This is a genomic window from Actinophytocola sediminis (assembly GCF_054779715.1).
The window spans coordinates 1-55111 of sequence record NZ_BAAGXS010000071.1 but is presented as its reverse complement, the minus strand read 5'-3'; the positions used below and the strand labels follow the sequence as shown (position 1 = coordinate 55111).

Here is a 55111-nt window from a genome sequence, read left to right as displayed (position 1 = left end):
CCCGCTGACCATCGAGGTGAGCTGTCAGACCCCGGGTGCCCCGGAGCCGGCGGACGGCAACTGCCGGCCGGCGGTGTCCTTCTCCGGCAGGCTGTCCGGTCCGGCACAGGGTTGACGTGCGGGGCGGCTGTCGCCGCCCCGCCTTTTCCGTTGCTAGATAAGACCTTCGCGTAAGGCGTAGGCCACAGCGTGCGACCGGTTGCGTAGCTGGAACCGGTTGGTCACGTCGTGCAGGATGCTCTTGACCGTCCGCTGCGAGTAGCAGAGCTTGTCCGCGATTTCCTTTGTGGACAGTCCGGATGCGACAAGCCGGAGGACCTCGGTCTCCCGGTTGGTGATGCCGGCCAGGTGCAGGCCACGTGGCTCCAACACGTGGCGCTGCAGCCGGGAGACCCGGTTGAGCAGCCTGCCGAGCAGGTCGGGCGGCAGCGCGCCCTCCCCGGCGGAGGCCGCCTTGACGAGCCGGACGAGCACGTCCGGGGTGGTGTCGGCCCGGCGGGCAACGGCGCAGACGCCGCCTTCGACCGCGGTCAGGATCTCGGTGTCCTCCAACTCGCCGGCGATCAGCACGACCCGGGAGAACCCGCGCACCTGGAGGCTGCGCAGCAGTTGGCCCGCCCGCTCGTCGAACCGGTCGGTCACGACCAGCGCGACCGAGTCCGGCGATGCGCCCTCCTCGTCGACGAGCCAGATCTCCTGGCGGGTGCGCAGCGCCATCTGTACGCCGTTCTGCAGGATGGGATCGGTCGCCCGCACGACGACCGGGATTCTGTTCTGCTCCAACATCTACGTTCCCGCTCTCCCTATGCACGCCCCCGACCCGGCGCACTGCACGCCGAAGCCCGTGCGAGAAGAAGGCTGCCCGAACGGGCGTCCCGGGCGCATGGGACCGGTGTCCCGGGTTTGCCCGACCGGGCGCCCGTGCGCGAACTGTGAGATACGCATGGTCGGGAGCGTTGGACTCGCGGGGTTACTGGGGTGGGGGTGGTGGCGGGGGGTGTTCGCCGAGGCCGGCCTTGCGGGCGCGGACGATGGCCTGGGCGCGGTCGGCGACGTGGAGCTTGGTGAAGATGCTCGACACGTGGTTGCGCACGGTCTTGGGGCTCAGGGACAGGCGGCGGGCGATCACCGCGTTGCTCTCGCCGTCGGCGATGAGGGCGAGTACCTCCCGCTCCCGTGTGGTCAGTTCGGGGAAGAGCTGGTCGGCGGTCGTCGGGCCGGTGTTGAAGAAACCGATCACCCGGTTGGCGATGTCCGGGCCGAAGATGGCCTCGCCCCGGCCGACCGCGTGCACCGCGCGGACGATCTCCTCCTGCCCGGCCCCCTTCAGCAGATACCCCCGCGCGCCGGCCCGCATCGCGGCGAACACGGACTCGGTGTCGTTGAACATGGTCAGCACGACCACCCCGGTGAGCTGGCGTTCGGTGACGATCTGGCGGGTGGCCTCGATGCCGTCGATGTCGGGCAGATGCAGGTCCATCACCACCACGTCCGGCTCGAAGGCCTTCGCCGCGCTCACCGCGTCCCGCCCGGTGGCCGCCTCGCCGACCACGTCGATCGTCGGCTCGGCCGCCAACACCGTGCACAGGCCGAACCGGAACAGCGGATGATCGTCCACCACCAGGACCCGCAGCATCAGCCCCCCTCCTTCGGCAGCGGCAGCGTTGCGAACACCCGCGTCCCCCCATCGTGTTCGGCCTCCACCAGACACTCACCGCCGAGCTCGGATGCCCGCTCGCGCATCGAGGACAGGCCGACCCCGCCGTTGGTCACCGCCGGCAGCCCGACCCCGTCGTCGACCACCTCGATGTGCAGGTCGTCGTCGACCCACAGCCGCACCGCGCAGGAACTGGCCGCCGCGTGCCTGGTCACATTGGTCAGCGCCTCACAGATGATCCGGTACGCGGCGACGTCGACCGGTGCCGGCAGCTTCGGCATGGCCGACGGCACCTCCAGCACGATCGTCACCCCGTCCATCGACGACTCCGACCCGGCGGTCCGGCTCGCCAGCGCGCCCGCGTACTCCCGGATCGCCGGGATCAGGCCGAGCCGGTCGAGCACCGGCGGCCGCAGACCGTGGGCGAGGCGGCGGATCTCCACGATCGCGGCCTGTAACTCGTCGCGCAGCCGGCTGAGCAACTCGCCGGTCGGGGTCTGCTCGCCGACGGTGCGCCGGCTGACGTCCAGGCCGAGCGCCACCGCGGCCAGCGTCGGGCCGACCCCGTCGTGCAGCTCGTGCAGGATCCGCCGCCGCTCCAGCTCCCGCGCGTGCACCAGGCGGTCGCGGCTGCGGCGCAGGTCCCTGGTCAGCCGGGCGGTGTAGACCGCGGCGCCGGCATGCCGGGCGACCTCGGCGAGCGCCATGCGGTCGGGCCGGGTCAGCTCCCGCTGCGATCGCTTGCCCACCACCAGGTTGCCGACCCGTTCGCCGTGGAAGGTCAGTGGGATCCGCACCTGGTCGCCGGTCGTGACGCCGACGCTGGCCGCGGTCTCGCTGCGGCCGCGGGCCTGGATCTCGATGGCCATGTACGGCAGGCGTAACGCCGCGGCCACGATGTCCACGATCTCCGGGAGCATCGTGGCCGCGGTCGGGGTGTTCTCCAGCCGGGAGGCGAGCGCGGAGACCACCCGGAACGGGTCGTCGTGCTCGCCGTAGAGCCGTTTGTTGATCAGCCTGCGCAGCCGGTAGCGCAGCGGTTGCACCAGGACCGCGATGGTCGCGGCGATCGCGCCCTGCTGCCAGACCTCGTCGAGCTGGCCGAAGATCGCGGAGAGCAGGGTGACCACGGCGACGTAGAGGCCGATCGCGCCGGCGAACAGGGAGCCGTAGACCAGTGAGCGACTGACCGCGACCTCGATGTTCAGTGCCCGGTAGCGCAACACCGCGGCGGCCATCGCGATCGGCACCACGGCGAAGGGCAGTGCCTGGTACTCGTAGGGCATCAGCGGGCGGCCGACGGTGACGATCGGAATGGCGGACAGCGCGTAGTAGGTGAGCGTGCTGGCGACGAGCGCACACAGCAGCCACAGCAGCGGCCGGCGGGTGCGCGTGTCGGTGGATCTTCGGAACTTGCGGACCAGCACGTAGATGATCAGTGCCGGGTAGCCGAACAGGCTGGCCGTCACGGGCGCGCCGACCGCGTACAGCCGTTCCACCGGGTCGTCGATCGCCAGCACCGCGACCAGCCAGACGAGCCCGTAGAGCGCCAGCGTGCCCAGGTAGCCGGCCGCGACCAGTAGCCGGTGCCGGGTCAGCGCGGCGACCCCGGGAAAGGCGAGCGCGAAGTGCAGCACCGCGCCCCACAGCAACGCGAACGCCAGCTGGCCGGTGAACCAGCGCCAGAACTGGTGTCCGGCAACGAGATCGACCGCGGCGAGCGGGAACAGGCCGGCGCCGACCGTGGCCACGATGCCGACGGCGGAGGTCAGCACGGTCGCGTGCGCGGCCGGATCGCGTGGCCGGGCGCGGATGACGGTGACCGAGCTGGCCATCAACAACGCGACGACGAGCAACATCGGCCACCAGTCGGCCAGGCCGTCGACGACCGGGTAGGGCGCCAGGGTGACGCCGAGGTCGATGGTGCGGCCGTCGCGCAGGACGGTGTAGGTCAGCCGGTCGCCGACGGCGGTCGGGAGACCGCCGGGGAGCTGGGCCACGCGCTCGGCGAGCACGACCCCGTCGATGGCGGTGATCCGGTCGCCGAGGTGGAACGGGCTGCCGGGTTCGGTGTCGGAGACCACGATCGACCCGAAGGAGACGCCACTGTCCGCGGGGCTGACCGTGGTGCCGTCGGTGGGGGACGCCGCCCGCGACCAGATGCACCATGCGGCCACCCCGAGGAGGACGAGAGTGAGCACTGGGAGCGAGGCGGGTACACGCCGCGCGCCCGCCGGGCCGAACACCCCAGGATCATCCCGCAGCCGGGGGGATTGGGACAGGGTAATTCGGCAGCGCTGCCCATTTGGACGGGCTGCGGGGCGGTGTTGGCCGGCGATTCACCTGAATGGAGTCGCGCCGGGTAGTGCGTGCGGTCCGGAATTGACTCGGCCGGCCTCGCTTGGCGAGACCGGCCGGTTATTTGGTCAGTTCTGTTTTTTGTCGTCCTCGCCGCGGAGTTCCGGGGCCGGGGGAGCGGGCGGGAGGTTGAGCGGGGCCAGCGGGGCCGGTTCCGGAGTGGACGGTGGGCCGTCGGCGACCGGTGTGGACGGTGCCGTCGGTGCGGTGCCGGGCTGGCTGGGTGGCGCGGGTTCGGTGGCCGCCGGTGGGATGGGGATTGGGGGAGTCGGCGCGGCGTCGAGACTGGTTTGCGCATCTGGCTCGCGGCTTTCCGACTTGGCCGGTTCCTGGCCGGTGTGGCTCGGCGGCGCGGTTTCGGGCGTGGATTCCGCCGGTGTTGGCGCGGCCGGGGTCGCGTCGGTTTGGCTTGGTGGCTCGGCCGGTCCAGGGGATGATTGGCCGGACGGCGCGAGCGTGGCTCCTGATGGCTCTGCCGGCGTGGTTTCGGCCGCTTTCGGTGTGGCCGGCTCCGTTGGTTCGGCAGGTGTGGTCGGCGCGTCGGGTCGTGGCGCGAGGGTCGCTCCCGCGGGCGCTTCCGGTGCCGCTGTTGGGGTTTTGGCCGCCGTCGACGGTGTGTCGGCGGGTGCGGCGGTGGTTGTCGCGGCAGGCTGGTCGGGTGGGGCGAGCGTGGCTCCTGTTGGGACGGCGGGCTCGGTTGCCGGTGGCCCGGCCAGTTCCAGGCCAGCGGCCACCGGTGAGGTCGGCTGGTTCGCGGTCGCCGGCTCGGTTGGCGTCGGCCCGTCCTGGCCCGGCTGCGCGGTGAGCGCGGCCTGCACCGGGCTCTGCGGCGCGGGCGCCTGCTGGCCGGCCGCCGCGTCCGTCGGTCCGACATGGACAGTCGTCCGCTGGGTGATCTCCGGGTCCTGCTCCGCGTCGGCCGTCGAGTCCGAAGTGGACGTGACCGGCACCGGCGCGAACCGCCCGCTGCTCTGGCCGGGCGGCACCGGCGCGAACCGCCCACTCGACTGTCCCGGCCCGGCAAGCGCTGGCTGCTGCCCGGTCATCGGCCCCGGGCCGTACTGCCGCATCCGGAAACCCATCGGCGGGGTCGCGGGCTCGCGCCGCACCGGCCGCGCCCGGTGCGCCAGCACCACCGCGACGAGCCCCAGCACCACCGCGCCGAGCGGCAGGTACAACCCGAGCTCGATGGTGAACTTGATGGCCTCGCCCGGCCGAAGTGGCCGGTCGCTCCAGGACCCCAGGTCCGCGAGACTGCTGACCAGCTGCAGCACCGAGGCCCCGACGAGCACGCCGACGCCGGCCGACAGCAGCGACCGCCCGGCGGTGCGCACCCCTGGCCGAACCGACCGCCCGGCAAGGAACACGAACAGCGCCGCGAGCACCAGCACCGCCGCCGCGGCGATCAGCACCCACCCGCCCTGCGTCGGCCCCACCTCGAACACGCCGGCGTCGTCACCCTCGCTGGTGTCGTCGTAGCCCCACCACGTGAAGTCGTACCCGAACGTCCGCTCGCCGTCATCCTGGGTGTTGACCAAGGAATGCACCGGGAGGAACAACCCGGCGACCGCGAGCCCGGCCGCGAGCACCGCGGCGATCGCGGCGATCACCGGACCGGCGCCACCGCCGGATCGGCGGCGTCGCGGTGGCGGTGGTGGCGGCGGGGGCTGACGCATTCCCATCGGCGGCTGGGGGATCGGTCGTTGCGCGGGCGGCGGCTGAGTCACGGCACGCATGATGCCAGTGATCCAGGACACCGACGTCCGGAAGGGCGGGAATCGTCGCCCCGGCGGGCCGAGGACCCCGCCCGACAGGCCACCTGGGCGCACTGTCGCGGCACTCGCCGACCTGAGCTAATGAACGTCATGGGCGAGGTTATTGTGGCCGGCGCGGCCATCATCCGCGATTCCCGGTTGTTCGTCGCGCGCCGCTCCCGGCCGGCGTCCATGTCCGGATTCTGGGAACTGCCGGGCGACGAACTACGCCACGGCGAGGACGAGCCCGTCGCGATCGAGCGCGAGTTCACCACCGAGTTCAGCGTGTCGGTGCGGTGCGTCGACCGTATTCTCAGTGACCGCAGGATGAACTCCTACCGCACCGGCGACGACCAGGCCGCCGACGCGACCCTGCGGATCTGGCGCTGCCAGCTGCCGAGCGAGTCGACCTTCGACGTCGACCTCGGCGATCCCCGGCCCAACATGTACGACTACGACGACTCGGCCTGGATCGCGATCGACGAGCTCGACACCGTCGGCCCGTGGCGGGAGGCCGACCGGATGTCGGCCGGCGAGATCGCCGACTACTACCGCGGCGACGACCTCTGGCGGTCGGCCGACTGAGGTGAAAACGATCGAGACCAGAATCGTTGCGTTAGCGAACGTCACGTTCCGCGCTCGCCCCCCTCTTCTTCCGTAGTGGCGGTTGGCCCGTGCGAGGGCCGGGCCAACCGCCGCCTACCAGGTGCGGGGCGGGTGCGGCGCGGCTCGGGCGCCGTCCGCGGACGTGTCGCCGGGGCACGACATCGCTGCGTCGACCAGCGGTGTCGCGACGACACCTCCGTGGGCGCCCGGGTCGCCCGGATCGCTGGCACACAGCGAGCCGAGGCGACTTCGTGGCGGCGGTTGGCGCGAGCGAGGGCCGGGCCAACCGCCGCCGGCTGCCACCTGGTCCAACCCGGTCCAGCCGGGTCAGGCCGCCGGGAGCACCCGGGACTTCCACTCGGCGATCAGCGCCGTCCGCCGCCCGGGATCGCCGCCGATCATCGCGTCCAGCGCCAGGCCGCGGAACAGGTGCACGGTCAGCAGCAGCACGGTCTCCAGCTCGGCCGGGTCCGCCGGCGCCCCCGTGTCACCGACCAGCCGCCGGTAGAACTCGAGGGTCGTGTGGCCGAGCGCGCGGTCCACCGGCAGCAGGCTGGCCCGCAGCTCGTCGTCGGTCCGCGCGGCGACCCACAGCTCGACCGCGGCCGTGGACAACGTGCCCGAGTACGCCTCCCACAGCAGGTCGATGCCCTTCTCCAGCCGGTCGGGCCCCACCGGCAGGTTGTCGTCGAGGATCTCGTCGGCCAGCCGGGTGAACAGATGCTCGAGCGCGCTGGTCATCAGCTCGGCCTTGGTGGTGAAGTGGTGCTGCTGGGCGCCCTTCGACAGCCCGGCCCGCTGGCAGATCTCGATCACCGTGGTGCGCGCGTACCCCAGTTCGACCAGACAGTCGATGGTCGCGTCGAGCAGCAACGCCCTGGTGCGCGAGCTGCGTTCCTGCTGGGTTCGGTGAGCGGTCACCACGAGGGCCTCCTCCGCTTTACGTGCAGGTAGGCACGCATGTACATTCAGTGGAGACTTTACATGCCGCTCGGATTGTTTCTTTGGGAGATCTCATGCCGCTGACCCAGCGCTCGTCCTGGCTGAACGAGGATCTCGACACCTTCCGCGAGCTCGCCCATTCCTTCTGCCAGAAGGAACTCGCGCCGAACCAGGACCGCTGGGCCGAGGCCAAGCAGGTCGACCGCGAGCTGTGGCTCAAGGCGGGCGAGATCGGTCTGCTGTGTCTGAGCATCCCCGAGGAGTACGGCGGCGGCGGGGGCACCTTCGCCCACGAGGCGATCCTGCTGGAGGAGCAGGCAAGGGCGGGCGACGACGCGTGGGGCAACGCCGTGCACAGCGGCATCGTCGCGCACTACCTGCTCGCCACCGGCACCGAGGACCAGAAGCGCCGCTACCTGCCCCGGCTGGCCAGCGGCGACCTGGTCGGCGCGATCGCGATGACCGAGCCGGGCACCGGATCGGACCTGCAGAACGTGCGGTCCAAGGCGATCCTGGACGGCGACCACTACGTGCTCAACGGCGCCAAGACGTTCATCACCAACGGCGCGCAGGCCGGGCTGATCATCGTGGTGGCCAAGACGGACCCGGCGGAGAAGGCGCAGGGCGTGTCGCTGCTGCTGGTGGAGACCGAGGGCACCGAGGGCTTCCGCCGCGGCCGGGTGCTGGACAAGATCGGTCTGAAGGGCCAGGACACCTCCGAGCTGTTCTTCGACGACGTGCGGGTGCCGGTCGAGAACCTGCTCGGCGGCACCGAGGGCCTCGGCTTCGTCCACCTCATGCAGCAGCTGCCGCAGGAGCGGCTGATCATCGCGGTGTCCGCGGTCGCGGCGATGGCCTCCGCGGTCGAGATGACCATCGCCTACACCAAGGACCGGACCGCGTTCGGCCGGGAGATCTTCAAGTTCCAGAACACGAAGTTCACCCTCGCCGAGGCGGCCACCGAGGTCGCGGTCTCCCAGGCCTTCCTCGACCAGTGCATCGAGCGGCACCTGCGCGGCGAGCTGGACGTCACCGGCGCGGCGATGGCCAAGTGGTGGACCACCGACCGGCTGTCCAGGGTCGCCGACGAGTGCCTGCAGCTGTTCGGCGGCTACGGTTACATGACCGAGTACCCGATCGCCAGGGCGTGGACCGCGGCCAGGGTGCAGCGGATCTTCGGCGGCACCAACGAGATCATGAAAGAGATCATCTCCCGTTCCCTGTAGACACGGCTGAAAGGGAGGCTGATGGGCGCCGGACCGCTCGTTGGGCTCAAGGTTGTCGAGCTGGCGGGTCTCGCGCCGGCACCGTTCGCCACCACCGTCCTGGCCGATCTCGGCGCCGACGTCGTGCGCGTCGACCGGGCGAAGCCGGGATTCGACGTGCTGGTCTTCCCGCACGACCCGCTGTCGCGGTCGCGGCGGTGGATCGGCGTCGACACCAAACAACCCGCGGGCCGCGACGTCGTGCTGCGGTTGATCGACGGCGCGGACGTGCTGATCGAGGGCTTCCGGCCGGGGGTGACCGAGCGCCTCGGCCTCGGCCCGGACGTGTGTCTCGGGCGCAACCCCGGGCTGGTCTACGGGCGGGTCACCGGCTGGGGCCAGGACGGGCCGCTCGCGCAGAGCGCCGGGCACGACATCAACTACATCGGCCTGGCCGGCGCGCTGGAGCCGATCGGGCGGTCGGGGGAGCGGCCGGTGCCGCCGCTGAACCTGCTCGGCGACTTCGGCGGCGGCGGGATGCTGCTGGCGATGGGCGTGCTCGCCGCGTTGGTGGAGCGGGCGTCGTCCGGCCGTGGTCAGGTGGTGGACGCGTCCATGGTCGACGGCGCGGCGCTGCTCACCACCGGGCTGCACGGGCTGCGCAACATCGGCCTGTGGCACAAGGGCCGGGGCAACAACATGCTCGACGGCGGCGCGCCGTTCTACGACACCTACGAGACCGCCGACGGCCGGTACGTCGCGGTCGGCGCGATCGAGGAGCGGTTCTGGCAGGCGCTGGTGACCGTGCTCGGCCTGGACCCGGCCGAGGTCGCGGACCGGCTCGACCAGGAGCGGTGGCCGGCGGTGCGGGTGAAGCTGGCGGCGGTGATCGCGACCAGGACCCGGGACGAGTGGGCGGAGCTGGCCGAGGGCACCGACGCGTGCCTGACGCCGGTGCTGACCCCGGAGGAGGCGGCCGAGCACCCGCACAACGCCGCCAGGGGCACGTTCGTGGCACCGGAGGGGCATCGTCAGCCGGCGCCCGCGCCGCGGTTCGCCAGGACCCCGGCCGCCGTGCCGACCGCGCCGGCGGAACCGAGGTCGGACACCGTCGCCGTGCTCGCCGACCTCGGTTATTCACCGGATGACATCGACAAGCTCCGCGCGGACGGTGTGATCCCGTGAAGTCAGGGTGTGACTCAGGGCGGATCCGGAGGCGCGCGGTGATCGGCGGCGCTTAGTCTCTGCGACATGAGCACACGGATGTCGCCGGTGACGGTCTCGGTGAACGAGGGCACCGGGGTCAGTGTCACCGGCACCCTGGACGCCGCGGGCGCGGCCGAGGTGAACCGGGTGGTAACCGACTTCTTCACCATCGGGAACACCCCGGACCTCGACGTACTCACCCTGGACCTGAGCACCGTGACCATGTGCGACCACACCGCGCTGGAAGTCGTCCGCCACGCCCAGGCCGCCTGTGCCAAGGCCGCCGTCGCCCTCCGCGTCATCCCCAGCGAAGCCGTCCGCTACGCCATGCACCCCCGCCCCTGACCCGCGAGTCCAACCCTCCCACCCCGCGAGTCCAACGTTCCGGACACGCGAGTTCAGCGTTCCCGACACGCGAGTCCGACGTTCCCGTCACGTGTCGAAGGCGCCGTGCCGGCCAGCGCCCGCCGCGAAGCGCTCGGCGCCCGCGCCTGCCGCCGCCAGCACGGTGAGGCCGTGCGCGAACTCCATGGCCATCGCCGACTCCTCGTCAGCACCCCACTGCGCCAACGCCGACGCCCGGTCCGAGTTCATGCACGCCTGCGGGAACGCCGCGATCGTCGCCGCCAACTCCTCGGCCGCCGCCCTGGCCCGGCCCTCGGGCACCACCCGGTTCGCCAACCCCATCGCCAACGCCTCCGCCGCGTCCACCGGCCGTCCGGTCAGGATCATGTCCATCGCCCGGCTCTGGCCGATCAGCCTCGGCAGCCGCACCGTCCCGCCGTCGATCAGCGGCACCCCCCAGCGCCGGCAGAACACCCCGAACACAGCCGTCTCGTCGGCGACTCGAAGATCGCACCACAGCGCCAACTCCAGCCCGCCGGCGACCGCGTGCCCGGCGACCGCCGCGATCACCGGCTTGCGCAGGACCATCCGCGTCGGGCCCATCGGTCCATCACCATCCGTATCGACCCGGTTACTCCTTTCGGTACCAAGGGCCTTGAGATCGGCGCCCGCGCAGAACGACGCGCCCACCCCGGTGAGCACCGCGACCTTTGCCGACGGGTCCGAATCGAACGCCAGGAACGCCTCCGCCAGCGCGGCCGCGGTCGCACCGTCGACGGCATTGCGCTGGTCAGGGCGGTTGATCAGGATCGTCATGACCGGACCGGACTGTTCGACACGCACTGTCTCAGTCAACGGGGGTCTCCTCTCAAGATCGTGCTGAATCCCGAAGGTGCTGTGCCTGGCGGTGTACGCACCGTAAGCTGGCTGCAGCCATTTGTGTGATACAGGCGCGCGGGGGCCGGCGAGCGTCGTCGGTTGGGGAACGGCGGACGGAGAGAGCGGTGAACGCGAAGAAGGCCATCATCCTGGTCGCGGTGGCGATGGTGCTGTTCTATGTGATCACGCAGCCAACGCAGGCCGCGCAGGCGGTACAGGGGATCCTCGGCTGGCTCGAGGATGGCGCCGAGGCGATCATCACGTTCGTGCGGAACCTCTTCGCCTGACTTTCGCCCGCCTGGCGCGGGTCCCCCGGTCGACAGCAGCGACGCCATCGGGCACCACCGAGGTGGCGTCGCTGTTTCGCGCGCGACATCAGGTCACCGACGGTAACTATCTGTTGCCGGATCTTGCGCCACATTGGACCGTACGGGTGGATTCTGCCTGTGTAAGCCCTGATCGCACGCTTTCCTCGAGATCAGGTCTGGCGAACTGTCGGTGTCGGCCTTTACGGTTCCCGCATCGACTTTCGCGGGCTGGTCCGCAGTTCTCTCGAGGAGGCAGGATGCTCGACGATCCCGGTGTGGACGACTTGGTACGGCAGTGGACGGAAGACCACTCCAAGGCCGCTGAGTCGGATGAGATCACCCGCATCGCGTCGGAGTGGCTCGCGGACGTCCCGGTGCAACCGAGGACCGGGATCCCAGGGCAGCGTTCCCGCGGCGGCAACGGCCCGTGGGCGACGGTGGAGTCCACCGACCCCCGCTTCTTCGAGGCCATGCGCGAGCGGCTGCCCGAGGTGCCGGCGGAGCTGATCTCGGCCGCCGCCGGCTGGTGGCAGATGGTCGGCGGGCTCGCCGAGGCCAAGGAGTGGTGGGACTCCGGCATCAGCCCGCTCGACCAGCGTGCGCTCGACTACCGGGCCGCCGGTCTCGCCCCGTCCGACCTCGGCCGCAGGCTCGGCCCGCTCACGGTGCTCCAGCACCTGCGTAAGGGCAGCGCGCCCGCGTGGTGCGTGGCTCGTCTGCAGCGCCAGAACGAGCGCCGCTCCGCCTGACCAGGCGCCAGTCCCGCGTCAGTTCTCCGCCTGCCCGCGCGTCGGGAGCGTTGGACTCGTGTGCCGGGAGTGTTGGACTCGCGGCGTAACGGGACCGGGGATGTCTCGTTGAGCGGGTGTGATCGAACCCGCGGCGGACCAGGACCGGTCACGGTTCGGCGTTCTCGTCCGGCTCGGGGTGGTGGCGCTCATCCTCGGCATCGGTGCCGGTGGTGTGGTGCTCCTGCGGGTGGCGACCACTCCTGAGCCGGTGCGCGCCACCAGCAGTCCCGACTTCTCCTCGGGTATCCCGGTCGCCGACGTGGAGCCGGGGGCGCTCGCGCCCGTCATGGCCGTCGCGCAGCCCAAGCCGATGGCGGCCGCCGGGCAGGATGACCCGCTTCGTTCCTGGGCCAACCGGCTCGAGGTGCCGGCCGAGATCCCGGCGCGGGCGCTGATGGCGTACGGCAACGCCGAACTCGTGTTACGCACCGAGGACCCCGGCTGTCACCTGTCCTGGGCGACCCTCGCCGGCATCGGGCGGATCGAGTCCAACCACGGTCGGTACGGCGGCGCGACGCTCGGCGACGACGGCCGGCCGTCACCGCCGATCATCGGGGTCCCGCTGGACGGCTCGTCCGGGGTGCGGGCGATCGCGGACACCGACGGCGGACGGTTCGACGGCGATCCGCGGGTCGACCGCGCGGTCGGGCCGATGCAGTTCATCCCGTCTACCTGGAGCCGCTGGGCCGCCGACGCCAACCTCGACGGGCGCGGCGACCCCCAGCAGATCGACGACGCCGCGCTGGCCGCCGGCCGCTACCTGTGCGCCAACGACCGTGACCTGGCGATCCCGGCCGACTGGTGGGCGGCCGTGTTCTCCTACAACAACTCCGTGACCTACGGCCAGAAGGTCTTCGGCCTGGCCGACGGGTACGCCCGCACCGCCCGCTGACCAGCCAGGCCGGGCCGACGGCGGTGGTGTTAGCGTCGATGGTGTGAATGGCGGACTGATGGCTCGCCGGCTGGGCATCGTGATCGTGTGTGTGGTGTCACTTGTCGGGTGCGTCGGGCTGGCCTGGTGGCAGTGGGAACGGTTCGCCTCGGCCAACGGGAGCTGGCAGAACCTCGGCTACGTGCTGCAGTGGCCGCTGTTCGGGCTGTTCCCGGCGTTCATGTTCTGGCGGCTGCGCAAGCTGCGGGCCACCCCGGCCGCGCCCGCCCGCCGGCAGCCGACCCCGGATCCGGAGCCGTGGAGTGATCCCGCTCCCCGCCGGGTCGCCACCGCCGGGCAGGATGGCGACGACCCCGAACTGGCCGAGTACAACCGCTACCTCGCCCGGCTCAACGAGACCGCACAGGAGCAGCAGGAGTCCCGATGACCTCTCCCCAGCCCCCGCTCACCGATGAGGAGCACCCGGCACAGGCCACCGGTGAGTCCGGGATTCGCGGCGCGCTGGCCCGCTACCGCGTGCTGGCCTACATCGTCGGTGTCGGGCTGCTCGCGCTGTGCCTGGCGATGATGATGAAGTACGCCTTCGACCAGGACAGCTACATGGCGGTCGTCGGCCCGGTGCACGGCTTCCTCTACGTCGTCTACCTGCTCGCCGCGGTCGACCTGGCCATCAAGGCCCGCTGGTCGATGAAGGGCACTGTGCTGATCATGCTCGCCGGCATGGTCCCGTTCGTCTCGTTCATCGCCGAGCGGCAGGTCGCCAGGAAGGTCCGCGCGGGCGTGGCGCTGTAACGCGTGGTCAGGCTCAGTTGCTCAGCCCGGTCAGTGACCGGACCTCCATCTCCGCCTGCTTGGCGCGGTCGGTCCGCTCCCGGCTGAGTACCGTGCCGAGATAGCCGGCGAGGAACGAGATCGGGATCGACACCAGCCCCGGGTTCGTCAACGGGAACAGTTGGAAGTCCGCACTGGGGAAGATCGAGGTCGGGTCGCCGGAGACCACCGGGGACACCAGCACCAGCAGCAGGCACGAGCCGAGGCCGCCGTACATCGCCCACAGCGTGCCCCTGGTGTTGAACCGGCGCCAGAACAACGAGTACAGCAGCGTCGACAGGTTCGCCGAGGCCGCGAACGCGAACGCCAGTGCCACCAGGAACGCGACGTTCTGCCCGTTGGCCAGGATGCCGCCGATGATCGCCAGCACGCCGACCACCACCGCGGTCAGCCGGGCGACCCTGACCTCCGCGACCGGATCCGCCTTGCCCCGCCGGAAGATGTTGGCGTAGACGTCGTGGGCGAAGGACGCGGACGCGGTGATGGTCAGCCCGGCGACCACCGCGAGGATCGTCGCGAACGCCACCGCGGAGACGATGCCGAGCAGCAGTGGCCCGCCGATCTCGAAGGCGAGCAGGGGCGCGGCGGAGTTCTCGTTGCCGGTGGAGGACAGGATCTTGTCCGAGCCGACCAGCGCCGACGCGCCGTACCCGATCACCAGCGTCGCCAGGTAGAAGACCGACATCAGGCCGACCGCCCACACCACCGAGCGGCGGGCCTGCCGCGCGTTGGGCACGGTGTAGAACCGCATCAGCACGTGGGGCAGGCCGGCCGCGCCGAGGATCAGCGCCAGGGACAGCGAGATGAAGTCGATCTTGCTGATCGCGGTCGAGTACTGGGCGCCCGGTTCGAGGATCCGCTGACCGTTGGCGTTGTTCGCGGCCGCGTCCTCGAGCAGCGCGGACATGCTGAAGCCGAACTTGCCGAGCAGGAACACCGTCATCAGCACCACGCACAGCACCAGCATCGTGGCCTTGATGATCTGCACCCAGGTGGTGCCCTTCATGCCGCCGACGAGCACGTAGAAGATCATGATCAGGCCGACGACGCAGATCACGATCGCCTGCCCGGCCCTGTCGTGCACGTTGAGCAGCAACGCGATCAGTCCGCCCGCGCCGGCCATCTGGGCGAGCATGTAGAAGAACGAGATGACCAGCGTCGAGGTGGCCGCCGCGGCGCGCACCGGGCGTTGGCGCATCCGATAGGCGAGCACGTCGCCCATGGTGAACCGGCCGGTGTTCCTGACCAACTCCGCGACCAGCAACAACGCGATCAGCCACGCGACCAGGAAGCCGATCGAGTACAGGAAGCCGTCGTAGCCGTGTACCGCGATGGCGCCCGCGATGCCGAGGAAGGACGCGGCCGACAGGTAGTCGCCGGTGATCGCGATGCCGTTCTGCGCGCCGGTGAACGCGCTGCCGGCGGCGTAGTAGTCCGAGGTGGTGGTGTTGCGGTGGCTCACCCGGTACACCACGAGCAACGTGATCGCGATGAAGCAGGCGAACACGCTCATGTTGAGCGCCGGGCTGCCCATGGACTCCACGCCGAGGTTCACTGGCCGGCCTCCGCCCGGATCGCGGCGGCACTCGGGTCGAGTTTCCTGCGCGCGTAGCGCACGTAGCCGAAGGTGATCCCCACGGTCGAGACGAACTGCAGGACGCCGAGGGCGAGCCCGACGTTGATCGAGCCGACCAGCCGGTGGCTCATGAGGTCGCGCGCGAACGCGGCGAGCAGCACGTAGGTCATGTACCAGAGGAAGAACAACGCGCTCACCGGAAACACGAAGCGCCGGAATCGTCGTCGTAGTGCGGCGAACTCGGCGCTCTCCTGGATGGCAACGAAGTCGGGTGCACCGGGTCTGTTCGATGCGCCGTGCGCTGCCGAGGCCGGCTGCCTGGTGATTCCGCCGAAGTCGTTGCCGGGGTTCCCGGCCCGGGGCGCAATCGGCGGCTGAACCACCTGAGTCATTTGTTCCTCCGGTGAGGATAGGCGTGTTGTGCCTAATTCCGATTTGGAGACGGCGCGCCGGACTATACGTCGACGCGCCGGGTGTGCGTCAAACGTCTGGAGTAACCAACTCTCGATGTCAGGGTGAGGGTGTGGCAATCGCCTTCACACGTAGCGGTGAATTGCTGGGTTACGTTGCGTTGTGAGCGTTGCGATCGACCGGGCTTCGGGCATCGACCGGGGGTCGCCGTCGGGCCACTGATCAGGTGTGTTAGTCGTCAGCACCCGGTTCTACCAGGTCAGGAGGCGATTTGGCCGATGTGCCCGGCGGCGGCCGGCCGGGGTGTCGCCGATCCCACTACATGATTACCCGTTTGGGGTATTAAGTCTGTCTGCTTTAGACAGAAAGTAGAACGGCCATGATCGTTTGCGCGGAACTGCGGGCCAGGCATGCCTAATTTGATCGATTAACCTGCCGTTTTCGCAGGTCAACAGGCTTGCGCGGAGCCGCTTTCCATGGCTGCTGATTGAGGTACGATCATTGCTCAGTTCTCGCTGTGGCGGTACGTCGGGAAGACCCTGGCGACGCCGCGCGTGGAGGAAGGAGCGAGCGCTGCCGTCGATTTAACGCGCGGTCTCTGCTTGCCCACCGGGTGGCGTCGGTATTCGTGCTGCGCTCTTTTCCTGAGTTCACCATTCCTCATTCTGAAATGAGGCGTCGTCTTGAAGGACAACCTGACCCGGACCGACTCGCGCCTGGCGACGCTGGGCAGCGTGCTCGCCAACTGGCGCGACTGGAACCTGCCGATCAAGCTTGCGGCAGTGACCTTGGTACCGGTCATCTTCGCGATCGTGCTCGGCGCGATGCAGATCGCCGACCAGGTCGATCGCGCGAGCTCCTATCGCCAGGTGGACCGGCTGGTCCAGGCGAAGGAGGAGCTGCGCGTGCTGGTCTCGGCACTGCAGCGGGAACGCACCGCGAGCGCGATGTTGCTCGCCGAGCGGTACACCGACAACGCGACCGAGCTGCGCGACGAACGCGCCGCGATGGATGGCGCGCGCGGCGAGTTCTTCACCGCGACCGGACGCGTCCGGTTCGGCGAGGAGGTCACCACCGCCCGCTACCGCGACGTGCGCGCCTGGCTCGGCGAGCTGCGCGACGTCCGCGACCAGGTGAGTGGCTCGCTGATCGACGCCTCGACCGTGCTCAGCCGCTACACCAGGGTCATCGACGCCCTGCTGAGGTTCGACCGGGCGTTGTCCGCCGAGATGATCGACCCCGGGCTGGTGTCCTCGGCGGCCGCGCAGCACGAGCTCAAGACCGTCAGCGAGCAGGTGCAGTTCCAGCACGCGCTGATCGGCATCGGCATCGTGCGCGGCGGGCTCGTCGGGCCCGACCTCGAGGCGCTGCGCGCGTCGCTGGCCAGGTTCGACGACTCGGTGGTCAGTTTCCGCGCGGTCGCCGACGTCGAGTACACCCGGATCTTCGACCAGGCCGTCACCGACCCGGTCGCCGCCGGGCGGACGAACCTGGCCGGCGCGGTCGCCGCCAGCCAGCCGGGCGCCGGGATCCCGACCACCGTGGTGGACTGGTACGCCTCGTCGGAGGCGGCGCAGAACGGCATCGCGGAGGTCGCCGAACAACTCGCCCGCCAGGTGCGGGCCCGGTCCGCCGCGCTGCAGGACGAGGCCAGCGACGGCGCCGGGGTCGCCGCGGTGATCCTGCTGGTCGCGCTGGTGGTCGCGATCGCGGTGATGGTGGTCGTCGGCCGGCACCTGGTCAGTTCGCTCAGTGTGTTGCGGCGCAGCGCGTTGGAGGTCGCCGAGCAGCGGCTGCCGGCGGCCGTCGCGCGGATCCGCGACCACGGTGCGCACGGCGACTCGATCACGCTGGAGCCGGTGCCGCTGACCTCGATGGACGAGGTCGGGCAGGTGGCGAGGGCGTTCGACGCGGTGCAGTCGCAGGCGTTGCGGCTGGCGACCGAGCAGGCGGGGTTGCGCGCGCAGTTCTCGAGCGTGTTCGTGAACCTGTCGCGCCGCAGCCAGGGTCTGGTCCAGCGCCAGCTGCATCTGCTGGAGCGCCTCGAGCGCGACGAGGAGGACGCCGACCAGCTGGCGACGCTGTTCCAGCTGGACCACCTCGCCACCCGGATGCGGCGCAACAACGAGAACCTGATGGTGCTCTCCGGCAGCGATGTCAGCCGGCGCAACCAACGGCCGGCCTCGCTCGCGGACCTGTTGCGGGCGGCGGTGTCGGAGATCGAGCAGTACCAGCGGGTGGTGATGTTGCCGCCGCCGAGCGTGCTGGTCGTCGGGTACGCGGTGGGCGACCTGGTGCGCCTGACCGCGGAGCTGCTGGACAACGCCACGTCGTTCTCCGCGCCGGACACCAGCGTGACGATCGCGAGCCATTCGTTCGAGGACGGTTCGGTGTGTGTCGCGGTGCTCGACGAGGGCATCGGCATGAACCAGGAGGAACTGGACGAGGCGAACGGGAAGCTCGCCGACTCGGCGTCGATCGACGTGTCGACCTCGCGCCGGATGGGGCTGTTCGTGATCGGGCGGCTGGCCGGGCGGCACGGCATCGAGGTGCGGTTGAACGGCGGCTCCGAGGTGACCGGCGTGCGGGCGACGATGACGGTGCCGGCGGAGCTGGTGGCCGAGCCGACGGAGTCGGCCGGTCCGGGGTCGGTCGCGCCGTCATCGGCGGCGACACCGCCGTCGCCGTCGCCGTCGCCGTCCAACGGCCTGGTGCCGTTCTCGCCGTCGGTGAACGGGCACGGGGGAGCGGTCAACGGCACGCACTCGCCGGCCAACGGGACGGGCGCGTTGCCGCGCCGCACCAGGCCGGTGAACGGCACCGACCAGCCGGCGGAGCCGGCGGGCGACCAGCCGCCGACCGCTGACCGGCCGGGGCTGTCCAGTGCCTCCGGCGCCGAACCGGGCGCCACCACGGACGACCCGACGGACGGCCCTCAGCCGGGCATCGAACGGACGACCGGCGGTGCCGGAACAGCGGAGGGCCGCGGGTCGAACAACGGCACCCCACCGGCAGACCGAGGGACGACCGACCGGACCACCGGGAACGGCCGCCGACCGGGTACGGAACGGAATGGCGGTTCGAGCCGGCCGGATGCTGGACGGTCCACCGGGGATCGGGCCGGCGGCGCGGGAACTGGTGGGGACCGGCCGGATTCCGGTCGGTCCACTGGGGACGACCGCCGTTCGGGTCCCGATCGGACTGGCGCCGGTCGGTCCACCGGGGACGATCGCCGGCCGGGCACCGGTCGGACCGCCGGCTCGGATCGCCCGAATGCTGGCCGGGCCGCCGGTGACGATCGCCGGCCGGGTGCCGGGCGGAACGGCGCTACCGGCGCCGGCCGGGCCACCGCCAAGGGCGCTGACCGGAATGGCGATGCTGGTGTTGGCCGGTCGGATTCTGCTGGTGCCGCAGGCGATGAGCGCTGGTCGGGTGTCGAGGGGAATGGCGCTGGCGTTGGGCAGTCGGCTTCCGGTGGTGCCGCTGGTGATGAGCGTCGGTCAGGTGTCGAGCGGACTGGTGCTGGTCCGGCTGCTGGGGACGACCGTCGGTCGGGTGCCGAGTGGGCCGGGGCGACCGGGTCCGGCGCTGGTCGGGCCGCCGGGGATGACCGGTGGGCGACCACAGAGCGGATCGCCGGCGCGGTAACGCCCGACACCGGTAGGTCGGGGGCTGACCGGAATGGCGCCGCCGGCTCCAGCGCCGGCCGGCCCGGTGGCGACGATCGCCGGCCGGGGACCGACCGGACCGCCGGTCGCTCGGCCGCCGGCCGCGCCGCGGACACCGCTGCCCGCCCGGCAGCCGAGGAACACTCGGCCGCGACCCGGCCGGCGACCGCCCCCGCGCGCAGCCCGCTGCCCCGCCGGTCACCCAGCGGCCGCTCCGGTCGCGACGCCGCGGGCGGCGCCAGGTCACCGATCCCCTTCACGACCGCGGGCGGTCTGGTCTCCCCGGCGGACGGTCTCTTCTCCTCGTCCGGCAGGCCTGGCGCCGGCGAGTCCATGCCGCCGGCCGGCGCCCCCCGCGCGCCGCGGCCCTACACCCGGCGCACGCCGGCCGGCGGCCCTCCTCCACCACGCCCCGGCAGCCTGTTCACCCCGGTCGGACCACCGCCGCCGATCGCCCCCCGCGCGCTGGACGAGACCACTCCGATCTTCGACGAGATGATCTCCGCCTGGTTCCGGGCCGAGCCGCCGGCCACCGAACCGCCGCCAACCGAGTCGGCCGGGCAGCCATGGCGGTCCGACGCGGACGCGGGCTTCGACGCCGCCAGGGCGGCCTCACGGGTCGAGCCAGCCGAGTTCACCGAAACCGGGCTGCCCCGCCGCAGCCCACGGCAGAACCTGGTGCCCGGCAGCATCGGCGCCGCGCTCCCGGTCCCGCCGTCCCGCCAGGGCAAGGCCGCCGAGGACATGCGCGACCGCCTCAGCAACTACCGCAACGGGGTGCTCCGGGCGCGTGACCACAAGGACACCGCGCTCACCGACTGGCACTTCGCGGCCGACGGCGGCTGGCGCACGGCCAACGCCGTCTCCGCCGCCAAGCCGGTCGAGTTCACCCCCGGCGGCCTCCCGCGCCGCACGCCGCTGGACCACCTGGTCCCCGGCAGCGTCCCCGGCGGTGTTCCCGGCAGCGCCCCGTCGGGCGCCGCCGACGGGCAGCAGCCGAGGGCCGAGCGGGCGGAAGAACTGCGGGGTCGGCTCGGCAGCTTCCAGCAGGGACTGTCGCGGGGCAGACGAAATCTCGCCGAGCGCTCGGCGGCCAACGGTATCCGGGAAAACAAAAAACAGGAGCGTGAATGACTTCGCCGCAGTCCCAACCAAGTCAGTTCGGGTGGTTGGTCAACGACTTCGCCGAGCGGGTCCCTGGCGTGGCACACGCCGTGGTGGTGTCGGCCGACGGTCTGCTGCTCACCTCCTCGGCCAGGCTGCCGGTCGACCGCGCCGACCAGCTCGCCGCGGTCGCCTCCGGGCTGGTCAGCCTGACCCAGGGCGCCGCCCGCTGTTTCGAGGCGGGCGAGGTGAAGGAGACCATCGTCGAGATGCAGGGCGGCATCATGCTGCTGATGGCCATCAGCGACGGCTCGAGCCTCGCCGTGCTCGCCGCACCGGTCTGTGACATCGGCCAGGTGGCCTACGAGATGACCCTGCTGGTCGACCGTGTCGGTCAACTGCTCACCCCCGAGCTCCGGGCACAGCTCAAGGGCGGGGTTGGCGGGAGGATGGTTGGGCTGCCGGCGTGATCAACAACCCGTCCGACTCCGGCACGTTCGCCGACCTGGTCAACGGCTTCACCTTCGGCGGCCGGGTCCGGAAAACCAGGAAACATCCCGCGGAGTCCACTGTAGACAGGTCAGCCAGGTCGGCTTCCAGTCAGGAGATCATGAAGCGTATCGACTGGCGTCCGGCGCCGGTCTCCGACCACGAGTTCGACGGGGACGCCGCGATCGTCAGACCCTATGCCTGGACCGGCGGCCGTACGAAGTCCACAGTGGAACTGCGGATCGAGGCGATGGTCTCGACCAGTGAGCTCGGCGAGGACATCCAGGCCCTGCAACGGGTCGAGCACCGGTCGGTCGCCGAACTGTGCGCCGAGCCACGGTCGGTCGCCGAGGTCGCCACGCTGCTCGCGGTCCCGCTCGGCGTCGCCAAGGTGCTGCTGGGGGACATGGCCGGCCTTGGCCTGGTCATCGTGCACAAGACGGCTACCGGTGGTGCCAACAAGGCGCACCTCAGGTTGATGGAAAGGGTTTTGAGTGGACTCCGTCGGCTTTGACGCCCCTGGCGATGGCCCATCGCTGACCTCGGTGAAGATCGTCGTCGGTGGTGGGTTCGGTGCGGGTAAGACCACCTTCGTCGGCTCGGTCTCCGAGATCATGCCGCTGACCACCGAGGCGGTGATGACCGAGGCTAGCGCGGGGATCGACAACCTGGACGCCACCCCGGGCAAGGCCACCACCACCGTCGCGATGGACTTCGGCCGGGTCTCGCTCGCCAGGGACCTGGTGCTCTACCTGTTCGGCACCCCCGGCCAGGAGCGGTTCTGGTTCATGTGGGACGACCTGGTGCGCGGCGCGATCGGCGCGGTCGTGCTGACCGACACCCGCAGGCTGGCCGACTCCTTCTCGCCGATCGACTTCTTCGAGGACCGGGGCCTGCCCTACGTGATCGGCCTCAACTGCTTCGACGGCCGCCTCGACCACGGCGTCGAGGAGGTGCGCGACGCGCTGGCCATCGGACCCGAGGTGCCGATCGTGCACTGCGACGCCCGCGACCGGCAGTCGGTCAAGCAGACCTTGATCACCATGGTCGAGTACTCGATGGATCGTTGGGTCGCCACCCATGGCGCGGGTGTTGGCTAAGCGCTCGCTTAGGTATCGTCGCCGGCATGGATCTGTCCCTCACCGAAGAGCAGGCGGCGCTGCGCGACCTCGCGCGCGATTTCGTGGACCGTGAGGTCGTGCCCCACGTGCGCGACTGGGACCTGGCCGAACAGGTCGACCGGTCGATCGTCGGCAAGCTGGGCGAGATCGGGTTTCTCGGCCTGACCGTGCCGGAGGAGTACGGCGGGTCGGGCGGCGACCACCTGACCTACTGCCTGATGATGGAGGAGATCGGTCGCGGCGACTCGGCCATCCGGGGCATCGTGTCGGTGTCCCTCGGCCTCGTCGGCAAGACCATCCTCTCGTTCGGCACGTCGGCGCAGAAAACGCGGTGGCTGCCCGGGCTGTGTTCCGGCGAGTCGCTGTCCTGTTTCGGCCTCACCGAACCCGACACCGGCTCCGACGCCGGCAACCTGGCCACCAAGGCGGTCCGCGACGGCGACGACTGGGTGCTGTCCGGCACCAAGATGTTCATCACCAACGGCACCTGGGCCGACCTGGCGCTGGTGTTCGCCCGTACCGGCGAGCCCGGCCCGCGCGGGGTGACCGCCTTCCTGGTGCCGACCGACACCGCGGGCTTCGAGCACCGCGAGATCAAGGGCAAGCTCGGCCTGCGCGGCCAGTCGACCGGTGAGCTGATCCTCGACGGCGTCCGGGTGCCGTCCTCGGCCGTGCTCGGCGAGGAGGGCCAGGGCTTCAAGATCGCGATGGCCGCGCTGGACAAGGGCCGGATGTCGGTGGCGGCCGGCTGCGTCGGCCTGGCCAGGGCCGCGCTGGAGGCGTCCACCCGCTACGCCGGTGAGCGCCAGCAGTTCGGCCGGCCGATCGCGGGCTTCCAGCTGGTGCAGCAGATGCTCGCCGACATGGCCGTCGGCACCGACGCCGCCCGCCTGCTGGTGTGGCGGGTGGCCGACCTGATCGACCGTGGCGAGCCGTTCCGCACCGAGGCCTCCATGGCCAAGCTGTACGCCAGCGAGAACGCGGTGTCCGCGGCCAACCTGGCGATCCAGGTCTACGGCGGCTACGGCTACCTCGACGAGTACCCGGTGGCCAAGATCCTGCGCGACGCCAGGGTGATGACCCTCTACGAAGGCACCAGCCAGGTGCAGAAGCTCCTCATCGGCCGCTCCCTGACCGGCCTGAACGCGTTCCTCTAAGTCGTGAGCCTGGTCGCACGGAACGCAGTGAAGGGGCCCTTCACTGCACTGGACGCAGCGAATGCTGCTTTCGGTCTTAGGGTACTTAACTATGAGTACACGATCGTTGGCGCGACCGCGCATGGTGCGGAGCGTTGCTGTGGGGCGATTGATCGGGATCAAGTACGTGCGGGCCTCGCAGGATGTGTCGGGTCGCAGCATCTCGGTGTCGTCGCAGGTGGAGGAGGGTGAGGAGTTCTTCGAGGAGTTCGATATCGAGGACGCGGGCACGCTCTGTGACAACGACGTCTCGGCGTCGTTGTATGCGACGGAGGAGCGCCCGGAGTACGAGAAGGCACTGGACGCTCTGCGGGAGGGTCGGGCGAACCTGCTGTGGACGTTCGACAACTCCCGTGCCCAGCGGGATATTGCGGTGTACTCCCGGTTACGGCGGGTGTGTATCGACACTGGGGCGTTCTGGGCTTACGGCGGCCGGATCTACGACATGAACGATCCGGCCGACCGGAAGGCGACGGCGCGGGATGCGGTGGAGGCGGAGGGTGCGTCGGACAACATTTCCGAGCACTCGCGACGGGGGAAGCGGAAACGGGCGAGGCGGGGGTTGTGGGCGGGGCCGCGCCAGTATGGCTACCGGCGTCGGTATGACCCGGACACGGGTGAGGCGTTGGACCAGTTGATCGACGCGGTGCAGGCGGCGGTGATCCGGGAGATCGTGGACTGGGTGCTGGACGGCAAGGCGTCGGCGTGGATCGCGCGGACGCTCAACGAGCGGGGCACGCCGTGCCCGCGGGACCGGAGGTGGGATGCCCGGTTGGTGCGCAACCTGGTCGAGGAGCGCACCGGCGAGCGGGAGTGGGCACGGCTGCTGGTCAGGCTGGAGGACGACGACGCCCGAGGGTTGGCCGAGACGGTGGTTGACCGGGTGCGGAAGGGTGAAGTGCCGAAGGCGGTTGCGCGGGACCTGAATGAGAAGGGTGTGCCGTACCTGTTTCCCTCGCGGTGGGATGAGACCAAGGTGCGTAACCTGGCGTTGAGCGAGGCGGCGGCCGGGTTGGTGGTGCTCCACGGGGACGTGGTCGGCAAGGGCGTCTGGGAAGCCATCATCGACGATGATGAGCGCACGCAACTGCTGGCGCGGCTGAAGGATCCCAGCCGGAAGTGGAACAAGGACGGCGTGCGGGTCAAGTACTGGTGGACCGGTACTGCCCGGTGCGGAGAATGTGACTCGGCGGTGGGCCGCCATATCGCTCACGGTGAGGGCCAGTACCGGTGCCGGAAAAAGGGGTGCGTGGCGCGGGATCAGGCCAAGCTGGACGCGTACCTGACCGAGCAGGCGCTGCGAGTGTTGGAGCGCACCGACGCGGCGAAACTGTTCCGGATCGACCAGGACAACCGGGACGCTTACGCCGCGCATCAGGAAGCGAAGCGGCTGCGGGCGGAGCTGACCGCGTGGAAGGCGGACGCGGCGGCCGGACGATGCTCGCGGGAGTCCTTCTTGGACATCGAACCAGGGCTGCTGGACCGGCTCAAGAGGGCGGAGAAGCGCGCCGAGCAGGCTAGCGTGCCGCCACAGTTGGTCGAGGTGATCGGCCCGAACGCCCGGAAGGCGTTCCTGGCGCTGGATATCACGGCACAGCGGGCGATCCTGCGCACGATCATGCGCCCGAGGATCCATAAGGCCATCGGGCGTGGGAGGGGCGTGTTCTGCACCGACTCGATCGATCCCGGCTTCCGCTTCGGACCACCATCCTCGCCCGAACCGGCGGACGCTGGGTCGGCTGCTGGGTCGGAGGTTGTGGCGGCTTGACGGTTGGTCGGGAGGTCCCCGGCACCCCGCCCACGTCGGGGCATGGGTGCCGGGGACCTTTGTGTTGGATGGGGTTATGGGTGGGTGCGCTGGCGCTCGTACTCGGCGACCAGTTCACGCGTGATGGGTCGGAACAGGTCGGCGATGGCATCGAGCTGGGTGGGTGTGAGGGGTGGTGCGGTGTCGGCGCTGGCGTGCGCGGCGGCCAGTTCGTCGGCGGTGAGCACCGTGGCCGGGTCGCGCATCGCCGGGTTCATTCCGGCAGGCCACCCTCCGGGCGGTCAATACCGCGCTGGCCGTTGGGGTAGGTCGGTGGTTGGGCGGAGCCGAGCAGGATGCGGGTGAGCCAGGTGGGCAGGCGTGGCTCGATCGAGCGTAGGAGTGGGTAGACCACGCCGACGATGATCGGCAGCACGACCAGTTCCCCGGCGCTGCCGAGCGCGCCGGTGACGAACTCGGGCACGCACAGGGCCGCCAGCCAGGAGACCAGCGCTGACCACGCGACCGGGAAGACGGTGCGTAGCCAGGAGATGAAGCGATCAGACATGTGTTCTCCACGGGTTGAGGCAAGGAGTTGGAGCCATCCCCGAACGGGTGTTCGGGGCTCAGTCGCGGTGGGTGAGTTCGATGTCGGCTTCGGCGAGCGATCGTTCGATCTCGCCGACCGCCGCCCATGCGTGGCGGCCGAGCGCGACGAGCACCAGGCCGAGCGTGAGTGCGAGTAGGGGTTTCATCGGCCGAGCAGTCGGCGCCAGGTCCGCGGACCGACGATGCCGTCGACCGCGAGGCCGGCACGCTCCTGCAGGTAGCGCACGCGGGCCTCGGTCTTGGGTCCGAAGTCGCCGTCGACGGCGAGCCGGGTCAGGCTCGGGTACCAGGCGTTGAGGATGCGCTGGACCTCGCGCACGGCGTCGCCCTTGGCGCCACGGCGCAGGGTTGGCCGACCGGGGTTCGGGCCGGGGGCGGGCTGCCCACCGCCGCTGAGGATCTGCTGCACGCGTGTGGCGGTGAGGGTGCTGGCGGCGCTGCGGGACAGTTCGACGTGCAGGTGATCGGTGTGCGGGTTGCTGCCGTTGTAGGTGCGCCACCCGGCGTGCGGGTAGCTACCGGACCAGATCCGCCGGTTGTAGATCACGCACTGCACACCCAACTGGGCGCTGGACAGGCGAAGCCGGTCAGCGAGCGTGGCGGCCCAGGTCGAGCCGATCGGGACGCCGAGGTCGGCGGCGCGGCCTTCGCCGTGCAGGCTGGTCGTCGCGGAGCCGGCCACGGTGCGGCAGTTGTAGATGCCGAGTGACTTGCCGCCCTGGTTGGCGTATGCGCCGAGGAACCAGGACATGAGTGCCTTGGCTCCGGGGGTGGGTGAACCGGTGCAGGAGCGCGCGGGTTCGTATCCGACGTAGATGCTCATCGGTCACGCCTCTCCGGGGGTCTGCGTGGTGGCCGGGGTCGCGTGGGCGGCCGGCTCGACGTGGTCGGGGTGGGTGGGGTCGGTGATTTCCGGTGGGGTCGGGTCGGGCGCGGTGGGGTCGATCACGTCGCCTGTGTCGGGGTTTTCAGATGTGGTCATGCGTTCCTCTCCTTCGATGAAATTGGGCATGTGAAATAAGCCCTCGCTATGAGGGCTGGGGAAATTCAGAAAGAGGGCTAGATGGTTATGCGGTTGGTGATGTGCTCGCGATAGGTCGCACGGTCGGCAGCGAGAGCGGATTCGTCGCTGGTGACGAGGGCGCACAGGTCCGCGAACCCTTGGTCGTCGGCGACCGTGACGATGTCCTTGAGCTGGCTGATCTCGGCGGTTTTCATGTCACGCGCCTGGTCGCGCATGCCGTCCGCCGTGTCCTGCGCGGCATTGAGGTCGGCGGCGAGTTCCCCGGCTGCGGCCAGGCCGGCGGCGAGCCGGGCGCGGGTGGTGAGCATGGCCGCGGTGAGCTGTTGGGCCTCGAACGCGAGCTGGTCAGCCGGTGATGGGTCGGTGGTGGGTGGCGCGAGGGCTTCGTGCAGGTGCCACTCGACGACCCTCGCGGGATCGCCGATGCCGAACAGTTCCATGTCGGTCGCGACCGCCACTCTCGCGATCAGATGGACCCACGGCTGGCCGTCGCGGCGTTGCTCAATCCGGTAGAGCGCCCCGAGTCCATTTTCTTCGGCGCGGGTGGCGTTGACGATTTCGATAATCACTGATCCCCTTGCTACGCGGATCGGAAAACCAACCAGTGCACGATCATGGACGTGGTGTCGGACCAGCCGATGCTGAAGGAATTTGCGGCGCGGTTCGTGATGGCCCAGCGGACGGTCGAGCCGGAGGGTGAGGCGCACGTCGCGATCGGAATGAACAGCGAGTTGGGGTTGACGCGGGCGTAGGAGATCGTGGCGCCAATAGCGTTGGTGAAGGAATTGATGCCGCCGAACAGCATCGTCTCGCTGGAGGCTGCTGCGGGCACGATGCCGGTGATGTTCAGGCGTCCGTCGCCGGGGGCGTCGAGTGATGTCGTCGTGGCGATGTTGCCGTACTGCTTCCCGAGCGCCCAGGCGCCGCCTCGACGCAGGATGAGGTCGGCGCGGCCGGAGGAGTTGCCGGTCTGCTCGGCGGACAGCAGCCACAGGGTTCCGTCTTCGCGCCCGTGGACCGTGGGTTCAAACCCGGGGTTGCCGGACATGCCAGCGAAGTGGACACCGGGGTATCCGCTGAAGGCCGACCCGGTGACGATGGCGCGGACGCCGCTGGTGCCGGTGCGCAGTGTGCCGGCGATGTCGGCGGCGCCGGTTGCGGCGGAGACATCGACGGTGCGGGTGCCGGCCGCGTTGAACGCGTGCAGGCCGGCGGCGTCGAGTTGGACGCGCGGGTTGGCGGCCGCGGTCCGGACGACGGCACCGGTGATGGTCTTGCCGTCGATGGAGCCGGCGGCGATCTTGTCGGCGGTGACCGCATCGGCGCGGATCGCTCCAGCGGTGACCGACCCGACCGCCAACCTGTCGGCCGTGATCGAGTTGGCGACGATCTTGTCCCCGTAGATCGGCTGTCCGATCAGGTCGGGCGGCACCAGCGGTTGCGTGGCGATGGTGGCCGGATCGGATGCTGCGGACTGGTTGCCCGACCGATCCCACGTGGTGAGGTGAAACGTACGGGGCTGGAAGTAGGGCTCGTCCGGGACGACGGTCCCACCCGCACCGTCCAACTGGCCAACCCGGCGGGTGCCGACCGTGCCAGCGGGGAGAACGATCACGGGACCTACGGACGCTTGTGGCCACCCGAGGTAAATCCCGGCAGCGGTGCCGGTCAGCGCGGCATCCTCGGTCGGGGTCAGGGTCTCGGTGTGGATGGGGGTGTTGTCCACCGCCACCTCGACGATGCGGCCTGCGATGGTGAGGGCCAGGGTGATGCCGTCGACCGAGGAACCGGCGGGGAGCGGGATGGAGATCTCTCGCTCGCTGGTGGCGGTGAAGATGGACAGGCCGATGTCATCGGCGGTGCCGCTGGGCGCGCGGCGGGCCGTGAGATGGATGGAACGCTGTCCGCTGGGTGAGGTCGGGGACGGTCCGGGCAGGTAGCGGGCGACGACGCCGGCGCGGTGCTGGTCGCCGACGAACAGGTTGGTGGTGGTGATGGTGTAGTCGCGGGCGCCGGTGTCCCGGGTGGCGAGCAGGTCGGAGCCGCCCAGCATGGTGAGCTGATTGTCTACCAGCACATACGAGGGCGTGCCCGATCCGGGTCGGTTGCCGTGCAACACCGTCCACACCGCCGGGTCGATCGTGTGGTTGGGGTAGGCCCACGTCTCCGTCCACACCGGAATGTCGCCGGGCGCGGTCATCCACACATCCGCGTGGGCGAAGTCCCGCGGCATCACCTCGCTGGCCGCGCCCCGGCCGTCCCACTCGACGTGGATCACCCCAAGCCGGGTGGACAGGATCGGCGCGGAGGGGGTTGGTGGGGCTTCGGCGTCGGCGGCGATGGTGACGGCGTAGGGCTGGGAGAAGGGGCCGATCACTCCCGCCCGTGACACGGCGCGGACCTTGAACGCCCATTCGCTCGACACGTCGTAGGGGCTGCCGGTAGCGGAGACGTCGGGGTGGCTGGTCTCGGTGAGCTTCGTCCAGGACAGGCCGACGATGTTGGGCCGCTGGTACAGCTCGTACCGGGTGACCTCGATCGCGGTGCCATCGGTGGCCTGGTCGACGGTGGCCCAGGTGGCGGTGATCTGCCCGCGTGCCGCGCCATCGGAGTCGAGGTAGGCGTGGGTGTCGACGATCAACCCCGTGGGTGCGGCGGGTGTGCGCGGGTCAGGCCCCTCGGGTGCGGGTTGGGCGCCGCTGCCGCCGCCTGCGGTCGCGCCGCCGACGATGCCGGCGGTCCGCTTCGCCAGCCTCAGTTCGCGTTCGAGGAACCGATCGTGGAGCACGAGGTTGCCGGTCAGGGCGCCTGTCTGGTCGCGGATGAGGGTGATCTGCCGGACCCGCAGCGGCGCGAGGCTGCCGGTGTCGTTGGGGGCGAGGACGTAGTCACCGGGCCGGTAATCCAGGAACGGGAGCCAGCGTGCAACGGTGAAGGACAGGGCGCGGGTGATCTGGATGCGTTCGCGGCCGGTCCGCGTCAGCTCGGCCTCGGCGAGGAGCCGCATGGTGCCCTCGTCCCGCACCCCGCCCTGCGTGATGAACGATTCCCACCGTCCCCACGGAGTGGGGGCGTTCGGGTTGACCAGCTCCAACCTGGAGGCCCCTTCGCCTTTCACGTACACCGCGGAGGCGAGGTCTTCCAGCGTGGCGGTGTCGGGGGCGTCGGTGATGTCCCGACCGAGCCGCAGATCCACCGGGGCATCGCCGGTGGCCAACTGCCGGCCGAGAGTGGTGTCCGCGTTGAACACCCGCAAGACCCGCCCGCTGGTGGTCCAGTCGATCACGCCCTGGTCGGCCATGTTGTCCAGCACTGTGAAGACGTCGATGCCGGGTTCGTACGCGATGGTGAGTACCTTCGTCCAGGCCGCCCCCGCGCTGTCGGCGCCCGGGGTGAAGTCCACGCCGAGGCCGGGTAGCGCTCCGCGTGCCTTGGCTTCGGTGATGAGGGTGGCGAGGATCGTCCCGGCCGATGCTGCGCTGAAGGGCCTCTTTCCCTCGGTGTTGTCGTGCGGCGAGGGAAACAATCTGGCCTTGCGGAGTATCCAGGCGTAGCTGGGTAGCTCGTAGCTGCGGGTGCCGGTCGGGTCGGTGATGTCCCCGGAGCGTTTGATCCGCAGGAACCGACCCCCGTCGACCTCCGTCCACGCCCCGGCGGCGGGGTCGTGGGTTTCCAACGCGACTTCCACGGGCGTGGCCAGCAGACCGGCCGCAGGCGCACCCACTGGGTAGGACAGACGCAACGAGGCCACGTCGTCCAGCGGCACGCCCAGCTCCACCGACAGCGGTGTCGGGAGGACGCCGAGCCGGGACCCGTCCGGCGCGTACGCGGTCAACCGCAGGTCGAACCGGTTCACAGGAACGCTCTCCGGGCACGTAGCTCGACTAGCGTGGCGGCGGTGGTGGCGCTGCCCGCGACGAGTATCCGCACACCCCGGTCATGCACCGAGGTAATCGGCGCAGGTGTCAACGCGAGGAACCGGAACCCGGAGCCGGGGCCGCCGGTGATGATGCGGCCGGTGGCGTTGGCTTCGGTGCCCTCCCAGGTGACGCCGGGTGCTTCGTGGGCGTCCATCCGTCCGCAATGCACCCGCAGCTGACGGCCGGCGGCCAGCGTGTCCGGGTAGGACAGCCGCCCGCCGGTCTCCACATCCGTCACCCGGAGGCCGGTCACCGGGCCGGTGACGCGGAGGATGGCATCGAGCACGGGCGCGGTCGCACCGTCCAGCATGGACACCCGCGCGGGTGCGGCGAGTGTCGTGGTGGACCAATCGGCCGGCACGGGGTCGCGCCAGAACACGCCAGGAATGCGGAGCACCACGGCCAGCCTCGCGTGGGCCGCGCCGGTCCACACGGTCGGCTCCGACGCGGTGACGACCTTCGCGTCGGCGGCCAGCTCGGGCACACCGACCGCCGGGCTGTACCGAACGTCGAGTAGCCGGTGCCGGGTCCCGAACAGCCCGTAGAGGCTGCGGAGGTTGAGTTCGAGCCCGGCCGCGCCCTGGTCAGTCCCGTCCGGGTCTACGCCGCGCACGCCGAGGGTGAGCCCGACCGTGGTCGACGCCACGTCCTCCCCGACCGTGGGCAGCTCGCCCGGTCGGCCGGGTACCGACACCGACGCGGTCCGCGCCCCGGGCAGTGGTCGGACCTGGGTCGCGGCCAGGAGCCGCCAGCATCCGGCGGGGTGATCCAGCGGCACACCGTCCACTCTGTACGTGGGCACTAGATCACCCCCAACGCTCCGGCGTACTGCAACGACCGGTTCACGGTCGTCGAGGTGGGTTCGGCCTGCGGGTAGTGGTTGGTCACGTGCACGACCGTCCGCGCACCGAGGGCATCGGTCGACGCGGCGGCACCGTCCCCGCCGTACGCCGTGCCGTACCGGCCGCCATAGGCAGCGCCGGTCAGTGGCGCGACGCGGGGTGCGGGAACGGTGACCATGCCGGCCTGCGCGAGCTGGGCGGCGGCCGAGGCCACCTTGTCCGTGCTGGCGTCCAAACCAGTCGCGAGGCCGAGGCCGATCATGCGGCCGGCCCACCGCATCTTCTTGCTGGGACTGAGGATGGAGAAGAAGTCGACGATTTCGTCCCAGATCTTCTTCGCCAGCCCTTTGATCCAGTCCCAGATCTTGCCGGCGAAGTCCTTCAACCCGCTCAACAGACCCATGATGATGTCGCGGCCGGCGTTGACGAGCAGGCGACCCAGGTCGCCCAGCGCGCCGAGGATCTTGCCGGGCAGCTCCCAGAAGATCGCGACGACGAGATCGATCCCGGCGCTGATCGCGCCCTCGATCGCGTGCCAGATGCCGCCGAAGATGTTTTTGATCCCGTTCCAGGCGCGGCTCCAGTCACCGGTGATCACACCCATGACGGTGTCGATCACGCCCCGGATGAACTGCATTGCGCCCTCGATGATCGGCATGATCGCGTTCATCACCGAGGTGACCACGTTGAGCAGGTTGGTGATGATCGGGATGACGGTGTTCGCGATCATCTCGACCAGCGGGATCAGCGCCGGAGCGAGGGTGGCGAACACCTCGGCCAACCCGGTGAGTAGCGGCATCAGCGCGGTAATCAGCGCCGCGAGCGGGGGTAGCAGTTCGGAGATGATCCGCGCGAGCACTGGAATGATCGGCATGATCGCCTGCACGACCTGGAGGAACGCCGCTGCCAACGGCGGCAGCAGCGGCGCAAGAAGCTGAAGCGCCTGCACCAGCACCCCCGCGACCGCGGTGGCGATCTGGGCGAGCAGCGGCAGCAGCACCGGAAGCATCTGTTGGGCCAGCGCCGCGATCTGGGACACGACCGGCACCAGCGCCTGCGCCAGCACCAACAACGCGGGCGTGACCGCCGCGATGGCACCGGACAGCGCGCCGCCCAGCAGCGCGGCGAGCTGCTGAAGCACCGGGGCCAGCGCGACCACGATGGGCGCGACGGCTTGGATGGCGCGGGCGAGTACGCCGGCGAACTGCTGGGCCACGGTGCCGATCACCGGGGCGAGCGCCGCGAGGGCCTGCCCCAGTGGCACGATGGCCGGGGCCAGCGTGCGGAACGCGTCGCCGATCATCGGGCCGAGCCGCGCGATAGCCGGGGCGATCGAGTCGCCGACAGCTGCGGCGATCGCGCTGAGGACGGGCACCAGGCCCTGACCGGCAGCGGCGATCCCGCTGAAGATCTGGCGCAGGATCTGCATGCCCTCGGCCGAGCGCAGGAACTCCCGAGCCGCGCCGGTCGCCTGGACCAGAACCGAAAGCGACGACACCCCTGAGGCCGACGCCGCTTCGAAGACCGCCGCGAGGATGCCGCCCACGTTGGCCAGCACAGCGCCGAGTTCTCGGACGGCTTGAAGACCGGAGGTGATCCAGCCGGCCAGTTGCCCGCTTTCGCGGGCTTGGGCGATGAAGTCCGCGAACCGGTACGCCGCACCCGCCGCGCCCCGGGTCATCTCGCCGAACACCTGCGCACCCACGACGCCGATGTCCCGGAACGCGAACAGCAACGGCTTCACCGCGCCGCCGAGGTTCGCGGTGGCCAGCGAAGTCGAGTCCATAAAGGACTGGACGTCGCGCATGGTCTGCGCCTCGCGCAGGAACCCCGCGACGCTGGCCTCGGCGACGTGGAACGAGCCGGCCACGTCGACCATGCCGGTGCGCAGGAGCGGCAGATACGCGCCGCCCAGCTCGCGGACGTCGTCGCCCAAGCCCCGGAACAGTTCGTCCTGGACCGCGTCGGCCAGCTCGTCCCAGGCCGGCTTGAGATCCCGTACCGCGAGCGCCGTCTCTCGGGCGGCCGGTGCCAGCTTGCCGATGGACTCGGCGAACTTCGCCGGATCGTCCATGTTGGACAACGCGTCGCTGAAGCCATCGACGCCGAGCTTGAGTACCGCGAGCGCGGTCTTGCCGGCCAGCGCCGCACCCGGCAGCAACAGCAGTGAGCCCGACGCGGTGACCAGCCCACCACCCAGCACGGCCAGCGCCCCGCCCACCATGTGCGTTCCGGCGGCCAGCGCACCGAACTTCAGTGCGGTCGCGCCGACCGTGGCCCCGAGCGCGAACACCTGGCCACCGAGACGGCCCGTGTTACGGCCAGCCGCCTGCAACGCCCGACCGGCGGCGAACAGACCAGCGGTGAAGTGCTTCGAGTCCAGGCGCAGGTATGCGGTCAGTTCACCGACCGTCAGGGCCGTACCTGGCACCCCCTGCCACTTCTGTCAGCGGCGCGGTACGCGGCGGTCTGCGGGCGCGAGTGTGCGGGCCAGGCGGGAGTCAGCCGCGAGCAGACCCGTGATACGGGTGCGTAGCCAGCGCCAGGAGCGGGCACGCAGGATCCCGGACTCGACGTCGATGCCGTAGAGCTGGTGTAGGTCGGCCTCGATCAGGTACCAGTGGTCGAGGATCTGCGCCCACGTGTACCCGTCGCCTTCGCCGCCGTGGTGGCCTTGCGGGTGCGGGTCGTACCACTCGCGGAGCCCGGTTGCCGGGTCGATCGGGCCGCCCGACGGCTCGCCCGATTCCCGGCCAGCGCTTCCGGGTCCGGTGCGCCGGCCGCGTTCCAGTACGCCTCTGCCGCGTCGCGTGACACGGCGGCGTCGAGCCAGGCGGTCACGGCGGCCGTCTTCAGCATCGGCCACGGCACCCGATCCGCGATCATGGCGTCGTAGGCCGGGCCGAGCGCATCCCGGTACAGGTCAACCTCACCCGCGTCATCCAGCACCACCGCGTCCAGCTCCTGGCCGGTCTCAGTGGCCTGCGCCAGCTGTGCGGCGACCTCGGCCAAGCGCTGGAACCGCAACCCGGTCTCCGCGTCCACCGGCGGCACGAGGTAGGTCTTTCCCTTGTAGGGCAACGACAGACCAGCGTCGAGCAGGTCACCGAGATCCTTGAACGCCATGTCAGTCCACCTCGCTCACAGACGCGTCGGCGAACGCGGCGGTCGGGGTGGAGCTCGCGGGGTTGGCGATCTCGGTCGCGATGCCCTTGCCGTTGAGGGTGAAGTTAAACGGCTCCAAATCGGTCACCGAACCACCTCGGGTGAACCCGGTCACGTTGGCCATGCCCTGAAACGCGTCCGGCGCTCCGTCGCGGCGATACCAGCGCACGGCGATGGCCGCGCCGATCCCGACGACCCGGCTGGCCTTGCGGATCGCTTCCTGTCCGGGATCAGGCTGGAATGCTTGTGCGTCGGTGCGCTTGCGGCGGCCCTCGGCCTCGATCGACCACGTCCGCTGGGTCACCTCCGAGGAACCCCAGCCGTTGTCGTCGAACGACGCGTCGTCCTCCGAGTTGTCGTCGGTGGACTCGGTGAACGACGTCAGGCCGTTGACCCGGGTCCACTGTGGCTCAGCCGCATCCGACGCGCGGGTGTCGACTTCGAGGAGCCAATCCTTGGCCAGCAACGAACGTAAGGCCATATCGCAGTTCTCCTAGATGTGATGGCGGGTGGGGCGATGCGCCGTGAGGCGGTAGGTGTCGGCGTGCTCGTAGCGGCCGTTGGCGTCGCGGCCCATCGGCGCGGAGACGGTGCGCTCGACCAGGTGCACGACCACGCCGGCGAGGGTGAGGTGGGTAGCGCCGTGCAGTTCCTCGAACACGGCGTCAAGCAGGGCGAGCGCGTCGCGCGGGTCCGGGCCGGCACCGCGTACCCGGACCTGGAGACCGATCAGGCTGTCGGCCTGGTCGACGTCATCGGCAAGGGCATAACAGGACAGCACCACCACGCGCGGCGGCGCGGCTGGCACGAAGCCGATCACGATGCCGGTCTCGTCATCCTGGTACACCCCGCCCGGCCGATACACGCCAACACCAGCAGCGGCCAGGAGCAGCGCGAGCCCGTGCGCCAGATCAGCGGTCCAGCTCACGTCTCGAGGGTTCGCCGGATCTCGGCCTGCGCAAGCCTGGCCACCGTGCCCCGTTCGCTGACCATGGCGGTCTCTAGGAACTTCGGGCCGCCGTCGTCGTGCTGGTAGTCCAGGTTCTCGTGTTGGTACACCGCGTAGTCCGCGTCGAACGTCACGGCCGCGGTCGCGGTGCCCGGTTCCTGGACGGTGCGGGCGCTCGTGTGCAGTGCACCGGTCCGCCGGGGCGCACGGTCGACTGCCACGTCTCGGACGTGCTCGGCACCGGCCGCCACGCCCCGGTCGGCACCGCGCCGGACCTGGCGGGAGACAGTGTCACCGTGCCAGTCGACACGGATTTTCCTAGCCATGGCTGGACCTCCGATTCCTCAGGTAAGGGCGATCTCCAGGTGCGACCACGAGCCGGGATGCTCGTAGTGGCCGGCGGTGATCACGCGGGCGATACGCTCGTGCGAGGTGCCTTGCCAGACGGTGACCTGCGACCCGACCGGCACCGCCGCGTCTGGTCCGGTGTAGACGGTGGTCTCGCTGACGACTTCTTCGCCGCTGGCTGAGACAACGAGGCGTCGGCGATCCTCGACGAACGCCCGGTGAATGGTGGGTTCACCGAACACGTCGCCGTACGGGCCGCTGCCCTCGTATCGGCGCATGGTGACGGTGTGCGGCAGCAGCGCAGTGGGGATCGGGCCAAGTTGCACTTTTCGTCTCCGCAACGACGTTGTAGGTGTTCAGGAACATTGATGCGGAATCGATGGCACGCCAAGCGAGTAGTTCGAGAATCGTCGGTGTGAGTGAACCGAAGCCCGGTACTCGGTGCACCTTCTCCGGACGCTTTCGAGGTAAGGGACGTGATTCAAAGGTTGCCTACGGAACGCTATTACCCCTCCCGGTTCGAGCAGTGGCCTTGTGTAACCGCCCGACTTCGGCTCTGGTACGCCCTACAACCGCGAAGCTATCCGACACTTGGGGGCGAGATGGACGGCAACGACGTCAACCGGCGGCGGCCGGCGTGGGCGGTGAGATTCAGCGTGACCATGCTGACGCTCAACCCGGGTGTGCGGATCTTGTTCCGGTGGCTGACTGGGGCCATAGTGCTGATCACCGTGTGGCGCATCCCAGAGGCGTTGTCATGGCTGCGGTGAGTGCTGCGAGGCGGTCAGGTGGTGCCGATGCTGAACGTCTGGTTCTTGCCGACCGCCCGGCGCAACCGGTGCCGTTGCTCGCGGGTGAGCGCGGCACCGGCCGTGCCGGTGGTGTAGGTGGTCGAGAACGAACCGAGGCTGGTCGACGCCGCCCCGCCCGGAGCCGGCACGGCGGCCACGCCCAGCTCGACGGCCACCCCGGTCACGCCGGGCAGGGCAGGGTCGGACAGGACACCGATCTCGCCTTCCAACACCGTGACCACCCAGGCGTGGATCGCGGCGGCCTGCTCGTCGGTGACGGTGCGGCCGGACAGCGCGGTGAGCGTGGCCGCGGTGAACAGGATCGGTGCCACGTCCGGTCAGTCCTGTTCGGACTTTCCAGCCTCGCGGATTCCCAGCTCGGCGGGGAGCTTGCGCAGGACGGCGATGGTCTTCTGGTCGGTGACGTCGACCTGGCCGTCCTCGAATTTGACGCCGATGTCGTGAATCCACAGCTCGGGATGCGTCTCGCACACAAACTTCATGGAGTGCTCTCCGATCAGGGGGTGGCGGTGAGGTTGGTGATCTTGCCGTGGGAACGTTCGTTGCCGTACCGCAAGCCGACCTCGCCGTAGATCTGGAATCGGTCGCTTGCGCCGGTCTTGGCCAGTGGCTCGGCAAACAGGAACCCCCGACCGGGGACGCGCAGGAACACCGGGGCCAGCTCGTCCAACGAGGAGACCGCGATCTGGTCGGCGGGCATGTAGCGGTTGAGCATGATGTTCAGCAGACCGAAGTCGGTCTCGATCGTCTGGAGGTTGACCCCCGCGACGTTGCGGGTGCGTTCCTCGTAGCCCTTGTCGGTGATGAAGATCTTGGTCAGCTTGCGCTTCTGCACCGCACCACAGATCAACGTCGCCGTCTCGGAAACGGTGATCCCGCCGTTGGTCCACACCATCTGCAGCAGGTCCAAGATCATGGTCTCAGTGAGCGCGGCCGGGTTGGCGCTGGTGATCACATTCGTTGCGATGGCCTGCAACAGACCCCGGGTACGGCGCGGGGTTGCGTTGTCGGCCGGCTGGGCGTACGTGCCGGAGATGAAGGTCTGCTCGATGTCGCGGGCGATCTGCTCCACTGCCCGCTGGGACTGCCAGGTCAATTCGTCCCCGACCGGGTTCGTCCCGGTCACCCCGGCCGAGGTGGGCACCGCCGACCCGGTGGCGGCGAACTGGCCGGTCGCGGCCTGGCGGGTGTAGGAGATGGACAGCGCCTCCTGGTGGATCTCCACCACGTTGAACGCGTTGAGCCTCGTGCGGGCCTCGGGCGGCGGGGCGTCCGCCCCCTCCAACCGCTGCCGGGTGGCATCCGGTGCCCGCAGGTCGTAGGTCTGCCAGGTGAAGATCACAGAGTCCGTCGACTGGCCTCCCGTCAGCCCGCCGATCGCGGACAACAGCGGCGTGTCGGTCGGGGTCAACCCGAACAGCTCGCCCAGGTAGTTGGGGGTGTTGAAACTGGTGATCATCCCGGTAATGCCGGGCATCGCGTCTCCTCAAGGGCTGGAGACGACGCCAAACAACCGCCAGAGCAACCAGGTCAGCGGTTACCGCCGAGCATGTTCGCGGTCTTGAGCCGCAGCGCCTCACGGTGATCCCCGCGCTTCTCCGCGTCGCGAATCTGCTCGGCGACCGTCGCGGTCCCGCGTGACCCCTGGGCGGGGTCCGGGCTCGGCCCCCGCCGCTTCTCCGCGCTGGGCGCGGCGAGGTGCGGGCGCTCGGTGAGCACTGCCGCGACGTCCTCGGCGATGGCCGTGGTGTCGATCTCGCCGTCCTCGCCGACGTACTTCGTCTTGTCGTCGAGGTAGCGGGGAGCGTCGGCGGGGTTGGCCCATCCGAGAGCAGCGGCGCGGATCTCCGCGTTGACCGCGGCGGTGATCGCGGTCTGGGCGCGGGCCTCGGCCTGGCTCGCCCGGTCGGTGGCCTGCTCGGCCTCGGTGCGGTTGGCGGCCTCGGTCTGGTCCCACTTCTTGGCCTTGTCCGCGTTGGTCTTGGCGCGGGTCTCCCACTTGCGGGCCTGCCCCTGAAGCTGCTCGTACAGCTTCTGGTAGTCCGGTGTGGATTCCTCAGGCTGAGGCTGTGGATCGGTCGCGGGAGGCTGCGTACCGGGCTCGGCCGGAGCCGGCGCGGGCTGGTTGTCGGTGGGGCCAGTGTTGGCGTCGTCGATGGGGTTGGTCATGGGTGTGCTCCCGTGCGGGATCGCCGGACGCCGTGCGGCATCCGGGTGTGGATGGGTGAATGCGCCGTGCGGCGCGGATGGACGCAGCCCCCCGTGGTGCCGTGCGGCGCGGGGGCTGTGGTCTGTGGATCAGGCGGCGGCCGGCTGAGGCTGCACCGGCCCACCAGCGGGCGCGGGTGCGGGTGCGTCAGACTGGGTCGGGGCGGGTGGCGTCGGGACCGGCTGCGGCGGTGTCTGCCGTTGCGCTTGTTCGGCGGCTTCGCGGTCTTCGGCTTCCATGTCCGCGATCTGCGGGCCGGTGTACCCGAGCGTGCGGCGAGCCATCCGGCGTGGAACGAGCTTGTCGGCCTGGTAGAGCTTGACCACCGCGTCGGCCTTCTGCGCGAACGTCGGGGTCGCGGGGTCGGCCCACACGGTTTCCATCCACCGCGACGAGCGCGGCACCTCGCCGTCGCGCACGAGTAGCGCGAGGCGCATGACCCGTTCCCAGGCTTGCTCGAAGCCGCGGATCCGGCGTTCGGCCCGTTTCACGTGTCGGGCCTCGGCGGCACGGATGCCGTCCGCGCTGGCCGGGTTGTCGCTGGAGTAGCCGAGATTGTGCAAAGGCTGACCGGACACCGTGGACACCATGACCGCGAGCGCCCGCAGCGTCTCGTGGAAGTTGCGTAGGTCGGCCTCGGGGAACTGGCCGACCTCGACCCCGTCGTCCTTCTTGTTCTTGATGGTGGACCAGATCTTGCCCGCGATGGTCTGCCACGGGCTGACCTTGTTGCCTGCCGCGTCGGTGAAGTCGTCCTCGTCGAACCCCAGCGCCCACCTCCTCGGCATCGCGTGGAATTCCGCACTGACCATCATGTCCGTGGCGATCTTGCACGCGGCGTCGGACAGCGGGATCACGTCGGTCAACTCCGACGTGCCCAGCGGTGCCCAGAGCTGGGGGCGGTTGACGATCGGCACCACGGGAACCTCGCCCAGGCCGTGCTCGTCGCGGGTGATCTCGCGCCACCCGGTGCCATCGGCGGCGTAGGTGACGGTGACGTCGGGGAGGTAGAGGGTCTGGAAGTAGCGGATCGTGTCGTCCAGCTGCCGGTCGGTCCATGCCTTGCGGGCGGCTACGACCCGGCGGGTGGCCGGGTCCAGTTCGGCGTGTACCTCCAGCGGCGACTCCACCGTGATGATCGGAAAGTCCGCGTCGGCCGGGTTGGGGTTAGCGCCCACGATCACGTACGCGCGTTTGCCCACCATCGAGGTCACATGGGCCTGCTGGTAGCCGGCGTCCAGATCGTTGTACTGCCAGATGTGATCCAGGTCCTCGTCGATGGCCGACTGCCCACCAATCCGGAACCCATCCAGGTCGATCCGCTCCTCCAGCGCGTCGACCACCTGACGCGGCCAGTTGATCACCAACTGACGCACCCGATCATCCAGCGTCGTCAGCAGTTCGGGGTGCAGGTACGACAACGGCTGCTGACCCTCGTAGTAGTTCAACAACCGCCACAACTCCGGCACCTCGTAGTTATGCGCGTTCGTCAACCGTGTCAGCCACTGCCGGTCCACCAGGGACAGCTCATCACCGACCGCCACCAGGACACCCCCGACTCCTGCCGTAACGCCACCTGCGCAGCGGGCGATACCTAGCCATGCCTGTCTGGTTACAGATCTCCCTGCCCGTGTTCACCGCGCTCCTCGGCAGCGGGCTAACACTGGCCGTCCAGCGCATCAACAAGCGCCTGGACAGGAAGCAGGAACAGAAGGACGCCGCAGAAGCCGAAGCTGCGCGACGACCATCGTTCGCGATACACCGAGGCGAGAATGCGATCTTCTACCTGGTCAACAAAGGTGACGCCGATGCAACCGGAATACGACTCGACCTCAACGGATATCCCGACGGGTTCCTCCGATACATACCCGACGGCATAGACCTGCCGGTCAACGAGGAGCACAAGTTCATGATCTTGAAAGTCTGGAACGCTCCGCAGTTGTCACACTTCTTCGTGTCGTGCGATCAACTCAACAATCCCTCGAAGGTGTACGTCCCCAATTAACGAATCACCATTCGCCCGCTGCGCGCGTGCTTCTGCGCGAGTTCACGCCAGCGGGTGACCGCCATCGCGGCGGTAGGGACGGCGTCGATGCGCTTGCCCACGGCCGTTGCGATCGGGCTTGTCGAGGCGGAGCTTGTTCCTGACCGGTGGACCGGGCTTCTACGCTTCGGTCATGGCTGAGCAGGACAAGGACACGTACGAGGCGAAGTGGGAGCTGATCAACGCGGAACTGAGCGCACGGCTGCTCCGTCAGGACCAGGTGCTCGGTCGGATCGAGGCCAAGGCGAGTGCGGTCGGCGCTCTCGCTCTCGTCGCGGCACCGGTCTTGGCCGCTAACGACCCGTTCAGGACGGGATGGTCCACCTTGCTGGCTCTGCTGGCGTACGTGTTCTACGGGGCGACCGCGGTTTGTTCGTTGGTCGTGAACCGTGTCGCTCGCGGCTCAGACATCGACGGTGCCGAACTTGAGAGGCACGCCCGTGACCTGGAGAAGAGCACGGGTCACGTCCTGCAACAGTTGATCGTCAGCAAGGCCGCTGCCTACCGGGACAACAACGAGGGTGCCGAGGGCCGGGCGCGCGTCTGGCTCGTTTCACTGGTGATGCTCTCGGCGGGTTTCGCATGCACGGTGGCGTGCATCCTGTTAACTGGGTGACATGAGCGACGATCAAGGCGGGACCACCCCACCACCTCAGGCTTCCGCTGGACCAAGCAGCGAGGTGCCAAAGCCGCCACCGGCCGACCCCAAGGTGTGGCCGGAAGCGATCATGGTCGACAACGAATTCAAAGGCAGCACCCCACCAGGCGAGGGCTTTATCATCAGGGACAGCGTCCCCCGAGGCGATACTCACCTCTAACTCATCGCACCACCATGCGCCCCTGCCGCGCATGCTTGACCGCTAGCTCGCGCCAGCGGGTGACCGCCATCGCGGCCGTTGGCACTGCATCGATGCGCTTGCCCACGGCATTGCGGTCGGGCTTGTCGGGTCGGAGCTGGTCGGCGTCGCCGGGTGGGTGGCGGACCTCGACCGCGTCGAAGCACCACTCGGCGACCGGGTTGGCGTGGTGCGCCCAGCCCCGGGACTTGGTGAGAGCCATGAGTTCGGTCATGCCGTAGGTCATGCCCCGGAACGTCTGCGGGATCGGCACCATGTCCAACCTGGTGCGCTTCTGGATCGCCTGCCGGGCTGGCTCGCCGGACCACTCGTCGTAGCCGGCGGCCATCACCCGGAACGCCTTGCAGTCCGTGGTGATGTCGGCGTAGATCACGTCGTAGTCGATGACGTCCCCTGGGGTGACGGTGATCCAGCCGGCGTCGGCCCACTGCGACACCCGCCCGTTGGTGCGCTTGTCCAGGAACGCGACGGCGGCCTCGGGAAGCCAGAATCGCCACAGCATCGACGCGGCCCCGTCGTCCAGGCCGTCCGGGACGATCAGCGCCCACGCGGTCATGTCCAGCTTCGCGGCCAGGTCCAGGCCGGCGTAGGCGCGGCGACCGGCCAACTCGCCGCGCAGCCACTCGGATGAGAATGCGGGGGTGCCGGTGCAGCGCCGGTAGAGGTGCATCGGCATCCAGCGGTGGGCTTGCTGGACCCACTGGTTGAGCCGGTACTGACGGAACGCGTTCTCTTTGGACGGGTCGTTTTGGGCCTCGGCGGCTTCCTGCCGTAGGGAGCGTACGGACAGGAAGTCGCCGAGAGCTGGGTTGGCCAACTGCCAGTTCGTCTCGTCCCACGGGTCGGCGTCTTCGGGGACGTTGCGGATGTAGGCGAACCGGTGCTTGGCGCGGTCGGGGTCGTCGAGGATGCGGACGCACTCGTCGTGCTCGGATCGGGCGAAGCTGGCGGGGTCGTCGCCGGCCGTGGTCGCCGCGACGATCAGTGGTTGGGCGCGGGTGCCCATGCCGGTGCGCATCGCGTCCCACAGCGAGCTGTCCCGTTGGGTCAGGACTTCGTCGAAGATCACCCCGGACGGGTTGTGCCCGAGGTTGCCGGCCGCGTCGGCGGCCACGACCTCGTAGTAGGAGCCTGTGGACTCGTCGATGATCCGCTTGATGTGGTCCTTGACCACCAGCCGCGCCGACAACACCGGGGACAGCCGCACCATCCGCGCGGCGACGTCGAACACCTTGCTCGCCTGTGCCCGGTCGATCGCGCAGCCGTAGATCTCCGCGCCCTCCACCCCGTCTGCGACGAGGAGGTAGAGCGCGATGAACGCCAGCAGTTCGGACTTGCCGTTCTTGCGGGCAACCTCGATCCAGGCGATCTGGAACTGCCGGACGTAGGACTCCCACTCGGGATCCCAGACCACCGTGCCGAACAGCGGCTCGATGATGTCGCAGCGCTGCCAGGTCGCGAGGATGAACGGGCGACGTGCCCACTTGTCCTTGGTGTGCCGACACAACTCATGGCAGAACGCCACGGCGTGCTCGGCTCGCGGCCGGCAGAAGTGATCCCCGCGCTTGCGGCAGGTCCGGTCGTCGAGGGTGTACCCGCAGACCGGCGGACGCGAAGTGCGCGCGGGTGGCCGGCTACGAGAGGAGCCGCTCGGCACCCCGGCCCTTGCCACCGGTACCGGGCGCGTCGATCTTCAGCTGGCTACGGTCCGAGGGCGTGAGCCCGAACCGGGCGCCGAAGTGCGCGAAGGAGGTCTCGGCCTCGCGCAGCACCACCAGTGCCGGGTTCTTGGTCAGCCCGTTCGGCCCCTGCACCAGCAACGCCGAGCCGTTCACCAGACGGGTCGCCTGGCGGTACCGTGCCAGCGCCTCACAGGCCATCCAGAACGCGTCCACATCCCACGCGGTGAGCACCCCGCACGCGATCAGGCTCGGCGCGAGGCGCTCCCACACCTGGCGAGCGTCCGGCGAGATCTCCTCCGGCGGGACGATCTCTCCCTCGGGTGGGACCGGCTCCTGGTCGTTGATCCGGTCCTTCCGATCACCGTGCAGGACACGCAGGGCAGTCGGCTTGGGTGCTGGTCCACGCTTGCCCATCGTCACCCCCTGTGGGATTCGCCAGCGGCTGTGACTGTTGACGAGCAGAGCGCCTAGCTAATGCTCAAGCAAACCGGGGTGAGATTTCTCGCCGCAACCTCGGCTTGTCACTCGGATTGACCCAATTGAGCATCCGTCGACAAGCGGCACAAAGCCTGCGGAAGTTCCGCCAATCTGTGCGTATAAAACGTCTTGCGCCTCGGCGCGTCGTAGCAGGCGCTACGTAACTCGTTACGTCGTAACGCGTTACGACGTAACGAGTTACATCTAAGATCACAATCCGCACTGCGGATGGGCGCGATATCCCCGATAGCCATCGAGCGCGCATAAGGTGGCTCGTGACCTGAAGGGAGGTGAGAAATGGCGACACGCAGGAGGCGGAGAGGGTCCGGTGGCGGGCCGCAACCCGCCACCGAACTTCTACTCCTGGCCGTCCTGATGATCGACAAGCTGTCCGAACTGTATCGCCAGACTGGCCTTATCTGACGGCATGAGAACCCCGGGATCCGCCTGTGGAAGTCCTCGGGCGGATCCCGGTCATGTCGCCGTATGTCACTGTACTTCCCGGGCGGGTCAGGTGCCGGAGCTGCGGCCCCGTCGCCCGCTGGCGGCGCGGCGGCCGAACGCGCGAGCAACGCCACGGGCCATCCGGCCAAGAGCACGGCGCATGCTTCCTCCCTCCTTAGTCGTCGTCCATGGGAATGCCGAGCACGCGGGCTACGGCGTAGCCGTCGAGGTATTTGTCGCCGATCGCGAACAGTTTCGCCCGGGTCAGGAAGCGTTCCTTGTCCTCGCGGGTCTTGAAGCAGAGGACGGACCAGTATTCGGAGTCGGTGGCGAGGAGGAACCGCTGTTCCTCCCGCTTGGCCCGGTCACGGAACGCCTGCTGGACGGCGTTGAGTTCGGCTCTGGCGTCGGTCTCCAGGTCGCCGGTGTAGTCCACCTCGGCGAGCGGGTCCGGCTCCGGTTCGGCGTTGAGCACCGCGAGGAGGTCCTCGTCGGACATGTCTCCTGCCGGTGCGGCCTGGGCGGAGAGCTGTGCGAGAAGGTCAGCGTTCGGGTCGCCTGTGGGATCACTGGTGGGATCAGAGTTGGGCACGGAACAGCTCCAGGTCGGCGAGCGGGAACCATTCCAAGATCCGCTCGTAGTCGCGGGGTCGGTGCTTCTTGATCGGGGCGAGGAACCGCAGGTCGAGGCCGTCGAAGCTGCGGCCGAACCACTCGTACTCCGGCGGCAGCGGGCACGAGTGCTTGGCCAGGGCCTCGCGGACGTGGCGGATGCGCCAATCCCACACCGGGGACACCTTCCGCACGCTCTCCCGCCACGGACCACGCGCCTTCATCGCCGTCCGCCGGTTGGGCGAGTCCGCGGCACGTACCCCGTCCGCGGTCCAGATCTGGTCCGGATCCAGGTCGAACACCTGCTCGCACAGCAGCCGGGAGATATCGGTGTACTCCGGCTCCGGCAGCTGGGCCGCCTCGAGAACCCGGATCCTCTCCGGCGGCTGGAACATCAGCACGTTCAACCACCGGTACAGGCTCGGGTGCGGCAGCTGCGGAATCCGGGTGCCGAAGAACCGCTCGTAGGTGGCCAGCGACTCGTCCACGAACTCCAGGCCGGGGATCAGGTACAGGTGGAACGGCCGCACCTCCACCTCGGCGTCGCGCAGCGCCAGCCACGCGGCCAGGCTGTCCTTGCCCCGGGAGAAGGCCAGCTGCACCGGTTGCCCGTCGCGGGCGAGCTGGGCACGGACCTCGGTCGAGGGCATCGCCCCGTCGATCACGATCGGCGCGGTCTGATCAGCCGCCGGGTTGATGGCCACCAGGCGTCACCCCTGTCCGCGTCCGGGCCGATTCGAAACTTGTCGGCACCCCCACGAGCCTGCTAGCACTCACCTGGGCTAGGCCGGGGGGAGGGTCCACCCCCTGGGCGCAGCTCAACCGGATTCTACTGTCCACTGTGGTCAATTGATGGTCCATTGTGGTCTCTTGTGTGTCTACTGTGGTCATCGGCCTTCGCCTCTGGTCGCGGGTGTGCGGGCGGTGGCCCGGTTGTGGCAGGCCATACACAGCCCTCGACCCCTACTCGGGTCGTCCGGGTCCAGCTCGCACGCGACCAGCTGACGGCGGGTGAGCGGCCAGTGGTCAGCGACGGTCGACGGCGCGGCGCACGGCTGACCGCGGTGCGACGGGCAACCTTGGTCGGGGCACTGGCACACTGGGTGCCGGTCGAGCACGCCGGCACGGAACACCCGGTGTCCTGGGGTCTTGTAGCCCTGCTGGTCGAGCTGCACCCGGGCGGCATGCTCCCGGTCATGCCCTCGACACCGACCCGACCGGCTCACCCCGGGATCACCACACCCCGGGGTGGTGCAGGCAGGAACGGCACGGAACGGCACCGGGCAGACCTCCAGGGGCAGACAGGCCAGTACCCCCACCCCGGGAACGAGGCAGGGGTACGGCCGGACGGGTCCGGCAGGGCTCACTTAGCGGCCACGATGTCCCGACACAGGTTGAAGGTGTCCAGCTTGAGCCCGTCGTAGGCTCCCCCGAACGAGCGGGTGGCCCTGGTCTTGGTGATCTCGGCGGCGTCCTCAGTGCCGGTCACCGGGATCTCCCAGTCCAGATACTCCACAATGGACTGGTAGCCGGCCCAGACGGTGCCCCGGATGTTCTCCTGCGTGTCGGCCGACTTGAACAGCCCTTGCAGGGTGTCCCACTGGTCGGTTTGCGGCTTGCGCCACTCTGTGGTCGGTCCGGTGAACTTCTCCGGCCAGACGGCCTTGACCAGCTCGTCGAACTTCCGGGCGGCCATCTTGGTCTTGATCATGTTCTCGGCCTCGGCCTTGAACACCTTCGACCAGTCGAAAGTCAGCTTCAAAGCCTCTTTGGCCTCTTCGATCCGACCGGAGATCCCCGGGGTGTGCCGGAACGTGTAGTTGCTCTTGGTGCTCCCCAGAGCGGCACGCTCGGTGTTGGCGCACACCACCCGGACCGGGGTGGTGATCACCTGGAGCTTGCGGCGGCCCGTGTGCGAGTTCAACCCGGCCAGGTACAGCTCCACGTCATCGACCCCACCGACCTTGATTCCCTCCGGCAGCTTGAGAGTCATGAACACGTCCTCGCCGTCGCGCAGGCTCCCGGCGGTCTCGAACACGGCCCCGGACTGCTCAACGATGGCGGTCAGGAACTCCGCCAGCTCCTCGTTCTGCACCGGGGTGTAGTCCTCCCCGACCACCCCGAGCACCTGAACCTCACCCGAGAGCGGCACGGTCCGAAGGGTCGAGTACCACCCCGGAGCCTCCGCCAGCGTCGCCGTGTCGTACTCGGTCACCACCAGGTCGGTGCTGCCCCGGTCCGGGTCGGCCGGCACCGGGCACTTCTGGGTGTGCTTGGCCCCGGTAGCCCTCCGACACTCCAAGCACCGGCCAGACGGGATCACGGCAGCGATCCCCAGCGACTTACGGACATTCCAGCCCCCCAGAGCTGCCTTGTCCATGATCTCAGCGGCAGTCATCAGCCCCGGAGCGACATAGCCCAACTGGTGCCAACCAGGCACCCGGGCACTGGCGAATGCGGTTCGGCCATCGGCCAACTCTTCCAACTCATGTCCCACGACGGTTGCTCCCTTGCTGTTTGTCTTGCGGTTTTACACCTCCATTATCGACTAGATGACCATCTAGTGTTACTAGTTTTAATTGTGACCTGTATCATAATGTCTGAATATTGACTAGAGGATCCTCTAGTTCGGTAGATTCGGCGACATCCCACCCGGCTCCAGTCACAGGGAGACATGGTTAATGTCGGATCGAATCATGACGGTTCAGGATGCCTGTCACTTGGCGGACATCATCCGTGCCGCGCAAGGCAACCAGCCGGTAGCTCGGCTGCTCAATGGCGACACGGTGTATGGAACGGCGCGGAACATCTGCGACCGGAACGGTCACTTCGGGCAGAACACGGACGACGTGCGGGACCTCTTTCTTCGTGTGCGGTCGCGGACCGGTCTCATGCACTTCTGGAAGGTCGGCGTTCTCATGGATGAGCTACCCGAGGGCATTTTCGCCGTCAATTTCCCGCAGCCCTGATCGATTCCCGTGAGGCACGTGCGGGGCGTGCCTGGCGGAAGTCGATCAGGGAGAGGAACGAGATGTCGAATGAATAGGAAACTGATTCAGTACGCCAACAGACGGCCGGGGGCCTGCGAGGTGTGTTCGCGGGAGATCCCGGTCGGTGGAGGCGTCGTCACGAAGGTCCTCGGCGGTTGGCGGTTGACCCACCGGCCGAAGCGGTGGGTCGGCTCGCCCGTCAGCGGCGGGTGGGTCGACGGGTGCCCGTCAGGTGACGTCGTCGCGGAACTCCGGGCTGTGGAAAGCGGCGAAGCGCCATCCGGCTCCGTCGTCGCCAAGGTCACCGGCCAGAACAGCCTGCACAGCCCGGGAGGCGTCACCGACTTCGAAGCCGAGACTCGACTGCGGGTCGCGCGTCTGCACAGCGGTGCGGCCGTGAGCAAAGCCCGCGTGGGTCACCCGGACTCGTGGGTGGACTTCACCGCGCCCGAGGTGGTGGCCCTGTCCCACATGACTGTTCGCGAGCTGATCGCTGACACCAACGCGGCAGCCCTGCTGGTGGAGATCGCCGATGAGGAGGGCTGGTCGTGACCGGCTCCAAGGACCCTGCGGAAGACTTGACGGTCCGCTGGTGGCCCACGGCCCGATCGGTCCGGCACGCGCGGGCGTTGCTCGCGGCCGAGCCGGCTGCTGACCTCGCCGTGGTCCCGATGTACCAGCCGGACAAGCAGTACGGCATCTGGTTCGTCGGGCAGCCCGTATTCACCGTGCCGGGAGTGGTGTTCATCGCGGTGAACAGCTTCGAGCCGGCAGACGGCGTCCCCAGCTTGTCGTGGGCGCGCAACGCCGCCAGCGACATCGCTCGGTGCTGGCTCCGGATCGACGGCCGAGTCGGCACCGTGGCCTACGCCGTCATCGAGCCGGACAACGTGGCCGTGTTTGAGGAATACGGAGACCTGCCATGACGGCCGGATGCGGTTGTGCGTGCACCTCCGGCGGTTTCTGTGGGGGTTGTGGTCACGCCGGGTGCGGTCGCCGGCAACGCGGCCGACCGGTCGCCCCGGCCCGTCCGGTCCGCCTGGAGAACGCCCTTGTAGCACTCGACGCCGAGGAGATGCGGGTCTGGTTGTCCGAGCACGATCGCACGGACTTGCGGTTTACCCACGCCGTTGTGGACCAGTTGATGCTCGCGGCTCTTGTGTCCATCAGGGACGGTCACCCGGACCCTGCCGGGTTGGCAACCGCCGTCCTCGCCGTCGCCCAGGACCACTTTCCGAGATGGTTCGCATGACCAAGCTGATCTGTACGACCTGCAACCGCACACTCGACATCCACATGAGTGCACAGGGCGCAACTTATCTGCACACCGCCCAAGACCCCGATGACCACCCGGTCGTGCCCAGGCCAGCCCCGCCGGACTGGGCCGGCGGCCGATGCGACTTCTGCAACGACGAGTCGCCCACCTTCGTGTTGCCCGTCCGCGACTTCGTCGCACCTAACGTGCCCGGCGACGTGACTGGCTGGGACTACAGCCAAGGTGGCTGGGCGGCCTGCACCAGGTGCGCCCCGCTCATCGACGCCAACCGGTGGAACGCACTGGAACGCCGCTGGGCCGCCGCCTTCCAACAGCACCACGGCATCCCGCCATCAGCGGACGCCGCAACCGCTACCCGAGCACTGCTCCGCACGCTCCGCACGAACATCAGCGGCTCACTCACACCGATCAACCGAGGAGAGACCTGATCATGACCAAGCCCGACCCCGTTGAGGAGACCTGGCTGTTCGCCGGAACACGCATCGGTCGAAGTGGCAAGCGCATCCACGCCTGGCTACCCCTGCCCAACGACGATCTCGACAACGAGTTGTACTTCGGTCCGACCGGTCGCCCGGCGGTGGGCAGCGAGTACACAGTCAAGGTGACCCGACATCAGGAAGGTGAGACTGCCCGTATAACCCTGCACGGGAATCCGGTCTACCAACGCCAGCACGACGACGAGGAGCTACGCGCCCGAGTCGAGGCCCGCCACCGGGCCGCCGAGACCACACTTCGCCGGGACCAGATGGAACGCTCGGACAAGCGGGCCTCCGCGCTGGAGGAGACGCTCGAACCACTGGTCAAGATCTCCAGCGAGCTACGCGCAACCGACCGTGACGCCTTCCTCGCCTATGTCATCCGCAAGATCACCCGGCCCTGGCACGGCTCACGATGACCTCGGCTGAGCACGAACTGACACCGTTGGACAAACTCGCGGCGGACGATGGCACGATCCTGGGTGTCGTTGATCCAGCCGAGGGGAGCCCGTCAGTGCGCCGAGACCCGGAGATTCCACGCTTGATCGGGATGACCGAAGCCGCCGAGATCCTCGGGGTCGTCCGTCAACGGGTTTGGCAACTGATCGACGAGGACAAGCTGCCGGCCGTCAAGGTCGGCAACGTCGGCATCGTCCTGCGCGAACAGGTGGTTCTGGAGTACAGGGCTCTGATGGATCGGGAACGTCAGGCCAAATGAGCGCAATGCGTTGTGGAACCTCGTCTGGGCGCGGCGCAGCTCACCTGGGGAGTGGGGAGCTGCGCCGCGCATTGGTCCGCGCGTTGGGGGGACGCGCGGAGATCACGGTTGTCGTGTGTGGATAGGTGGATACGCAAAGAGCCCGATCTCACATGCGTGGAGATCGGGCTCTTGTCGTTGGTTAGACTACCCCAGATTTCAAGCTCTACTGTTGCATGCAGGTCAGGGGGCGTCAAGTCGGGCAGCCGGTCATGCGACGTGTCGGCGTTTGAGGTGGTCGGTGACGAGGTCGACGACGTCGCCGAAGCGGTACAGGGCGCGCCCGAACCGGTCGGTGGCGCGGGTGGGGATGCGTCGTCTGGACAGCCAGGACCGCCAGGTGCCGGGTGGGATGACGTGGTCCAGGAGTAGTCGTGCCCAGCCGAGCGCGACCGGCGCGATGAGGAGCATGTCCCGGGCGCGGTCGGTCATCCACTCTCGACGCTCAGCCACGTCGTGTCCGGCGCGGCACACGGGGCAGACGACGAGACCGGCCCCGGCGTGCGCGTACAGGTGGCCTGGGCATGGCCCTTCCTCAGTGGGTGCGCCGCAAGGTCCGCTGTAGACGCGGTCGGGACGGCGGTCGACGCGGTGGCGGATCTGGTCGGCCAAGCCGGTGAGGTCGGCGTGCAGTTCGTCGGCAGCCGGGTGCATCGCGAGCAGGTTCGGCCACCGGGTCAGCCATACGGCCGCGTCCGTGGTGGTGCCGGCGGGTGGGCGCAGGTGTGTGTTCTGCTCGTGCACGTCCCGTGCCCAGGTGGTGATTGTGGTCGCCGCCGAGCTGGCCAACGCACTGGCCTCAGGGCGGAACGGCAATGGGATGCTGGTGCGGCGGCTGGCCGCGCCAGGGGCGACGAGCGTGTCCTGGCGGCTGAGCGTGATGTCCAGCTCGGCCAGCAGGTCCGGCAGTTCGCGGAGCGCGCCGACCAGCTCGGCCACGCAGCCTGCGCAAAGGAAGTCCGCGGTGGGCCGCCCGCAGCTGGTCACACAGGTTCGGTCGGTCATGCCAGCCACCCCACCCACACGACCGCGAACACCAGCAGGGCGACCGCGCCGAGCAGGCACACCGCGATGTAGATCCGCTCAGCGGGCGACGTGGTGGTTCGGTCTCGACGGGCGTTCATGCTGCCGTCCGGGTTCCGTAGCCCGCGCGGTGCAGCAGCTGGACCAGGTGGGTGAGCGCGAGCCGAACCGGCGCGTTCCGCACGGGGTCGGCGGTCGGCAACCCGTTCTGCCCGGTCAGCAACGCGGTCAGGCCACCCAACGGCAGGTACGCCCACCACAGGCCGGGGCTGGCCTTGCCTGCGCGGCGGTGGATGACGATGCCGTAGTCGGCGGCGGCCGCGACCGCCTGATCGGCTGCCTGCCGCATGGCGGTGGCCAGCTTCTCCCCGGTCAGCTCGGGGGTGGATTTGACCTGCCAGCACAGGCCAGGGGTGTTGCGGATGTCCCCGGTGTCGGGGCTGGATCGGTCTGCTGTGGACCATCCGGGGGCTTGTTCACGTTCGGCGGTGGGCCAGCCGGTGAACCGTAGGTAGCGGGCGAGGTCGCGTTCGGTGGCGATCCCCCGTGCCCGGTTCGCCCGGCCGATCTCAGAACGGCTCCGCGTCAGATGTGGCACCCCCTCAGCGGGTACAGGCCGACGACGCCGCGGCCGGGGTGGGGTGGCTGATTCCGGCCGCACATCTGGCCCGTGGCGGGCCGGGCGGCGCGGCCGGGCCGGGCGGCCCCGGCGGGCCGAATAGGGGCCGCGCGGGCCACATGTGCGGGCGGGTGCGCGTATTCCGTAGGTTGCATGGTGGTCAGTCCTTCCATCATGTATGTCCTAAGTGGAGGAAGTGAACCTTGTGAACCTTGTGCTTGTTCCCCGCGCGCACACACATACATGGCGGCTTAACCGGATGAAGGTTCACAAGGTTCACTCCTGCTGGTCAGAGCAGTCCTGCCGCCTCGTCCTCGTCAGCCGCTAACCCGATCCCGACGTACTGGTAGGCGCCACCGCTGCCGCGCTTGCGCTCGAATCGATCGCCCATGCGCTTGCCGAACTCGTTCTGCGTCATCGGCTGTTGACCGCTACGCATCGCCCACATCGCCCACGTCTCGAACAGCGCCTTGGCCTTCACTTTGATCATGGGTCCGGTGACGCACTCCTCGGTGATGAACTGGGAGAGCGGGTCGGACTCGCTGCGGTAGGTCTCTGTCCGCTCCAGAACGGCCGCTGGCGGGTTCATGCCCTGCCCGAGGTAGTCGAGCCATCCCCGGTAGACCCAGGCGAGCACGGCGGGTAGGTGTGCCTTGAGCTTCTCGGGCAGCTTCACGTCCGGGGTGGTGACGGTGACGTCGAACGGCACCACCGACAGCCGCCGCCACAGCGCCCGGTCGTCTGCGGACACCTGTGGGGTGTGGTTGGTGATGTAGATGAGTGTGTGTGACGGGGCGAACTCGAACGTGTTCTCCCGCATACGATTCGCGCGGATCGTGTCGCCCCCGGTGAGACGTTTCACGGTGGCTGCGGCGAGCACCTCGCCCTCGTTCGTTTCGGAGGTCACGACGAGCCGGGCGCCGTGCAGGTCTGCCAGATAGGTCGCGTGCCGGTCCTGCTTGGTGCGCATGATCAGCCTGGGGTCGACGGTGATGCCGTAATTGCCGAACGCCGCCAGTACCGCGTCCACACACACCGACTTGCCGTTGCCGCCGGTGCCGGTGAGGATCGGCAGTGTGTGCTCCCGTACCCGGCCCAGCATGGCGACCCCGAACACCCGTGCGAGGTAGGCACGCACCTGTTCGTCGGGCTGGACGGCTTCCAGGAAGCCGTCCCAGAGCTCGGACACCGCGTCGGGTTCGATGATCGTGCCAGCGCACTGGGTGATCGTGTCGGCCGGGTCGTGCGGCCGGATCTCACCAGTCTCCAGGTCAAGGGTGCCGTTGCGCCCGTTGAACAGCTCGGGGCGTGCGTTGGTGCCCTCCGCTGAGACGGTCATCGGCCGCATGTACTTCGCGAGGTCGAGCACTCCGGTCACACCACCGGCCGACTCGCATTTCCGCACATCCGCCAAGAGCCGGTCCCGCTCCTCCTTGGCCAGTTCCACCGATTCGTGCCGCAGGTCCTTCAACAGCTTCACCACCGCCCGGCGGGCCTCTCCGTCGCGGTCCTCGACCCAGTGGGTGCCCCACCAGGTGTGCCAGCCGACGCCGTGCACGAACAATAACCGGCGCGCGTAGGCGGCAACGAACCTTTCCGCGATCCGCAACTGACCGGTGTGCATCTCGCGTGGGAACGGCACCACCGCGGTGCCTCGTCGAACGTCCCCAGGCTCCGGATCCTCGCCGGCCGGTGTTTCTCCCCTGTGCCCTGCCCTCACACTGCCGTCCTCTCCACACAACGTCCACACCGGATCGACGGCATGTTCCAGTCCTCGTCGAGGAACGGGTGGACCATCTCCACCGCCGTGCCGCATCGGGCGCAGGACAGGACGGAGACAAGCCGGCGACGCCGTTCCAGCTCCGCGTACGTAAGGTGATTCCAGCGACCGCGTAACGCGGAGATGTCCCATGAGGACTCGCGTGACTGTCGGCGGGTGTCCCACTCCATCCACTCGGCGAGCAGCTCGGCCACGTGCGGCGACCGGTTGAGCAACCGCCACGACCCCGCGTCGGCTGCCAGCCGCTGGTATGCGACGCGGGGAAGCGTGACGGTGTCGGCCTGGTCGACCACTACTCGACCTCCCGATGCACCAGGCCCCACCGCATCCGTTCCAGGCTGGCCAGGTCGGGCTCGGGGTCAGCGCGGCCGGTCTTCTCCAGCCACACCTGATACGGCGTCGCCCATGGCGACAGCCCGCACACCGCCGCCACCTCCGAACCCCCGAGCCCGCCGAGGCGGGTCTGTAACCACGTCTCCCACGAGGCCGAGGCGGGCACGATCACCGAAGGGGGACGTGACGGGGTTCTGCTCGTCGATGCTCACAACCTTGTCCAGTTCGGGGTCCAGTTCGGGATGGTCACGCTTCACAATGGACAGTCGAGGCTGGCAGTCGTTCTCGGACGCCTCGCGGGACATCCGGGACAGCTGGCTGATCAACGCGGCCTCGGTCGGTGACAGCTCGACGTGCAGCATGGTCACGTCGTGACACCCGACCAGGAAGATCCTGTACTCGGCCACGCCGCCACCCTGGATCACGATCACGATACGAACCTCCGACCCGAGGTGCCCCGGGGCGGGTTCTCCGCGAACCACTCGTGCGCGTTGTGCAGCGCGACAGAGTACGCGCGGGTCTTGGGCCGAGCGCTGGCGATCGGCCCGCGCAGACGTTCCGGCAGCCGCGCCCAGCACGCCGGGCAGGCATGCGCGCGGCCAACCCGCCGATCACAACCACCGAGACAGATCCGGGAACGAGGCACGGTCACACCTCCCCATGCTCAACCGGCCGCGCCGCCTGGTCCTCGGCCGGCGCGGCCGGCGCGGGCACCTCCGGGGCGACCTCACCGCCGCCGTCGCCATCGAGGTAGTCGGCGACCAACTCGGCCTCATC

The 55111-nt window shown here is 69.2% G+C and carries 63 protein-coding genes (1 of these 63 cut by a window edge); 24 read left to right on the top strand and 39 right to left on the bottom strand.

Features of this window, described 5'->3' with window-relative positions; all coding sequences use genetic code 11:
* Window positions 1-115 carry the 3' end of a COG1470 family protein gene (locus tag ACYVIP_RS33275; protein WP_460403643.1) on the top strand. Its footprint begins 1220 nt before the window's first position, so the window shows 115 of its 1335 coding nt (coding positions 1221-1335); its start codon lies beyond the left edge, outside the window; it ends in the stop codon at window positions 113-115.
* 38 nt (window positions 116-153) lie between these two features.
* Here the strand turns inward: ACYVIP_RS33275 and ACYVIP_RS33270 are convergent, their stop codons facing one another.
* The 4 genes from ACYVIP_RS33270 to ACYVIP_RS33255 form a co-directional block, all read right to left on the bottom strand.
* The gene (locus ACYVIP_RS33270; RefSeq protein ID WP_460403641.1) at window positions 154-786 is read right to left on the bottom strand and encodes a helix-turn-helix transcriptional regulator; all 633 of its coding nucleotides are present in this window, start codon (window positions 784-786) and stop codon (window positions 154-156) included.
* A gap of 184 nt (window positions 787-970) precedes the next feature.
* A complete protein-coding gene (locus ACYVIP_RS33265) occupies window positions 971-1636 on the bottom strand; it encodes a response regulator (protein ID WP_460403639.1) in 666 nt (221 codons plus the stop codon).
* Window positions 1636-3858, bottom strand: a complete 2223-nt coding sequence (locus tag ACYVIP_RS33260; RefSeq protein ID WP_460403637.1) for a sensor histidine kinase — start codon at window positions 3856-3858, stop codon at window positions 1636-1638. The genes ACYVIP_RS33265 and ACYVIP_RS33260 overlap by 1 nt, the downstream gene beginning before the upstream one ends.
* Window positions 3859-4083: 225 nt before the next feature.
* Window positions 4084-5742: a hypothetical protein gene (locus ACYVIP_RS33255; protein WP_460403635.1), complete on the bottom strand. Its 1659-nt coding sequence runs from the start codon at window positions 5740-5742 to the stop codon at window positions 4084-4086.
* Window positions 5743-5880: 138 nt separating this feature from the next.
* Here ACYVIP_RS33255 and ACYVIP_RS33250 point away from each other — a divergent pair, with 138 nt between their 5' ends.
* Window positions 5881-6354: an NUDIX domain-containing protein gene (locus tag ACYVIP_RS33250; RefSeq protein WP_460403633.1), complete on the top strand. Its 474-nt coding sequence runs from the start codon at window positions 5881-5883 to the stop codon at window positions 6352-6354.
* Between the two features lie 348 nt (window positions 6355-6702).
* Here the strand turns inward: ACYVIP_RS33250 and ACYVIP_RS33245 are convergent, their stop codons facing one another.
* Window positions 6703-7296 carry a TetR/AcrR family transcriptional regulator gene (locus ACYVIP_RS33245; RefSeq protein ID WP_460403631.1) on the bottom strand — a complete coding sequence of 198 codons (594 nt, stop codon included), beginning with the start codon at window positions 7294-7296 and terminating at the stop codon, window positions 6703-6705.
* A gap of 95 nt (window positions 7297-7391) precedes the next feature.
* Between ACYVIP_RS33245 and ACYVIP_RS33240 the strand changes: the two genes are divergently transcribed.
* The 3 genes from ACYVIP_RS33240 to ACYVIP_RS33230 all read left to right on the top strand — a co-directional run bounded on the left by ACYVIP_RS33240 (window position 7392) and on the right by ACYVIP_RS33230 (window position 10073).
* Window positions 7392-8543 carry an acyl-CoA dehydrogenase family protein gene (locus ACYVIP_RS33240; RefSeq protein ID WP_460403629.1) on the top strand — a complete coding sequence of 384 codons (1152 nt, stop codon included), beginning with the start codon at window positions 7392-7394 and terminating at the stop codon, window positions 8541-8543.
* Window positions 8544-8564: 21 nt separating this feature from the next.
* On the top strand, window positions 8565-9707 hold the full coding sequence (locus ACYVIP_RS33235; protein ID WP_460403627.1) for a CaiB/BaiF CoA transferase family protein: 1143 nt from the start codon (window positions 8565-8567) through the stop codon (window positions 9705-9707).
* Between the two features lie 66 nt (window positions 9708-9773).
* Window positions 9774-10073, top strand: a complete 300-nt coding sequence (locus ACYVIP_RS33230) for a hypothetical protein (RefSeq protein ID WP_460403625.1) — start codon at window positions 9774-9776, stop codon at window positions 10071-10073.
* Between the two features lie 87 nt (window positions 10074-10160).
* Here the strand turns inward: ACYVIP_RS33230 and ACYVIP_RS33225 are convergent, their stop codons facing one another.
* A complete protein-coding gene (locus tag ACYVIP_RS33225; RefSeq protein ID WP_460403623.1) occupies window positions 10161-10928 on the bottom strand; it encodes a crotonase/enoyl-CoA hydratase family protein in 768 nt (255 codons plus the stop codon).
* A 149-nt stretch (window positions 10929-11077) separates the two neighbouring features.
* On the opposite strand from ACYVIP_RS33225, the gene ACYVIP_RS33220 reads away from it, so the two are divergent.
* From ACYVIP_RS33220 to ACYVIP_RS33200, 5 genes are all read left to right on the top strand, one after another.
* On the top strand, window positions 11078-11239 hold the full coding sequence (locus tag ACYVIP_RS33220; protein WP_460403621.1) for a hypothetical protein: 162 nt from the start codon (window positions 11078-11080) through the stop codon (window positions 11237-11239).
* 278 nt (window positions 11240-11517) lie between these two features.
* Entirely contained in the window at window positions 11518-12009 is a 492-nt protein-coding gene (locus ACYVIP_RS33215; protein ID WP_460403619.1) for a helix-turn-helix transcriptional regulator, read from the top strand.
* Window positions 12010-12127: 118 nt separating this feature from the next.
* Window positions 12128-12943 (top strand): lytic transglycosylase domain-containing protein, encoded by an 816-nt coding sequence (locus ACYVIP_RS33210; protein ID WP_460403617.1) that lies wholly within the window; start codon window positions 12128-12130, stop codon window positions 12941-12943.
* Window positions 12944-13001: 58 nt separating this feature from the next.
* The gene (locus tag ACYVIP_RS33205) at window positions 13002-13370 is read left to right on the top strand and encodes a hypothetical protein (RefSeq protein WP_460403696.1); all 369 of its coding nucleotides are present in this window, start codon (window positions 13002-13004) and stop codon (window positions 13368-13370) included.
* Window positions 13367-13735 (top strand): DUF3817 domain-containing protein, encoded by a 369-nt coding sequence (locus ACYVIP_RS33200; RefSeq protein ID WP_460403615.1) that lies wholly within the window; start codon window positions 13367-13369, stop codon window positions 13733-13735. Before ACYVIP_RS33205 ends, ACYVIP_RS33200 begins: the two co-directional genes overlap by 4 nt.
* A gap of 13 nt (window positions 13736-13748) precedes the next feature.
* On the opposite strand, the gene ACYVIP_RS33195 is transcribed toward ACYVIP_RS33200, so the two are convergent.
* Both ACYVIP_RS33195 and ACYVIP_RS33190 read right to left on the bottom strand, forming a co-directional pair.
* Window positions 13749-15308, bottom strand: coding sequence for a solute symporter family protein (locus ACYVIP_RS33195; RefSeq protein WP_460403694.1), 1560 nt, complete (start codon window positions 15306-15308; stop codon window positions 13749-13751).
* Window positions 15309-15325: 17 nt separating this feature from the next.
* Window positions 15326-15742 (bottom strand): DUF485 domain-containing protein, encoded by a 417-nt coding sequence (locus tag ACYVIP_RS33190; RefSeq protein ID WP_460403614.1) that lies wholly within the window; start codon window positions 15740-15742, stop codon window positions 15326-15328.
* A 702-nt stretch (window positions 15743-16444) separates the two neighbouring features.
* Here ACYVIP_RS33190 and ACYVIP_RS33185 point away from each other — a divergent pair.
* From ACYVIP_RS33185 to ACYVIP_RS33160, 6 genes are all read left to right on the top strand, one after another.
* On the top strand, window positions 16445-20563 hold the full coding sequence (locus ACYVIP_RS33185) for a nitrate- and nitrite sensing domain-containing protein (RefSeq protein ID WP_460403612.1): 4119 nt from the start codon (window positions 16445-16447) through the stop codon (window positions 20561-20563).
* Window positions 20560-21003 (top strand): roadblock/LC7 domain-containing protein, encoded by a 444-nt coding sequence (locus ACYVIP_RS33180; protein WP_460403610.1) that lies wholly within the window; start codon window positions 20560-20562, stop codon window positions 21001-21003. Before ACYVIP_RS33185 ends, ACYVIP_RS33180 begins: the two co-directional genes overlap by 4 nt.
* Window positions 21000-21536 (top strand): DUF742 domain-containing protein, encoded by a 537-nt coding sequence (locus tag ACYVIP_RS33175; protein ID WP_460403609.1) that lies wholly within the window; start codon window positions 21000-21002, stop codon window positions 21534-21536. Before ACYVIP_RS33180 ends, ACYVIP_RS33175 begins: the two co-directional genes overlap by 4 nt.
* Window positions 21517-22122 (top strand): GTP-binding protein, encoded by a 606-nt coding sequence (locus ACYVIP_RS33170; RefSeq protein ID WP_460403607.1) that lies wholly within the window; start codon window positions 21517-21519, stop codon window positions 22120-22122. Before ACYVIP_RS33175 ends, ACYVIP_RS33170 begins: the two co-directional genes overlap by 20 nt.
* 26 nt (window positions 22123-22148) lie before the next feature.
* Complete coding sequence (locus ACYVIP_RS33165; protein ID WP_460403605.1) at window positions 22149-23300, top strand: acyl-CoA dehydrogenase family protein; 1152 nt, start codon at window positions 22149-22151, stop codon at window positions 23298-23300.
* A gap of 139 nt (window positions 23301-23439) precedes the next feature.
* Window positions 23440-25107: a recombinase family protein gene (locus tag ACYVIP_RS33160; RefSeq protein ID WP_460403603.1), complete on the top strand. Its 1668-nt coding sequence runs from the start codon at window positions 23440-23442 to the stop codon at window positions 25105-25107.
* 74 nt (window positions 25108-25181) lie between these two features.
* Here the strand turns inward: ACYVIP_RS33160 and ACYVIP_RS33155 are convergent, their stop codons facing one another.
* The 19 genes from ACYVIP_RS33155 to ACYVIP_RS33065 all read right to left on the bottom strand — a co-directional run bounded on the left by ACYVIP_RS33155 (window position 25182) and on the right by ACYVIP_RS33065 (window position 40508).
* Window positions 25182-25364 carry a hypothetical protein gene (locus ACYVIP_RS33155; protein WP_460403601.1) on the bottom strand — a complete coding sequence of 61 codons (183 nt, stop codon included), beginning with the start codon at window positions 25362-25364 and terminating at the stop codon, window positions 25182-25184.
* A complete protein-coding gene (locus tag ACYVIP_RS33150; protein WP_460403599.1) occupies window positions 25361-25654 on the bottom strand; it encodes a hypothetical protein in 294 nt (97 codons plus the stop codon). The genes ACYVIP_RS33155 and ACYVIP_RS33150 overlap by 4 nt, the downstream gene beginning before the upstream one ends.
* Window positions 25655-25712: 58 nt before the next feature.
* On the bottom strand, window positions 25713-25841 hold the full coding sequence (locus ACYVIP_RS33145) for a hypothetical protein (protein WP_460403597.1): 129 nt from the start codon (window positions 25839-25841) through the stop codon (window positions 25713-25715).
* Window positions 25838-26518, bottom strand: a complete 681-nt coding sequence (locus tag ACYVIP_RS33140) for a peptidoglycan-binding domain-containing protein (protein WP_460403595.1) — start codon at window positions 26516-26518, stop codon at window positions 25838-25840. The genes ACYVIP_RS33145 and ACYVIP_RS33140 overlap by 4 nt, the downstream gene beginning before the upstream one ends.
* Window positions 26519-26521: 3 nt before the next feature.
* Window positions 26522-26677, bottom strand: a complete 156-nt coding sequence (locus tag ACYVIP_RS33135; protein ID WP_460403593.1) for a hypothetical protein — start codon at window positions 26675-26677, stop codon at window positions 26522-26524.
* 77 nt (window positions 26678-26754) lie between these two features.
* Entirely contained in the window at window positions 26755-27288 is a 534-nt protein-coding gene (locus ACYVIP_RS33130; protein WP_460403591.1) for a hypothetical protein, read from the bottom strand.
* A gap of 11 nt (window positions 27289-27299) precedes the next feature.
* Window positions 27300-30575 carry a hypothetical protein gene (locus ACYVIP_RS33125; RefSeq protein WP_460403589.1) on the bottom strand — a complete coding sequence of 1092 codons (3276 nt, stop codon included), beginning with the start codon at window positions 30573-30575 and terminating at the stop codon, window positions 27300-27302.
* A complete protein-coding gene (locus ACYVIP_RS33120; protein ID WP_460403587.1) occupies window positions 30572-31441 on the bottom strand; it encodes a hypothetical protein in 870 nt (289 codons plus the stop codon). The genes ACYVIP_RS33125 and ACYVIP_RS33120 overlap by 4 nt, the downstream gene beginning before the upstream one ends.
* Window positions 31441-33912, bottom strand: coding sequence for a phage tail protein (locus tag ACYVIP_RS33115; protein WP_460403585.1), 2472 nt, complete (start codon window positions 33910-33912; stop codon window positions 31441-31443). The genes ACYVIP_RS33120 and ACYVIP_RS33115 overlap by 1 nt, the downstream gene beginning before the upstream one ends.
* A gap of 179 nt (window positions 33913-34091) precedes the next feature.
* Window positions 34092-34607: a DUF7426 family protein gene (locus tag ACYVIP_RS33110; RefSeq protein WP_460403583.1), complete on the bottom strand. Its 516-nt coding sequence runs from the start codon at window positions 34605-34607 to the stop codon at window positions 34092-34094.
* 1 nt (window position 34608) lies between these two features.
* On the bottom strand, window positions 34609-35127 hold the full coding sequence (locus ACYVIP_RS33105; protein WP_460403581.1) for a phage tail tube protein: 519 nt from the start codon (window positions 35125-35127) through the stop codon (window positions 34609-34611).
* A gap of 12 nt (window positions 35128-35139) precedes the next feature.
* Window positions 35140-35574: a minor capsid protein gene (locus tag ACYVIP_RS33100; protein WP_460403579.1), complete on the bottom strand. Its 435-nt coding sequence runs from the start codon at window positions 35572-35574 to the stop codon at window positions 35140-35142.
* The gene (locus tag ACYVIP_RS33095; protein WP_460403577.1) at window positions 35571-35921 is read right to left on the bottom strand and encodes a hypothetical protein; all 351 of its coding nucleotides are present in this window, start codon (window positions 35919-35921) and stop codon (window positions 35571-35573) included. Before ACYVIP_RS33095 ends, ACYVIP_RS33100 begins: the two co-directional genes overlap by 4 nt.
* Window positions 35922-35939: 18 nt before the next feature.
* Window positions 35940-36269 (bottom strand): hypothetical protein, encoded by a 330-nt coding sequence (locus tag ACYVIP_RS33090; protein ID WP_460403575.1) that lies wholly within the window; start codon window positions 36267-36269, stop codon window positions 35940-35942.
* A gap of 458 nt (window positions 36270-36727) precedes the next feature.
* Window positions 36728-37066, bottom strand: coding sequence for a hypothetical protein (locus tag ACYVIP_RS33085; protein WP_460403573.1), 339 nt, complete (start codon window positions 37064-37066; stop codon window positions 36728-36730).
* 6 nt (window positions 37067-37072) lie between these two features.
* The gene (locus ACYVIP_RS33080) at window positions 37073-37237 is read right to left on the bottom strand and encodes a hypothetical protein (protein WP_460403571.1); all 165 of its coding nucleotides are present in this window, start codon (window positions 37235-37237) and stop codon (window positions 37073-37075) included.
* Window positions 37238-37251: 14 nt separating this feature from the next.
* Entirely contained in the window at window positions 37252-38232 is a 981-nt protein-coding gene (locus ACYVIP_RS33075) for an SU10 major capsid protein (protein ID WP_460403569.1), read from the bottom strand.
* Between the two features lie 53 nt (window positions 38233-38285).
* On the bottom strand, window positions 38286-38924 hold the full coding sequence (locus ACYVIP_RS33070; RefSeq protein WP_460403567.1) for a hypothetical protein: 639 nt from the start codon (window positions 38922-38924) through the stop codon (window positions 38286-38288).
* A 129-nt stretch (window positions 38925-39053) separates the two neighbouring features.
* Window positions 39054-40508, bottom strand: coding sequence for a phage portal protein (locus ACYVIP_RS33065; RefSeq protein ID WP_460403565.1), 1455 nt, complete (start codon window positions 40506-40508; stop codon window positions 39054-39056).
* An 86-nt stretch (window positions 40509-40594) separates the two neighbouring features.
* Here ACYVIP_RS33065 and ACYVIP_RS33060 point away from each other — a divergent pair, with 86 nt between their 5' ends.
* On the top strand, window positions 40595-40969 hold the full coding sequence (locus tag ACYVIP_RS33060; RefSeq protein ID WP_460403563.1) for a hypothetical protein: 375 nt from the start codon (window positions 40595-40597) through the stop codon (window positions 40967-40969).
* 172 nt (window positions 40970-41141) lie between these two features.
* Window positions 41142-41624: a hypothetical protein gene (locus tag ACYVIP_RS33055; protein WP_460403561.1), complete on the top strand. Its 483-nt coding sequence runs from the start codon at window positions 41142-41144 to the stop codon at window positions 41622-41624.
* A gap of 203 nt (window positions 41625-41827) precedes the next feature.
* On the opposite strand, the gene ACYVIP_RS33050 is transcribed toward ACYVIP_RS33055, so the two are convergent.
* From ACYVIP_RS33050 to ACYVIP_RS33030, 5 genes are all read right to left on the bottom strand, one after another.
* On the bottom strand, window positions 41828-43390 hold the full coding sequence (locus tag ACYVIP_RS33050; protein WP_460403559.1) for a terminase large subunit: 1563 nt from the start codon (window positions 43388-43390) through the stop codon (window positions 41828-41830).
* Between the two features lie 109 nt (window positions 43391-43499).
* Window positions 43500-43961: a phage terminase small subunit P27 family gene (locus ACYVIP_RS33045; protein ID WP_460403557.1), complete on the bottom strand. Its 462-nt coding sequence runs from the start codon at window positions 43959-43961 to the stop codon at window positions 43500-43502.
* A 682-nt stretch (window positions 43962-44643) separates the two neighbouring features.
* Window positions 44644-44967, bottom strand: coding sequence for a hypothetical protein (locus ACYVIP_RS33040; protein ID WP_460403555.1), 324 nt, complete (start codon window positions 44965-44967; stop codon window positions 44644-44646).
* Window positions 44968-45046: 79 nt separating this feature from the next.
* Window positions 45047-45784 carry a hypothetical protein gene (locus ACYVIP_RS33035; RefSeq protein ID WP_460403553.1) on the bottom strand — a complete coding sequence of 246 codons (738 nt, stop codon included), beginning with the start codon at window positions 45782-45784 and terminating at the stop codon, window positions 45047-45049.
* Window positions 45785-46443: 659 nt separating this feature from the next.
* Complete coding sequence (locus ACYVIP_RS33030; protein ID WP_460403551.1) at window positions 46444-47520, bottom strand: DUF932 domain-containing protein; 1077 nt, start codon at window positions 47518-47520, stop codon at window positions 46444-46446.
* Window positions 47521-47776: 256 nt separating this feature from the next.
* On the opposite strand from ACYVIP_RS33030, the gene ACYVIP_RS33025 reads away from it, so the two are divergent.
* The 6 genes from ACYVIP_RS33025 to ACYVIP_RS33000 all read left to right on the top strand — a co-directional run bounded on the left by ACYVIP_RS33025 (window position 47777) and on the right by ACYVIP_RS33000 (window position 50540).
* A complete protein-coding gene (locus ACYVIP_RS33025) occupies window positions 47777-48049 on the top strand; it encodes a hypothetical protein (protein WP_460403549.1) in 273 nt (90 codons plus the stop codon).
* 183 nt (window positions 48050-48232) lie between these two features.
* Entirely contained in the window at window positions 48233-48622 is a 390-nt protein-coding gene (locus tag ACYVIP_RS33020) for a hypothetical protein (protein WP_460403547.1), read from the top strand.
* The gene (locus ACYVIP_RS33015) at window positions 48619-48996 is read left to right on the top strand and encodes a hypothetical protein (protein ID WP_460403545.1); all 378 of its coding nucleotides are present in this window, start codon (window positions 48619-48621) and stop codon (window positions 48994-48996) included. The genes ACYVIP_RS33020 and ACYVIP_RS33015 overlap by 4 nt, the downstream gene beginning before the upstream one ends.
* A gap of 322 nt (window positions 48997-49318) precedes the next feature.
* A complete protein-coding gene (locus ACYVIP_RS33010; protein WP_460403543.1) occupies window positions 49319-49774 on the top strand; it encodes a hypothetical protein in 456 nt (151 codons plus the stop codon).
* Between the two features lie 2 nt (window positions 49775-49776).
* The gene (locus ACYVIP_RS33005) at window positions 49777-50241 is read left to right on the top strand and encodes a hypothetical protein (RefSeq protein WP_460403541.1); all 465 of its coding nucleotides are present in this window, start codon (window positions 49777-49779) and stop codon (window positions 50239-50241) included.
* Window positions 50238-50540, top strand: a complete 303-nt coding sequence (locus ACYVIP_RS33000; RefSeq protein WP_460403539.1) for a helix-turn-helix domain-containing protein — start codon at window positions 50238-50240, stop codon at window positions 50538-50540. The genes ACYVIP_RS33005 and ACYVIP_RS33000 overlap by 4 nt, the downstream gene beginning before the upstream one ends.
* Before the next feature lie 249 nt (window positions 50541-50789).
* Here ACYVIP_RS33000 and ACYVIP_RS32995 read toward each other — a convergent pair whose 3' ends face one another.
* The 7 genes from ACYVIP_RS32995 to ACYVIP_RS32965 all read right to left on the bottom strand — a co-directional run bounded on the left by ACYVIP_RS32995 (window position 50790) and on the right by ACYVIP_RS32965 (window position 54765).
* A complete protein-coding gene (locus ACYVIP_RS32995; RefSeq protein WP_460403538.1) occupies window positions 50790-51584 on the bottom strand; it encodes a hypothetical protein in 795 nt (264 codons plus the stop codon).
* The gene (locus tag ACYVIP_RS32990; protein ID WP_460403536.1) at window positions 51581-51703 is read right to left on the bottom strand and encodes a hypothetical protein; all 123 of its coding nucleotides are present in this window, start codon (window positions 51701-51703) and stop codon (window positions 51581-51583) included. Before ACYVIP_RS32990 ends, ACYVIP_RS32995 begins: the two co-directional genes overlap by 4 nt.
* A complete protein-coding gene (locus tag ACYVIP_RS32985; RefSeq protein WP_460403534.1) occupies window positions 51700-52200 on the bottom strand; it encodes a hypothetical protein in 501 nt (166 codons plus the stop codon). Before ACYVIP_RS32985 ends, ACYVIP_RS32990 begins: the two co-directional genes overlap by 4 nt.
* Before the next feature lie 310 nt (window positions 52201-52510).
* Complete coding sequence (locus ACYVIP_RS32980) at window positions 52511-53866, bottom strand: DNA primase family protein (protein WP_460403532.1); 1356 nt, start codon at window positions 53864-53866, stop codon at window positions 52511-52513.
* A gap of 71 nt (window positions 53867-53937) precedes the next feature.
* Window positions 53938-54294 (bottom strand): hypothetical protein, encoded by a 357-nt coding sequence (locus ACYVIP_RS32975; protein ID WP_460403530.1) that lies wholly within the window; start codon window positions 54292-54294, stop codon window positions 53938-53940.
* Window positions 54294-54416, bottom strand: a complete 123-nt coding sequence (locus ACYVIP_RS32970; protein WP_460403692.1) for a hypothetical protein — start codon at window positions 54414-54416, stop codon at window positions 54294-54296. Before ACYVIP_RS32970 ends, ACYVIP_RS32975 begins: the two co-directional genes overlap by 1 nt.
* Entirely contained in the window at window positions 54361-54765 is a 405-nt protein-coding gene (locus tag ACYVIP_RS32965; protein ID WP_460403698.1) for a hypothetical protein, read from the bottom strand. Before ACYVIP_RS32965 ends, ACYVIP_RS32970 begins: the two co-directional genes overlap by 56 nt.
* Window positions 54766-55111: the final 346 nt, after the last annotated feature.

What these genes read in the sequence shown, in the direction of transcription:
- ACYVIP_RS33270 (WP_460403641.1), bottom strand. Translation starts at nt 786, where the DNA reads ATGTTGGAGCAGAACAGAATCCCGGTCGTCGTGCGGGCGACCGATCCC.
- ACYVIP_RS33265 (WP_460403639.1), bottom strand. Translation starts at nt 1,636, where the DNA reads ATGCTGCGGGTCCTGGTGGTGGACGATCATCCGCTGTTCCGGTTCGGC.
- ACYVIP_RS33250 (WP_460403633.1), top strand. Translation starts at nt 5,881, where the DNA reads ATGGGCGAGGTTATTGTGGCCGGCGCGGCCATCATCCGCGATTCCCGG.
- ACYVIP_RS33240 (WP_460403629.1), top strand. Translation starts at nt 7,392, where the DNA reads ATGCCGCTGACCCAGCGCTCGTCCTGGCTGAACGAGGATCTCGACACC.
- ACYVIP_RS33235 (WP_460403627.1), top strand. Translation starts at nt 8,565, where the DNA reads ATGGGCGCCGGACCGCTCGTTGGGCTCAAGGTTGTCGAGCTGGCGGGT.
- ACYVIP_RS33230 (WP_460403625.1), top strand. Translation starts at nt 9,774, where the DNA reads ATGAGCACACGGATGTCGCCGGTGACGGTCTCGGTGAACGAGGGCACC.
- ACYVIP_RS33215 (WP_460403619.1), top strand. Translation starts at nt 11,518, where the DNA reads ATGCTCGACGATCCCGGTGTGGACGACTTGGTACGGCAGTGGACGGAA.
- ACYVIP_RS33205 (WP_460403696.1), top strand. Translation starts at nt 13,002, where the DNA reads ATGGCTCGCCGGCTGGGCATCGTGATCGTGTGTGTGGTGTCACTTGTC.
- ACYVIP_RS33200 (WP_460403615.1), top strand. Translation starts at nt 13,367, where the DNA reads ATGACCTCTCCCCAGCCCCCGCTCACCGATGAGGAGCACCCGGCACAG.
- ACYVIP_RS33195 (WP_460403694.1), bottom strand. Translation starts at nt 15,308, where the DNA reads ATGGGCAGCCCGGCGCTCAACATGAGCGTGTTCGCCTGCTTCATCGCG.
- ACYVIP_RS33190 (WP_460403614.1), bottom strand. Translation starts at nt 15,742, where the DNA reads ATGACTCAGGTGGTTCAGCCGCCGATTGCGCCCCGGGCCGGGAACCCC.
- ACYVIP_RS33180 (WP_460403610.1), top strand. Translation starts at nt 20,560, where the DNA reads ATGACTTCGCCGCAGTCCCAACCAAGTCAGTTCGGGTGGTTGGTCAAC.
- ACYVIP_RS33165 (WP_460403605.1), top strand. Translation starts at nt 22,149, where the DNA reads ATGGATCTGTCCCTCACCGAAGAGCAGGCGGCGCTGCGCGACCTCGCG.
- ACYVIP_RS33155 (WP_460403601.1), bottom strand. Translation starts at nt 25,364, where the DNA reads ATGAACCCGGCGATGCGCGACCCGGCCACGGTGCTCACCGCCGACGAA.
- ACYVIP_RS33150 (WP_460403599.1), bottom strand. Translation starts at nt 25,654, where the DNA reads ATGTCTGATCGCTTCATCTCCTGGCTACGCACCGTCTTCCCGGTCGCG.
- ACYVIP_RS33145 (WP_460403597.1), bottom strand. Translation starts at nt 25,841, where the DNA reads ATGAAACCCCTACTCGCACTCACGCTCGGCCTGGTGCTCGTCGCGCTC.
- ACYVIP_RS33140 (WP_460403595.1), bottom strand. Translation starts at nt 26,518, where the DNA reads ATGAGCATCTACGTCGGATACGAACCCGCGCGCTCCTGCACCGGTTCA.
- ACYVIP_RS33135 (WP_460403593.1), bottom strand. Translation starts at nt 26,677, where the DNA reads ATGACCACATCTGAAAACCCCGACACAGGCGACGTGATCGACCCCACC.
- ACYVIP_RS33110 (WP_460403583.1), bottom strand. Translation starts at nt 34,607, where the DNA reads ATGGCGTTCAAGGATCTCGGTGACCTGCTCGACGCTGGTCTGTCGTTG.
- ACYVIP_RS33105 (WP_460403581.1), bottom strand. Translation starts at nt 35,127, where the DNA reads ATGGCCTTACGTTCGTTGCTGGCCAAGGATTGGCTCCTCGAAGTCGAC.
- ACYVIP_RS33095 (WP_460403577.1), bottom strand. Translation starts at nt 35,921, where the DNA reads ATGGCTAGGAAAATCCGTGTCGACTGGCACGGTGACACTGTCTCCCGC.
- ACYVIP_RS33080 (WP_460403571.1), bottom strand. Translation starts at nt 37,237, where the DNA reads ATGAAGTTTGTGTGCGAGACGCATCCCGAGCTGTGGATTCACGACATC.
- ACYVIP_RS33075 (WP_460403569.1), bottom strand. Translation starts at nt 38,232, where the DNA reads ATGCCCGGCATTACCGGGATGATCACCAGTTTCAACACCCCCAACTAC.
- ACYVIP_RS33070 (WP_460403567.1), bottom strand. Translation starts at nt 38,924, where the DNA reads ATGACCAACCCCATCGACGACGCCAACACTGGCCCCACCGACAACCAG.
- ACYVIP_RS33055 (WP_460403561.1), top strand. Translation starts at nt 41,142, where the DNA reads ATGGCTGAGCAGGACAAGGACACGTACGAGGCGAAGTGGGAGCTGATC.
- ACYVIP_RS33045 (WP_460403557.1), bottom strand. Translation starts at nt 43,961, where the DNA reads ATGGGCAAGCGTGGACCAGCACCCAAGCCGACTGCCCTGCGTGTCCTG.
- ACYVIP_RS33040 (WP_460403555.1), bottom strand. Translation starts at nt 44,967, where the DNA reads ATGTCCGACGAGGACCTCCTCGCGGTGCTCAACGCCGAACCGGAGCCG.
- ACYVIP_RS33025 (WP_460403549.1), top strand. Translation starts at nt 47,777, where the DNA reads ATGACGGTTCAGGATGCCTGTCACTTGGCGGACATCATCCGTGCCGCG.
- ACYVIP_RS33010 (WP_460403543.1), top strand. Translation starts at nt 49,319, where the DNA reads ATGACCAAGCTGATCTGTACGACCTGCAACCGCACACTCGACATCCAC.
- ACYVIP_RS33005 (WP_460403541.1), top strand. Translation starts at nt 49,777, where the DNA reads ATGACCAAGCCCGACCCCGTTGAGGAGACCTGGCTGTTCGCCGGAACA.
- ACYVIP_RS33000 (WP_460403539.1), top strand. Translation starts at nt 50,238, where the DNA reads ATGACCTCGGCTGAGCACGAACTGACACCGTTGGACAAACTCGCGGCG.
- ACYVIP_RS32995 (WP_460403538.1), bottom strand. Translation starts at nt 51,584, where the DNA reads ATGACCGACCGAACCTGTGTGACCAGCTGCGGGCGGCCCACCGCGGAC.
- ACYVIP_RS32990 (WP_460403536.1), bottom strand. Translation starts at nt 51,703, where the DNA reads ATGAACGCCCGTCGAGACCGAACCACCACGTCGCCCGCTGAGCGGATC.